Below are 56,276 nucleotides of genomic sequence, written 5' to 3' on the forward strand. Positions count from 1 at the left end.
GAAAGATCTGATGGCCATCACGTTCCCCGAACTTGACGATCTTGTCTTCGATCGACGGGCAATAGCGCGGTCCAACTCCTTCGATCTGACCGGAATACATCGCCGAGCGCTTCAGATTGTCGGCAATGATCTTGTGCGTCGCCGGCGTCGTGCGGGTGACACCACATTCGATCTGTGGATTCACGATGGAATCCGTCATGAAGGAAAAAGGCGTCGGATCTTCATCCGCACCCTGGCGGCCGACCGAATCCCAATCGATCGTCGTGCCATCCAGGCGTGCCGGTGTGCCGGTCTTCAGACGACCAAGCGCCAAGCCATGACGCAGCAAAGTGCCGGATAGCCCGATCGACGGTTCTTCTCCGACCCTGCCAGCTGGAATTTTCTTGTCACCGATATGGATCAAGCCGCGAAGAAAAGTCCCCGTCGTCAGCACCACGGCGCCGCAGGGGATCACTCTGCCATCCTTCAAGGTGACTGCGGAAACTCGCCCATGCTCGATGGCGAGATCGAATGCATCACCTTCGATGATATCGAGATTCTCGATCGCGGCGATCTCCGCCTGCATAGCCAGGCGATAGAGCTTACGATCAGCTTGCGTTCGCGGACCGCGGACGGCTGGCCCCTTCTTCCGGTTCAGCATGCGAAACTGAATGCCGGCCGCGTCAGCCACTCGCCCCATCAGGCCATCAAGCGCGTCGATCTCGCGGACCAGATGACCTTTTCCAAGGCCGCCGATCGCCGGGTTGCACGACATCACACCTATTGTACTAGGCTTGTGGGTGATGAGCGCCGTGCGCGCGCCCAAACGCGCAGCAGCAGCGGCAGCTTCGCTGCCCGCATGGCCGCCGCCCACGACGATCACATCATATGTTCTGTCGAGCATTATCAAAGTCCTCGTAATGCCGCTTGTTTGGCACAGCGATTTCAGGAGTCAAGAAGGTTTCACGTGAAACGTTATCTCTGGTGTGCCGATCGCGCTGTTTCACGTGAATCATTTGCCGATACAGAATTCCGAGAAGATGACATCCAGCAAATCCTCAACATCCACGCGGCCCGTAATCCGACCGAGACTATTTGCGCTCCGTCGAAGATATTCCGCCCGTATATCAAGGCCGGCCGAAATGGAGGCGACCGCTGCCGTCAGCGCCTCTAAGCTATCCGAAAGAAGCGTACGATGACGCGTTCTGCTCGGCAAAGCCAGAGAGAGGGAACTGGAGCGGCCTCGCAGATCCTCCAGCAGCAATGCATGCAACTCGGCAAGACCAGCTCCCGTGGCGGACGAGATGCGCAGTTCATAGTCGCCGTCAGCTTCATCGGGATAAATGTCGGATTTGGTACCGATCCTGACGACTCTGCCGGTAAATCCCGGAAACTCCAGTTGAGCCCGTTCACCGATCTCCGCCAGCGAAAGGACAATATCGGCATCAGCGGCCGTCCTCAGCGCACGCCGAATGCCCTCACGCTCCACGACTTCGTCCGTATCGCGCAGACCCGCAGTATCGTAGAGCTTAACGGCGTAGCCATCGATATTGAGATCGACATGCAGAACGTCACGGGTCGTCCCGGCAATTTCGGTAACGATCGCCACCTCGCGGCGCGCCAGCACATTCATCAGGCTCGACTTGCCGGCATTCGGCGCACCGGCAATCACCACCTTCAATCCGTCCCGAATGATCTCGCCGAAATCCGCTCCCGCAAGATGATCCGCCAGTTCCAAGCGGAGCTTGGCCATGTCGCTCCAGACCAGATCCGAAACCGAGCCCGGCACATCTTCTTCGTCGGCAAAATCCAGTTCCGCCTCGATCAACGCGCGGGCGCGCGTCAGGCGATCCGCCCATCCGTCATAGAGCTGCGACAGACCACCGGCCGCATGTTCCATCGCCAGGCGCCGCTGCATCTCCGTCTCAGCGCTGATGAGATCTGCTAGACCCTCGACCTCGACAAGATCCATCTTGCCGTTTTCCAGCGCCCGGCGAGAGAATTCACCATGTTCCGCAAGGCGGCATTGATCGAACGTCGCAAGCTCAGCCAGCAGCGCGGCAACGACAGCTTTACCGCCGTGAACATGAATTTCCGCACAATCCTCGCCCGTAAACGAGTTGGGTCCGGGAAAAATGAACACCAAACCGCGATCAAGAACAAGACCGTTACGAGTCCGAATCGTTTTCAAAACAGCCTGTCGCGCGGCCGGCAACAGTCCGGCAAGCGATTCTGCGACTTCCAGAGCCTTTGCGCCACTCATGCGGATCACGGCGACGCCGGAGGGAAGGCCACCGCTGGAGAGTGCGTAGATCGTGTCGCTGGTCACTTGCATGGATTTGGTCCGCATCCGAATCGATTCCGAGTGGAGGCTCATTATCCTTCTCTGGGGTACGGCCTCAAAAGAAATCGGGCCGCCCAAGGCGACCCGATGATACACATTGTGGGCGCCACCATAATGGCGCCGCCGATGAATCCGGCTAATGATTATGTGTTCATCGACTCGAAGAAATCCGGATTGTTCTTCGTCTGCTTCAGCTTGTCGATCAGGAACTCGATCGCATCGGTGGTACCCATCGGGGCCAGAATACGGCGGAGGACAAAGATCTTCTGGAGATCCTGGCGCGGAACCAGCAGGTCTTCCTTGCGCGTACCGGACTTGAGGATATCCATGGCCGGGAAGATGCGCTTGTCGGCGACCTTGCGGTCAAGAACGATTTCCGAGTTACCGGTGCCCTTGAATTCTTCGAAGATGACTTCGTCCATGCGGCTGCCGGTATCGATCAGCGCGGTCGCGATGATGGTCAGCGAGCCGCCTTCTTCGATATTACGCGCGGCACCGAAGAAGCGCTTCGGGCGCTGCAGTGCGTTGGCGTCGACACCGCCCGTCAGGACCTTGCCGGAAGAGGGAACGACCGTGTTGTAGGCGCGGCCGAGGCGGGTGATGGAATCGAGCAGGATGACGACGTCGCGGCCGTGCTCGACAAGCCGCTTGGCCTTCTCGATCACCATTTCGGCGACCTGGACGTGACGGACGGCCGGCTCATCGAAGGTCGACGAAATCACTTCGCCGCGCACGGAGCGCTGCATGTCGGTGACTTCTTCCGGACGTTCGTCGATCAAAAGGACGATCAGGTAGCAATCCGGGTGATTGGCGGTGATCGAATGGGCGATGTTCTGCAACAGAACAGTCTTACCGGTCCGCGGCGGAGCGACGATCAGGCCGCGCTGGCCCTTGCCGAGCGGCGCCACGAGATCGATGACGCGCGGCGAAAGATCCTTCGTTGTGGGAACGTCGAGTTCCATACGGAAACGATCGTTCGGATAGAGCGGCGTCAGATTGTCGAAGTGGACCTTGTGACGGATCTTTTCCGGATCGTCGAAATTGATCGTGTTGACCTTCAGCAAAGCGAAATAGCGCTCGCCTTCCTTCGGACCACGGATCGGCCCCTCGACCGTATCGCCCGTCTTCAGCGAGAAGCGGCGGATCTGGGAAGGGGAGATGTAGATGTCGTCCGGGCCGGGAAGATAGTTGGCATTCGCGGAGCGAAGGAAACCGAAGCCGTCCTGCAGAACCTCGACGACGCCCTCGCCGATGATTTCCACGTCCTGGCTTGCGAGCACCTTCAGGATCGCAAACATCAGTTCCTGTTTGCGCATCGTGCTGGCGTTTTCGACCTCGAGCGACTCGGCAAAGGCCAGGAGATCGGTCGGGGATTTGTTTTTCAGTTCTTGAAGCTTCATTTCAGCCATGAAGGGAATTACTCGTTTTTTTATGAGGGGAAAGGCAATGTTGTTCGAATTCAGAACCGCGATAGGGGCGTTCGCGGGAGACAGAATGGATACATGCCACGAAGAAGAGATGGCGGGAAAATAGCGATTCAGTCTATGGCCCGCAAGGGGGGCAGGCAAAATGAAGGAAATTTAACTCCGCCGCTAAAAAAGACCCATCTCACGCAAAGGGTTTCACGACGACAAGTATGACGATCAGGATCATCAACAGCGCCGGCGCCTCGTTCATGAGACGCCAATAACGCGCCGAATGCTTGTTCTCATCGCGAGCAAAGGCGCGCGCCGCGCTGCTGAAGTGACCATGAACAGCTGATAGCACGACAACCAGCCCTATCTTCGCATGTAGCCAGCCGCCCTGGAAATCATAAACCGACCAGGCAAGATAGAGCCCGAAAATCCAGGTCAAAATCATCGCCGGCGTTATGATGTAGCGCAACAGGCGCTGTTCCATCACCTTGAACGTCTCGGATTGCTGCGAGCCAGGTTCGGCATCGGTATGATAGACGAAAAGCCGCGGCAGGTAGAACATGCCGGCCATCCATGAGATCACCGCGATAATGTGAAGGGCCTTGATCCAGAGATAGAGATCGGCCGGATGCCAGGCGAAGAGCCCGATCGCCAGGGCTGCGAAGATCAGGATCATGAAATAGGCACGTCGCCCGGCTCTCCGGCCCGGAGCTTTGTCTGTCTGCTTCTCCGTCGTCATCAGCCTCTCCATCCCCGCACGCGCTCGACGAGTGCGGCGACATTGGCCGGGTCCGCCTGCGGCGTTATCCCGTGCCCGAGATTGAAAATCAGCGGACCGTTCCCGAGATGCTGCAGGATATCATCGATCCCTTCCTCCAAAGCCCTGCCGCCGGCAACGACGCGCATCGGATCGAGATTGCCCTGCACTGGGCCCTCCTGCTGCAGCTCTCGGGCGAAAGCCAGAGGCACCGACCAGTCCAGACCGATCGCATCCGCACCGGTCTTCTGCCGGTAGGTCTTCAATTGATAGCCCGCACCCTTGGCGAATGCGATGATCCGCGCCTGCGGCCGGCGTGCCTTGACCGACGCGATCATCCTTGCGACCGGCCTGACGGCGAAGGCCTCGAATTCCTTCTCGCCGAGTACACCAGCCCACGAATCGAAAATCTGCACGGCATCGGCACCAGCATCGATCTGCGCCACGAGATAGTCGGCGGATATGTCGGCGAGCAGCGTCAGAAGATGTTCGAACGCCTTCGGGTGACGGTAGGCGAACAATCGGGCGGGGGCCTGATCCGGCGTGCCGTGACCGGCGATCATATAGGTCGCAACGGTCCAAGGCGCGCCACAGAAGCCGAGAAGCGTCGTTTCGGGGGGGAGATCCCGCCGCAACCGCCGCACCGTCTCCATGACCGGCGCAAGATGGGCAATCACGCCTTCCGGCTTCAAAGCCAGGATGCCTGCCTCGTCGATCGGATCCATCTCGGGGCCATGTCCCTCGGTAAAGCGGACATTGCGCTTCAATGCGTCAGGAATGACAAGGATGTCGGAAAACAGGATGGCGGCGTCGAAACCGTAGCGGCGTATTGGCTGCAGCGTCACTTCCACAGCATAATCGGGCGTATAACAGAGATCGAGAAAGCTTCCGGCCTTGGCGCGCGTCTCGCGATATTCTGGCAGATAACGACCGGCCTGTCGCATCAGCCATAGAGGGGGAGGGCTCACCGTTTCTCCACCCAGCACCCTTATAATCTTCCGACGTTCACCGGTCAAAGACATCATCCCATATAAAATCAAATATATATCTTAAGGTTTCTATTTCTTAGAGTCGGTGACTATCAAGGATTAAAGTTCATTCATCGCCTATCCAATTTGTCGCGCCTCGCCAGCAACTTTTCAGGAATTTACACGAGGCTATGGGGATATGTGGAAAGCAAAGAAGATCTTCTAATCTTTTGAGTAGGTTGCCGCGAATTCCACTCTCAAGCCTTCTGGGGATAAGTTGGGGAGAGGCGCGGAACTTCCCACCTTGTCCACATTGCCCACAAGCAACGCGGAAGCGACCGGACGAAAAACCCAAATGTGGAAAACTCGGCAGTTTTCCCCTTGCCCAGGACAGGCCGCTTCTCGTACCTCTTTTTTTCCCGGGATATTAACAGGCGATGGAAAGTAGCGTGGAAAACCGAACAAGCTTCTTTCATCTTCACCTGATTTCTGACTCAACGGGAGAGACTCTCATCTCGGCCGGTCGGGCCGCATCGGTTCAATTCCATGCCACGCAGCCGATCGAGCACGTCTATCCGCTGATTCGGAATCGCAAGCAGCTTCTGCCTGTACTCGAAGCAATCGATCACAGTCCCGGCATTGTCCTCTATACGATCGTCGATCGCGAGCTTGCCGACTTCATCGACGAGCGTTGCCGGGAGATGGGCGTGCCCTGCGTCAATGTTCTCGAGCCGGTCATGAATGTCTTTCAGACCTATCTCGGCACGGCATCGCGTCGCCGGGTCGGGGCGCAGCATGTGATGAATGCCGACTACTTCGCGCGCATCGAAGCGCTGAACTTCACCATGGATCATGACGACGGGCAGATGCCCGATGATTATGACGATGCCGACGTCGTCATTATTGGCATCAGCCGCACCTCGAAGACGCCGACCAGCATCTATCTGGCAAACCGCGGTATCAAGACCGCCAATATTCCGATCGTGGCGGGCATGCCTTTGCCGGAAAGCCTGGCCAGGGCGACGAAGCCGCTGATCGTAGGCCTGGTGGCAACAACGGATCGGATTTCGCAGGTGCGCGAAAACCGCATTCTCGGCACGACGCCCGGCTTCGATCGTGGCGATTACACGGATCGCGCCGCCATCTCCGAAGAGCTGAAATATGCCCGCTCGCTCTGCGCGCGGCACAATTGGCCGATCATCGACGTCACGCGTCGGTCGATCGAAGAGACTGCGGCCGCCATTGTTGCCCTGCGCCCCAAGCTGCGCTAAGCGCTGCACATCGCTATTTCAAAGGCAGCCGCCATGACTGTGCCCCTTATCCTTGCATCGTCCAGCCCGTTCCGGCGGATGTTGATGGAAAATGCCGGATTGCATTTTCAAGCCATCGCCGCCGATATCGACGAGCGCGCAATCGAAGCGCCGTTGGAACGCGATGGCGCCGGTCCGGATGCCGTGGTCCTGGTGCTGGCCAAGGCGAAGGCGAAAGAGGTGAGCGATCGCTTTCCCGGTTCGTTCGTCATCGGCTCGGATCAGACCATGTCGCTCGGCAGCCGGGTCTTTCACAAGCCGAAGACCATCGCGGATGCCGAAGAGCATCTGCGGGTCTTGTCGGGCCAGACACACCGGCTCAACAGCGCCATCGCTCTGGCGCGCAACGGCGATGTCATTTGGGAACATGTGTCACACGCCAACTTGACGATGCGTGAGCTATCGGCCGATTTCATCCATCGGCATCTCACCCGTGTCGGCGAGAAGGCGTTATCGAGCGTCGGTGCCTATCAGCTCGAGGGGGAGGGTATCCAACTCTTCTCCAAGATCGACGGCGACTATTTTACCATAGTGGGATTGCCGATGCTGCCGCTCCTCCGGCAGCTGCGTGAATTGGGAGCGATCGATGGATGATTCACGTGAAACACAATCTCCGAAAGCCTTCGTCACGGGCTATCCGGTCAAGCATTCCCGCTCGCCGCTGATCCACGGCTATTGGCTGCGCCAGCTCGGCCTTGCCGGCAGCTACCGTGCGCATGAAGTCTCCGCGGAAGACTTTCCGGCGTTCATCGTTTCGCTCAAGGAGCGCTCCGGCGGTTTTGTCGGCGGCAACGTGACGATCCCGCACAAGGAGGCGGCTTTCAAATTGGCGGACCGGCCGGACGAATTGTCTGAGGAGCTTGGCGCTTCCAATACGCTATGGCTTGAGGAGGGGCTGCTTCACGCGACCAACACCGATGGTCGCGGCTTCACGGCAAATCTCGATGAACGCCATCCGGGCTGGGATCGCAGCGAGCGCGCCGTGATCCTCGGAGCGGGCGGTGCCAGCCGCGCCGTCATACAGGCAGTGCGCGATCGCGGCTTCACGGAGATCCACGTCGTCAACCGCACCGTCGAGCGGGCACAGGAATTGGCGGATCGCTTCGGCGATCGGGTTCACGCGCATCCCATCGCCGCACTTCGCGAAGTCATGCAGAACACAGGCCTGTTCATCAACACCACGTCGCTCGGCATGGATGGCGAGGCTGCCCCGCGGATCGATTTCTCGCCCCTTGCGGAAGGGGCTGTCGTGACGGACATTGTCTATGTGCCGCTGAAGACGCCGCTTCTGGCGCAGGCGGAGGAGCAGGGCTTTGCCATTGTCGACGGTCTTGGCATGCTGTTGCATCAGGCGGCGCCGGGCTTTGAAAAATGGTTCGGAAAACGCCCGGTGGTCGATGAGGCTCTGAGGGCCTTGATCATCGCCGACATGGACAGGCACACATGATCAGAATCGGCCTCACGGGATCGATCGGGATGGGAAAGTCGACCTCGGCGAAACTGTTCGCCGAAGCCGGTATTCCGGTGAACGACTCCGATGCCGTGGTGCATGATCTCTACAGCAACGAGGCGGTTCCATTGGTCGAGGCTGCTTTCCCCGGTTCGACCAGGGACGGGATGGTCGATCGGCAGGAGCTTGGCCGCCAGCTTTCGGGTGATCCCTCCGGTTTCAAGCGACTGGAGGCCATCGTCCATCCGCTGGTGCGCGAGCGCGAGCGCCTGTTCCTCAAGCGCCAACGGCAAGCCGGCGTCGATATGGTGGTGCTCGATATCCCGCTGCTGTTCGAAACCGGGGCGGACAAAAGGGTGGATAAGATCGTCGTCGTCAGCTGCGATCCACAGATTCAAAGGCAAAGGGTGCTTGCCCGGCCGGGCATGACAGAGGAAAAATTCGATATGATTCTCTCCCGCCAGACGCCGGACGCGGAAAAGCGGGCGCGCGCCGATTATGTCATCGATACCGGCCGGAGCATCGATGCGGCGCGCGAACAGGTAAAAGAGATCATAGCGGACCTGCGGCAAAAGCCGCCGACTGATGAATCAAAAGGCGGAGAGCCCTGATATGCGCGAGATCATTTTCGATACCGAAACCACCGGGCTCGACAACAGGGCGGACCGTATCATCGAAATCGGCGGCATCGAACTCATCAACCATTTCCCCACCGGTAACACGCTGCACCTCTTCATCAATCCAGGCGATCGCAAGGTTCATCCGGACGCACTCGCCGTGCATGGCATCACCGACGAGTCCCTGAAGGACAAGCCGCCCTTCGCCGATGTCGCCGATCAGATCCTCGAATTCTTCGCCGGCGCCAAATGGATCGCACACAACGCCACCTTCGACATGGGCTTCGTCAATGCCGAATTCGCCCGGCTCGGCCGGCCGCCGATCCTGCCTGATATGGTGGTCGACACCCTGGCCATGGCGCGCCGCAAGCATCCCATGGGGCCGAATTCGCTGGATGCGCTCTGCCGGCGCTACGGCATCGACAACTCCCATCGCACTCAACACGGAGCTCTCCTCGACTCCGAGCTGCTTGCCGAAGTCTATATCGAGATGATCGGTGGCCGGCAGACCGCTCTCGGCCTCGGCAGCAGCAACGGTTCATCGGCGCGCTCCCGTCAGAATGACGAGGGGGAGGAGATTGTTGTCGATGTCTTCGTGCGGCCCGAACCTTTGCCGGGCAGGGTGAGCGAAGAAGAACTGTCCGCCCATGCGGCGCTGATTGCCAAGCTCGGCGCGAAGGGGATCTGGTCCAAATATCGCGCTTCCGAATAGAAGCGCATTTCGAGGCACCAAAAGAAAATGCCCGGACATTGATCCGGGCATTTTCTTTTCTATCGATGATAGGCGGGTGAAGGCTTAGTTGGGAACGGCCGAAACCTGGGCGCGGGCCTGCTCTTCGGCCATGCGCTGCGTGAACATCTGCGCGAAATCGATCGGGTCGATCATCAGCGGCGGGAAGCCGCCGTTGCGGGTGATATCGGCGATGATCTGACGCGCGAAGGGGAACAGCAGGCGCGGGCACTCGATGAAGAGCAGCGGCAGCATGTGTTCCTGCGGGAAGCCGGTGACGCGGAAGACGCCGCCATAGACCAGCTCGGTATGGAAGAGAACGCGCTCGCCATCCTTGGCTTCGGCATTCAGCGTCAATACGACGTCGAAATCCGAATCAGACAGCGGATTGGCGTTGACGTTGACATTGATATTGATGTCGGGAGCATTTTCCCGGGCCTGAAGCGAGCGCGGAGCACCCGGATTTTCGAAGGAAAGATCCTTGGTGTACTGAGCAAGGATGCTAAGGCTCGGGCTGGCTGCGCCGTTGCCGCTGGTCTCGTTGGCCATGGGGGTGTCCTCTCACGTCAATAGGTGTCGCCATCTAGCATTTCGAATTGGGGCTTACAACCCTTATGCCCCGGCGCTTTTTGGACCGCTGTTCTAGTCCTCGAGCCGCTTCTGATCGGACCAGGGCGAGTTGCGCTTAGGCTCGCGATGGAAATCGGTTTCGTCGAGATCGACGACCGTTCCGGGTTTGCTTGGCTGAGCCTGCGGACCGGCGCCCGGCCCTTGACCGCGACGAAAGGCGCGGGAATTGCCGACGACGACGATACGGTTGCGCAGGATCCTCCAGGCGAGATCGCGCACGGCCGGAATGAAAAGCAGCAGGCCGATGATATCGGAGATGAAGCCCGGCAGCATCAGGAAGAAGGCCGCGATAACGATCATGGCGCCATGCACCATCTCGCGGCCGGGATCGCCGCCATTGCGGCTCTCGGTCGAGATGCGCTGGAGAATGCCGATCCCCTGAATTCTCAAGAGCGCCGCACCGAGCAGGGCGCTGAGGATCACCAGCCCCAGCGTCGCCCAGACGCCAACCATCTTTCCGACGACGATGAAGCCGGCGATTTCCGCGAGCGGCATCAGAAAAACGAAGATAGGTAGAAGCGATAGGCGCATGTTATCCTGGTCCTGAACGCGGGTTTCTCGGCATAAGCGTTAGTTGAACGCGCATAATAAAGAAACTGGTCCGCTATTTGAATGATAGATGGATGCAGACTATATGGGGATTGAAACTTTAATTTTAACGGTGGTTCCGATACGAGATGGGTGCAAACGACTTTGTGACGATCTTTTTCCTGGTGGCAGCGGTGCTGATCTTCTTTCAGTTGCGCAGTGTCCTTGGCCGCCGCACGGGGAATGAGAAGCCGCCGCGCGATCTCTATGGTTCCGCCGATCCGGTGAATGGCCCGACGCCGCCGGATGCCGGCAAGGTGGTGACCTTGCCGCGTCGCGACACGGCGGAAGAGGAAGATCGCTTCGCCGCCGTCGACGCCTTCACCCCGGCCGGCACGCCGCTCAATGATTCTCTGCGCGAAGTGAGCAAGACCGATCCCGCCTTCAATCCGAAGGAATTCGTCAATGGCGCCCGCATGGCCTATGAGATGATCGTCATGGCTTTTGCCGATGGCGATCGCAAGGCCCTGAAGGGGTTGCTTTCGCGCGAGGTCTATGACGGCTTCGACGCAGCAATCGCCGATCGCGAGGCCAAGGGTGAAAAGGTCAAATCGACCTTCGTCGGCATCGATAAGGCCGATATTCTCAGCGCCGAGATCAAGGGAACCGAAGCCTTGGTCACCATGCGCATCGTCAGCCAGATGATTTCGGCGACCTACGACAAGGCCGGCACGCTGATCGACGGCGACGCCGAGGCCGTGGCCGAGGTCAGCGACCTCTGGACTTTCGCCCGCGACACCCGTTCCCGCGATCCGAACTGGAAACTTGTGGCGACCGAATCTGAACAATGACGAGCCCATTGCAGGATTTCAGACTGGAACCGGCAACCTTCGCCGATCTGAAGGGCTGGAAGGACGACGATCCTTCCAGCCTTTTTCGCGCCATGAAGGACTGTCGAACCCATATCCGCGGCGTAAAGCCCTACCGCACCGGCGCTGCCGGGCTGACCGCCGATGAACTTCTGGTTCTGCTCGATGCCGCCGAAGATTGGGAACCACGCGATGCGGCCGAGGCACGTGCCTTCTTCGAAGAGCATTGCCGGCCCTTTTTCATTCGCCGTGGCGATGGCGCCAAAGGGTTCGTAACCGCATTCTTTGAGCCGGAGATCGAGGTTTCGGCCACGCCGGACGAGACCTATCGCTATCCCTTCTACCGGCGACCGGATGATCTGATCGACCTGGACGACGGCAATCGGCCTGCGGGTCTCGACCCGTCCTATATGTTCGGACGCCTCCGCGACGGTGCGATTTCAGCCTATCCCGATCGCGGCGAGATCGATCGCGGTTATCTTGAGAGCAAGGGGCTGGAGATCGCCTGGGCGAAATCCAAGGTCGACGTCTTCTTCGTGCATGTGCAGGGGGCTGCCCGCCTGCGCTATCCGGATGGGCGCATGGGCCGCATCACCTATGCCGCCAAGGCCGGGCATCCCTTCTCGGCGGTCGGGCGCCTGCTCATCGAGCGGGGTATGCTCGACCGCGCGACGATATCCATGCAGACGATCCGCGACTGGCTTTATGCCCACCCACGGGAGGTCGACGAGGTTCTCTGGCACAATCGGTCCTATATCTTCTTCCGCGAGGCCGATGTCAGCGACCCCACGCTCGGTCCGATCGCCGCCGCCAAGGTGCCTCTGCTTGCCGGCCGTTCCCTTGCGGTGGATCGCCTGATCCATACCTTCGGCTTTCCCTTCTTCATCCGCTCGGAAAGTCTCACTCATCTTGATGCCGGCAAGCCTTTCGCGCGGCTGATGCTGGCGCTGGATACAGGCTCCGCCATCGTCGGGCCGGCGCGCGGCGATATATTTACCGGTTCGGGCTATGATGCCGGGGAGCTCGCCGGCACAGTGCGCAATGACGCCGATTTTTATATATTCATTCCAAAGGCGGCGGCGCGAAGGTTCGGCTGATGGCCTCGGAACGAAAGAACAAGGAGCATAAGCTCAGCGCGGAGGACCGCATCCTCTGGGGCAGGGTAGCCAAGAGCACCCGGCCCATGGCCGGCCGAATGGCCGATATGGAGGCTTTCGAAGCAGCGCTGGCAGCCGAAGCGGAGAGCGAGGAAAAGGCCCGCGCCGCAAAGGCGGGAACGGCTCCGGTGCCAACCGACCCGCAAAATGTGCCGACGCCCGCCAAACAGCCTTCCGGCCGCCACCACCAGCTCGAACGTCCGGTCAAGCGCAAGATCGCCAAGGGGCGGCTGGCGCTGGAGGCCCGGATCGATCTTCACGGCCTCATCCAGAGCGAGGCGCATGGCATGCTTCTGGATTTCCTCCTGCGCGCTCATGGCCGCGGGCTTCGCCATGTGCTTGTCATAACAGGCAAGGGCAGCTCCATGGGCAGCGAAGGGGCGCTCAAGCGCGCGGTACCGCTCTGGTTTTCCAAGCCGGAATTCCGATTTCTGATCTCCTCCTACGAGACGGCGGCGCAACATCATGGTGGCGACGGCGCGCTCTATATCCGCCTGTCGCGCCTGAAGGGGGACAAGCCTTGACCCCCTTCGGCGAAGCGGTGAGAAAGCTCAGGCTGCGCAAGGGCGTCTCGCAAAAGGAAATGGCGGCCGCGCTGAATGTGACGCCGGCTTATTTATCCGCCTTAGAACACGGAAAACGCGGGACACCGACCTTTGATCTGCTGCAGCGCATCGCCGGATATTTCAACATCATCTGGGACGAAGCCGAGGAATTGTTCCTATTGGCGCGCTTTTCCGACCCCCGCGTTGTCGTCGACACGTCGGGGCTTGCACCTGAATATACGGCCTTCGTCAACCACTTGGCCGGCAAGATTCGCAATCTTGACGCAGCAACGATACAAGAGCTATCTCGAGTTCTCGAAAATGGCGGCAAATCAGGCTGAAAAGCGCCTCAATCCCCTGTTTTATACCTGATTTAGGGGCCTTCCGTTTGGAAGTTCGGGGTGAAACATCCTATATTCAGGGAAAGAAAAACCGCTGATTCGTCAGTGATCGGCGAGATTCTCTAAACACTGGAAAGACTTCAATAAAATGACCGATATATCCGTAACCGAAAACGGCGGTAACGCCGAGTATGGCGCAGACAGCATCAAGGTTCTGAAGGGCCTTGATGCCGTGCGCAAGCGACCCGGGATGTATATCGGTGACACGGATGACGGTTCGGGCCTGCATCACATGGTCTACGAAGTCGTCGACAACGCCATCGACGAGGCGTTGGGTGGCTATGCCGACATCGTCACGGTCACCCTCAATCCCGATGGTTCGGTGACGGTAACCGATAACGGCCGCGGCATCCCGACGGATATCCATACCGGCGAAGGCGTATCGGCCGCCGAAGTCATCATGACCCAGCTTCATGCCGGCGGTAAGTTCGACCAGAATTCCTACAAGGTCTCCGGCGGCTTGCACGGCGTCGGCGTTTCCGTCGTCAACGCACTGTCCGTCTGGTTGAAGCTGAAGATCCGCCGCCAGGGCAAGATCAACGAAATGAGCTTCACCCACGGCGTGGCCGATGCGCCGCTCAAGGAAACCGGCGATGCCGGCAATGAGACCGGCACCGAAGTCAGCTTCATGCCGAGCTCTGACACCTTCACCATGACGGAATTCGATTACGGCACGCTGGAGCATCGCCTGCGCGAGCTTGCTTTCCTGAATTCCGGCGTGCGCATCCTTTTGACCGACAAGCGTCATTCCGACATCAGGCAGGAAGAGATGCTCTATGACGGCGGCTTGGAAGCCTTCGTCGCCTATCTCGACCGCGCCAAGAAGCCGCTGGTCCAAAAGCCGGTGTCGATCCGCAGCGAGAAGGACGGCATCACTGTCGAAGTCGCCATGTGGTGGAACGACAGCTACCATGAAAACGTGCTCTGCTTCACCAACAACATCCCGCAGCGCGATGGCGGCACGCATATGGCCGGCTTCCGCGCCGCGCTGACGCGCCAGATCACCTCCTACGGCGAGTCATCCGGCATCACCAAGAAGGAAAAGGTGACGCTGACGGGTGACGATTGCCGCGAAGGCCTGACGGCTGTGCTGTCGGTGAAGGTTCCCGATCCGAAATTCTCCTCGCAGACCAAGGACAAGCTGGTTTCCTCGGAAGTCCGCCCGGTGGTCGAAAGCCTCGTCAATGAAGCGCTCGGCACCTGGCTCGAAGAGCATCCGTCCGACGCGAAGGTACTGGTCGGCAAGGTTGTCGAAGCCGCTGCCGCCCGCGAGGCCGCCCGCAAGGCGCGCGAGCTGACCCGGCGCAAGGGCGCTCTCGATATTGCCTCGCTGCCCGGCAAGCTCGCCGACTGCTCGGAACGCGATCCCGCCAAGTCCGAAGTCTTCCTCGTCGAGGGCGATTCGGCAGGCGGTTCAGCCAAGCAAGGCCGTTCGCGCGAAAATCAGGCGATCCTGCCGCTGCGTGGCAAGATTCTCAACGTCGAGCGCGCCCGCTTCGACAAGATGCTCTCGAGCCAGGAAATCGGCACGCTGATCACCGCACTCGGTACCGGCATCGGCAAGGACGAATTCAACGCCGACAAGCTGCGCTATCACAAGATCATCATCATGACGGATGCCGACGTCGACGGCGCCCATATCCGTACCCTGCTGTTGACTTTCTTCTTCCGGCAGATGCCCGATCTCATCGAACGCGGCCATCTCTATATTGCCCAGCCGCCGCTCTATAAGGTGACGCGCGGCAAATCGGTGCAGTATCTGAAGGATGAGAAGGCGTTGGAAGAATATCTGATCGCGCAGGGTCTTGACGATGCGAGCCTCAGGCTTGGCAATGGCGAGGTGCGCGCAGGACAGGATCTGCGCGAGGTTATCTTCGATGCGCTGCGCCTGCGCACGCTGCTCGACAATCTGCATTCGCGCTATAACCGCGATGTCGTCGAACAGGCGGCGATTGCCGGCGCGCTCAATGCCGAACTGGTCAGCGATCGGGCGCGGGCCGCGGTGCTCGTTGATGACGTCGCCAAGCGGCTCGATATCATCGCCGAGGAAACCGAACGCGGCTGGACCGGCCTCGTGACAGATGAGGGCGGTTTACGCTTCGAGCGCATGGTGCGCGGCGTCAAGGAAGTCGTGCTTCTCGACATGGCGCTGATCGGTTCGCAGGATGCACGCCTCATCGACCAGCTCGGCGTCCGGCTCAAGGAAACCTACATCGTGCCGCCGAAGCTCGTGCGCCGCGATGGCGAAACCGAGATTTCCGGCCCGCGCAAACTGTTGGAAACGATCTTCACCGCCGGCCGCAAGGGTCTTACCATGCAGCGCTATAAGGGCCTTGGCGAAATGAATGCCGAGCAGCTCTGGGAAACGACACTGGATCCGAATGCGCGCTCGTTGTTGCAGGTCAGGGTCGCGGACGCGAACGATGCCGACGGCTTGTTTGCCCGGCTTATGGGCGATGAGGTCGAGCCCCGGCGCGAGTTCATTCAGGAAAATGCGCTAAGCGTCGCCAATCTCGACATCTGATCTCTGTCAGAAGAAACAAAAAGGCCCGCCAGAACATCTGGCGGGCCTTTTCCATTGATATCAATTACTTGGCGATAAACGTGCCATTGAAGGCAACCTCGGAAAGCGCATTGCGATGGTTCGGCACTTCGCGCTCCCTCAGCTTTTCCGGCAGCTGGTTTTTGTCGCCGATCTTGCCGATCGCGACAGCGGTCTCGACGCGGAACCCTTCAGGAATACCGAGAACCTCGTAGGACTTCTCGACATGGAAGCCGCCCATGCCGTGGGCTGCATAGCCGGCTAGATGTGCCTGCATCGCCAGAAAGCCCCAGGCAGTGCCGGCATCGAAGGAGTGGCTGTAGCTGGGCTTCTGCTCGGCGGAACCGAGTTCGCCGCTATGGGTGCGCGAGATGACGAAGAGCAGCGCCGCAGCGGACTTCGCCCAGCCCTGGTTGAATTCGATCAGAAGATCGAGGAACTTGTCCCAGTTCTCCGAACCGCGCAGGGCATAGACGAAGCGCCAGGGCTGCAGGTTCGACGCGGATGGCGCCCAATGGGCAGCCTCCAGAATGGTCAGCAGATCCTTTTCCGGCATGGTCTCGTTGGAATAGGCGCGCGGCGACCAGCGATCGAGGAAGATCTTATCGATCGGATACTGCGATTCGCGATTGTTGCTTGATGTCATTGGGGCTTCTTTCCATCAGTGGGAACCAGTTGCAGGTCCTTTTGCAGGGATTTCGTGGTTGGCCATCAACATATGAGGCGTGTCTATACTCGGCTCTCGTCGGCAGTCCAGATCACATCAAGCTCTTCGCGAAATGCAAAACGCTTGAGGTGATCGGCAACAACTGCCTGCATGCGTTCGAGATCCTCGGGCTTTTCGACACTCAGCGTCATGATCAGGTTGGTGGGATTGGCCGCCAGCCCAAGAGAGGCTTCGGCGCTGAAAGGCACCTTCCCGGCCGTTTCATTGAATTCCACCGCAAATCGGTGGCTCCAGTGCTTGCAGAGCTGCTGCAGATAGCGACTGGCATGCTCTGTTTTCACTGACGAGACGGATGCGGGCATGGGATGCTCCAGTAAACTTGAACAGAAGACACGTGTTTCCATACATAGATCCTTCCGCATTCGCCAGGTAGACAGACTGTTTCAAGTTTGCGTTATTTCGGCGAAATCCTGTTTCGCTATGCTGTCGCGGAAGAGAACACTCGCGACTGGAGACGCAACCTTGCTGGTGAACGGGAAATGGACTGAGGATTGGCAGCCGGTCCAGGCCAAGGATGAAAAGGGCGGCTTCGTCCGCCAGACCTCGAGTTTCCGCAGCTGGATAACACCCGACGGCCGACCGGGACCGACGGGAGAGCGCGGATTCAAGGCGGAGGCCGGCCGTTACCATCTTTATGTCGCGTTGATTTGCCCCTGGGCGTCGCGCACCCTGATCGGCCGCAAGCTGAAGGGTCTTGAGGATGTCATTTCCGTCTCGGTGGTCGAACCGGCGCTGACCAAGCAGGGCTGGCGTTTCGGAGATTATCCCGGCGCGACAGACGACCCTGTCAACGGCGCCACCCATATGCATGAGATCTACACCAAGGCCGATCCGCTCTTCACGGGCCGCGCCACCGTGCCGGTGCTTTGGGACAAGCGGACCGGCACGATCGTCAATAACGAATCATCAGATATCCTGCGTATGCTGAATGACGGTTTCGGCGATCTCGCCCAGAACGGCATCGATCTTTATCCGGCCGGCAAGCGCGAGGATATAGACCGCTTCAACGCGCGGATCTATCCGGCCCTCAATAACGGCGTCTATCGCGCCGGCTTCGCGACGACGCAGGTTGCCTATGAGGAAGCCTTCCATGGCGTGTTCGAATGTCTCGATCAGGTTGAGGCCGAGCTGGAGGGCAGGGACTACCTCTTTACCGACCATCCGACCGAAAGCGATATCAGGCTGTTCGTCACCCTCGTCCGTTTCGATGTCGCCTATCACGGCCTCTTCAAGTGCAACCTCCGCAGGCTGTCGGATTATGCCAATCTCCGGTCCTTCTGCCGCCGCATGTTCGACTGGCCTGGGATCGCCGAGACGGTCAGCTTCGATCACATCAAGCGCGGCTACTATTCGGTGACGGCGCTCAATCCGAGCGGTATCGTGCCGCTCGGCCCTGCACTCGAAGAGCTGTTCTGATACTCGACCGCCCCCAAAAACCCGTCTAAGGTCCGCTCGTTTTGATGGAATTGGGAGGACCGTTATGAATGGGGAGGAGTTTCGGCGCTGGTCGGAAAAGGCGGCGAATTGGGGTGCGGATTATCGCGCATCGCTCCGGGACCGGCCCGTGCGGGCGCAGACGGCTCCCGGCGAAATATCCGCGCATATTGCCGATTCCCCACCGGAATCCGGCGAAGCGATGGAGGATATTTTCAAGGATTTCGAGGATATCCTCGTTCCCGGCATGACGCATTGGCAGCATCCGCGCTTCTTCGCCTATTTCCCCGCCAATGCCGCCCCGGTCTCGGTGATCGCCGAATATCTGGTCAGCGCCATCGCTGCCCAATGCATGCTTTGGCAGACCTCGCCTTCCGCCACCGAGTTGGAGACCAAGGTGGTCGACTGGCTGCGTCAAGCCCTCGGCCTGCCTGACAGTTTCACCGGCGTCATCCAGGATTCGGCCTCAACCGCAACTCTTGCCGCCGTTCTGGTCATGCGCGAGCGGGCGCTGGACTGGCATGGCAACAGCCACGGACTTGCTGCAAACAAGGCGGTGCGGATCTATTCGACCGATCAGGTCCATACGTCAATCGACCGCGCCATCTGGATTTCCGGCGTCGGCGCGGAGAACCTGGTGCGCATCCCCTCCACCGGTCCGAACAAGGCCATGGATCCTCAGGCGCTTGCCGCGGCGATAGAGCAAGACCGCGCCGCCGGCTTGCTGCCGGCCGGTGTTATCGCCTGCGTTGGTGGCACCAGCGTCGGCGCCTGCGATGACATCGCTGCTGTCGTCGATGTGGCGCATGCCCACGGACTTTACGTGCATGTCGATGCCGCCTGGGCGGGCTCCGCCATGATCTGCCCGGAATTCCGTGAGCTGTGGCAAGGCGTCGAGCGGGCCGATTCCATCGTCTTCAATCCGCATAAATGGCTTGGCGCGCAATTCGATTGCTCCGTCCAGTTCGTTCGCGAACCGGAAACGCTGGTGCGGACGCTGGCGATCCAGCCCGAATATCTGCGTACCCATGGCCATGACGGCATCATCAACTATTCGGAATGGTCGGTGCCGCTTGGCCGGCGCTTCCGCGCGTTGAAGCTCTGGTTCCTGCTGCGCTATCACGGCCTGGAAGGGCTGCGGGGGATGATCCGCAATCACGTCGCATGGTCGCAGAATCTGGCTAAGCGCCTGGCGGCCGAACCCGATTTTGAGATTGTCACCCAGCCGTTTCTGTCGTTGTTTTCGTTCGATCACAAGGCGCCGACGGGCGCCGATCAGGAAAGCCATACGCAGCGCCTGATTGCCGCGATCAACAATGACGGCCGCATCTATCTGACGCAGACCCGCGTTGCCGGCCGCCTGGTCATTCGCTTTCAGGCCGGACAGTTCGAAGCGACAGCGGAAGATATCGATACGGCTTTTGCTGTCATCGTCGAAATCGCCAGAGCATTGCCCCCGGTCTAGAAAAACTGTTGTTCCCACGCGGAACGCGGGAGCATGCTATGCTCTGAAATCGATTGATGACACTGGTAAATAATTCGTTCATATATGGTGTCACCAATCTTGGCTTTGAAAGCAATCTCGTCTTTGAAAAATGCAGGGAAGGAAAATCCATGAAATTGTTGCGTGTAGGGCAAGCCGGAAAGGAAAAGCCGGCACTTCTAGATAGCGACGGCAAGATCCGCGATCTCTCCGCGCATGTCGCCGATATTGGTGGAGAGGCCATTTCGCCGGCTGGTCTCGCAAAGATCGCCGCTCTCGATCCGAAGAGCCTGCCGGAACTGGCGGAAGGCCGCATCGGCGCCTGTGTCGCCGGCACCGGCAAATTCATCTGCATCGGTCTGAACTTTTCCGACCATGCCGCGGAAACCGGTGCCACCGTGCCGCCGGAGCCGATCATCTTCATGAAGGCAAGCTCGGCCATCGTCGGCCCGAATGACAACGTGCTGATCCCGCGCGGCTCGGAAAAGACCGATTGGGAAGTCGAGCTCGGCGTCGTCATCGGCAAAAAGGCGAAATATGTCAGCGAAGCCGATGCTCTCGATTATGTCGCCGGCTATTGCGTTTCGCACGATGTTTCCGAGCGCGCTTTCCAGACGGAACGTTCGGGACAATGGACCAAGGGCAAGTCCTGCGACACCTTCGGTCCGATCGGCCCGTGGCTGGTTACGAAGGACGAGGTTGCCGATCCGCAGAACCTCGGGATGTGGCTGAAGGTCAACGGGAAGACGATGCAGAACGGCTCGACCAAGACCATGGTCTATGGTGTTGCCTACCTCGTATCCTATCTCAGCCAGTTCATGTCGCTGCATCCGGGTGACGTCATCTCCACCGGCACGCCTCCCGGCGTCGGCATGGGCATGAAGCCACCGCAATATCTGAAGCCGGGCGATGTCGTCGAACTCGGCATGGAAGGCCTCGGCACGCAGCGCCAGACCTTCCTCGCAGACGCATGAGGCCTTGAGGCTCAGGAACTTTAATCTTTTGAGATCATTGTTGATGCCGGAGAAGCGATTCTCCGGCGTTTTTATAGGTAAAACTCTCTGCAGTTATGTTGCCCCCCAGCAAAAACTGCTAGACTGGTTAGTAAGAGCTTAAAGGATGGAGATTGCGCCTGAGGAGCCGCAATCATCCTGCTGCGCAGCGCAACCGGAGGAGCGCCGCAATGAAAGCAGCGACATATGAGGCGCATGAGCTTTTGAAAATCCATGTGATTTGCAAGTTCGCGCGCCGGCATCTCGAAAGGTGACGCCCCCAAATGTTTTATCAGTTTTACGAACTCAATCATGCCGCCCTCGCACCCTTCCGCGCCGCTGCCGACATGATGCGCCTGGCCTCTGCCAATCCCCTTAATCCGCTGTCGCATACCATGCTTGGCCGCACGTTGACGGCAAGCCTCGAAGTCTTCGAGCGCACGACCAGGCGCTATGGCAAGCCGGAATTCGGGCTTCATGAGACGGCGATCGACGGCAAGCCGGTTTCGGTGCACGAAAAGATCGCCTGGAAGAAGCCGTTCTGCAATCTCATCCATTTCGAGCGCAGCCTGCCCGCCGGTCACGGCATCGATCCGCGCATCCTGATCGTCGCGCCGATCTCGGGCCACTATGCGACACTGCTGCGCGGGACCGTGGAAGCCCTTCTGCCGGGCGCCGATATCTACATCACCGACTGGATCGATGCCCGCATGGTGCCCATGACCGAAGGCACCTTCGATCTGGAGGATTATATCGATTACGTCATCGAGATGCTGCACCATCTCGGGCCGGACACGCATGTCGTTGCCGTCTGTCAGCCGTCCGTGCCGGTTCTCGCGGCCGTTGCGGTGATGGAGGCGGCCGGCGATCCTCTGGTGCCGGCGTCGATGACGCTGATGGGCGGCCCGATCGATACGCGCATCAATCCGACGGCGGTCAACCAGCTGGCCAAGGACAGGCCGCTCGAATGGTTTGCCGACAATGTCATCATGAATGTCCCCTGGCCGCAGCCGGGCTTCATGCGGCCCGTCTATCCCGGCTTCCTGCAGCTTTCCGGCTTCATGTCGATGAACCTCGATCGGCACATGATCGCCCACAAGGACTTCTTCGTGCATCTCGTCAAGAACGACGGCGAGCCGGCGGAGAAGCACCGCGATTTCTATGATGAATACCTGGCTGTCATGGATCTGACCGCGGAATTCTATCTTCAGACCGTGGACCAGGTGTTCATCAAGCATGCGCTGCCCAAGGGCGAACTCATGCATCGCGGCCGGCCAGTCGATCCTTCGGTGATCCGGAATGTCGCGCTGCTGACCGTCGAGGGCGAGAATGACGATATCTCCGGCGTCGGCCAGACGATGGCGGCGCAGACTATCTGCACCGGCATCCCCGATCATATGCGCATGCATTATCTGCAGCCGGACGTCGGCCATTACGGTGTCTTCAACGGCTCGCGCTTCCGCCGCGAGATTGCGCCGCGCATTTTAGCCTTTGCCCGCGAGCATGCCCGCACCGGCCGGCCGGTCGTCAAGCGGGTGATCAAGGGCGGGAAATCCGCCTGAGGAGCATAATCCAAAAAAGGCGCAGTGATTTTTGGATGAAGATCATGCAAAATCAAATAGTCAGAGCGTGATGACGTCCGAAAAGAACGTCATAACGCTCTGGCAGCGCAAATTATTAGCTTTTGTTGAATTATCCGCGCGGATTCAAGGGCTTGTCCGATTCCGCCTGAATATGCCATTGAAGGCTCACGAAGAGGTTACCATCTCGATTCCAGCGGTTTCGAAGATGATCGGGCCGTTTACCGCGCCGCGCGTCCTTGGAACGCGCTGAGATGCAGTAGAGCTTTAAAAAATGCGCAGAAGCCTTTCCGTCGATCGGTGTTGGTCGAGGGGCGATGCGCCGTGCGAGGATACCTCACGATGAACCAATCTGCATTGCTACGCCCGGATTGGACTCCGGCTACTATTGCCCTGATGGTGCTTGGCTTCGTGGTCTTTTGGCCACTGGGCTTTGCCATGCTCGCCTATATTCTCTTCGGGGAACGTTTGCGGGATTTCAAAAGGGATGTGAATGAAAGGGCCGACGGCATGTTTGCCGGCTGCGGCCGCCATCGCGGCCGTCACCGTCATTCCTTCTCCACCGGCAACGTCGCGTTCGACGACTGGCGCAAGGCGGAACTTGAGCGCCTCGAGCAGGAGCGCCGCAAGCTGGACGAGATGCGCGCCGAATTCGACAGCTACGTCCGCGAGCTGCGCCGCGCCAAGGATCAGGACGAGTTCGACCGCTTCATGCGCGAGCGCAACAGCGTCAAGCGCAATGACAACAATGGCGGTCCGGCGACCGAATTCCAGACGCCGTGACCGAGGCCCTGTAACGCAATCGAAACCGGCATCCGGCGATGCCGGTTTTTCTTTGCCAGATATCAGCCCGAATCGTATAAAACTGCCTTCCATGTTTCCGCTTCTATCCAGATCCCGCAGAGCGTCTGCCGAACCACCCGCGCCGGAAACGCGCACCCTGAACGTCGCCGGCCGTCTGATGCCGCTGACGATACGCCAGCATGAGCGGGCGACGCGCATCACGCTTCGGATCGAGCCAGGCGGACGCTCGCTGAAGATGACCATTCCGCGCGGTCTTGCGGCACGCGAGGTCAATGCCTTCCTCGACCGGCATCAGGGCTGGCTTTTGACAAAGCTCGCCAAATTCACGACGGACAGCAGCCTGCGCAGCGGCAGCGAAATCCTTCTGCGCGGCGTGCGTCACCGGATCGAGCACACAGGTACCCTGCGCGGTCTCACCGAAGCCATCATCGTGGACGGCCAGCCGGTGCTGCGTGTCAGCGGTCTGCCGGAACATGCCGGCCGCCGCATCGCGACTTTCCTGAAGAAGGAGGCACGCGCCGATCTCGAAAAGCTCGTGGCGGTGCACGCCGGAACGATCCGCGCGCCTGTCTCCTCCATCACCATGAAGGACACCCGCAGCCGTTGGGGCTCTTGCTCTTCCCAGGGAAACCTCAGCTTCTCCTGGCGCATCGTCATGGCGCCGCCGCTGGTCATCGACTATCTCGCCGCCCATGAGGTCGCGCACTTAAGAGAAATGAACCACGGCCCGCGCTTCTGGGCGCTCTGCCGCAAGCTCTGCCCCGATATGGACGAAGCCAAGGCCTGGCTGAAGCGCCATGGCAGCCAGCTGCACGCGATCGATTTTGATTGAGCAAGCCGTTATCGGCTAAAGGCTTCTGGCCCCTTTCGCGTGATGTGGCTCATTCGGGTGCAGCGATGCGAATCGGCCGTGTGCCGATCGGAGCGCCGGTTGCACGGTCGATCATGACGGGATCGATCTCCGTCCCGGTCTCGGCGTCGAAGAACCGGGTTACACCGTCTGCATTGCGGTGCTTTCGCCCCCACGCGCCGATCGCAAACAGGACAGGCAGGAAGTCCTGGCCCGCTGCAGTCAATATGTACTCATCCCGCGGCGGCCGCTCCGAATAGCGGTGCTTCTCAATCAGCCCGTCCTCCGTGAGCGCTGCAAGCCGACGGGTCAGGATCGTCGGGGCGATGCTGAGGCTCTTGCGGAATTCATCGAATCGGGTGAGCCCGGCATGGGCGTCCCTTAGGATCAGCATGCTCCATGCGTCCCCCACCAGCGCGAGGCTGCGGGCAATCAGGCATGATTGGTCTGAAAGATTCTGCATGTTAGTATCTTTTTGATAGTGACTTAGTTTCGAAATGATAGTAACCTAGTTTTCATCGATGTTCCATGATAAAAATGAAAGCTGAGACAGATGAGCGGTAAAGAACGCGGCGTCGCCCTGGTCACAGGCGCTTCCTCCGGCATTGGGCTGGCAACCGCACGAGCTCTGCGGCGCAATGGTTACCAGGTGTTCGGAACCAGCCGCAAGCCGATGGCCGACACCTCCGATGGCGTGACGATGCTGGTTTGCGACGTCACCGACGATCGTTCGGTACAGAGTGTGGTCGAAGATGTTGTGATCCGTGCAGGACGGATCGATCTTCTCGTCAACAATGCCGGGATCGGGTTGCTCGGAGGTGCCGAGGAGTCTTCTGCCGTACAGGCAAAGGCTCTGTTCGATGTGAATGTCTTCGGCGTCGTGCGTCTGACGAATGCGGTGCTGCCCATTATGAGACGCCAGCGAAAGGGCAGGATCATCAACATGAGCTCCATCCTTGGTCTCATACCCGCCCCCTTCAACGCCCTCTATGCATCGACCAAGCATGCGATCGAGGGCTATTCGGAATCGCTCGACCACGAGGTGCGAACGCAAGGCATTCGCGTCGTGCTGGTCGAGCCTGGCGTCACCCGCACGTCTTTCGAGGAAAATCTCACGCGTGCTGATCAGCCGCTTCCCATCTACGACACCATTCGCACCGATGCGGAAAAGCTGATGCGGGAGATCGTCGAGACGGGAGATGCACCGGAGATCGTCGCCGACATGCTCGTTAAGGCGGCCAATGCGGCATCACCGAAGAGACGTTACACCGCAGGAAAGATGGCAGGCCAGGTCCGGCTCATACGCCGCTTCCTGCCCGAGTCATTCGTCGACAAAAATCTTCGGAAGTTCAACAGGCTTCCGGCCTGAGCCGCTAGCGCCGCAACCTTAGGAAAAGAAAGTCAGTATCATGAAGGCATTCCTGATCGATCGCTATGCGAAAGGTGCTGCTCTGCGCTTGGGCGAAGTCCCCGAGCCGGAGTTGCGGGAAGACGAAGTTTTGGTCCGGATCCATGCTGCCAGCGTAAACCCGGTGGATGCCAAGATCAGGGACGGCGAGTTCAAACTTGTGCTGCCATACCGCCTGCCGCTGATCCTGGGCAATGACGCGGCAGGCGTCGTGGTTCGGGTCGGATCTAAAGTCCGGAAATTCAAAACCGGCGACGAAGTCTATGGGCGCCCGGCCAAGGACCGCATCGGCACATTCGCGGAGTTCATTGCGATCAACGAGGCCGACGTTGCGATGACGCCGAAGAACCTGACAATGGAAGAGGCGGCATCGGTGCCGCTCGTCGCCCTGACCGCCTGGCAGGCGCTTGTCGACCGGGCAAACCTGAAGAAGGGGCAGAAGATTCTGATCCATGCCGGCTCGGGCGGTGTCGGGGCGATTGCCATCCAGCTTGCCAAACATATCGGTGCGACCGTGGCGACGACGACAAGCACAGCCAATGTCGATCTGGTCAGAAGTCTCGGAGCGGATGTCGTCGTCGACTACAAGAAGGACGATTTCGAAAACGTCCTGCAGGGGTATGATGTCCTGCTGAACAGCCTTGGCAAGGATACGCTGGAAAAATCACTCCGCGTTCTGAAGCCGGGTGGGAAGCTGATCTCGATCTCCGGTCCGCCAGATCCGGAGTTTGCCAGGGAAAGCGGTTCCGGCTGGCTGCTTCGGCAAGCCATGCGCCTGCTGAGCTTTAGCATCCGCAGAAAATCCAAACGCCATCGCGTCAGCTATTCGTTCCTCTTCATGAAGCCGAGCGGCGGGCAGCTCGAGCAGATCGCCTCATTGATCGAGGCAGGAGCCATACGACCTGTCGTCGATCGGGTCTTTCCGTTCGAAAAGACCAACGAGGCGCTGGCCTACGTCGAGACAGGCCGTGCTCGGGGCAAGGTCGTCATCGCGGTGCGGTGAGGACTTTTGCCTCATGAAGGCCATTGTATAGGTTTCAGGCCAAAGAGCACTGTTGCCCGCCGTCGCCTTCGGCAGCGCAAAATTCCCCCGCCTGTCGCCTTTAGGCTCGACTCTTTTGAAATTTCGTGTCACTCCGCTGCCATGAACCCCGATGTCAAAATTTGCGGTCTGAAGACGCCGGAAGCGGTGGATCGTGCGCTTGCGCGCGGCGCCACCCATATCGGCTTCATCTTCTTCGAGAAGAGCCCACGCTATATCGAGCCCGATCTGGCCGGCCGGCTGGCCGAGCGCGCTCGCGGCAAGGCAAAGATTGTTGCCGTCACGGTCAATCCCACCAATGACGATCTCGATGAGATCATGTCGCTGGTGCAGCCGGATATATTGCAGCTCCATGGCAATGAAAGCCCGGAGCGTGTCTTGACGATCAAAGCGGTCTATAATGTCTCGGTCATGAAGGCCATGTCGGTGCGTGACGCCGACGATCTGAAGCGGGTCGAATCCTATATCGGCATTGCCGACCGCTTCCTGTTCGATGCCAAGCCGCCTGTCGGCTCGGAGCTGCCGGGTGGAAACGGCGTGTCCTTCGATTGGGGCCTGATGAGCTGGCTCGACGATCGGGTCGACTACATGCTGTCCGGCGGCGTCAACAAGGATAATGTCGCGCTCGCGCTGGCATCCACCAAGGCCACGGGCATCGATCTTTCCTCCGCCGTCGAAAGCGCGCCGGGTGTGAAGGATCTGGGTAAGATCGACCAGTTTTTCGACGCATTTGCAGAAGCATGTCTGCCGGAACCGGCAGCAGGGAGTAGAGAGTGAACCAGACGCCAAAACTGAATTCCTTCCGCGCCGGCCCCGATGAGGACGGTCGTTTCGGCATTTATGGCGGCCGTTTCGTTGCCGAAACGTTGATGCCGCTGATCCTGGATTTGCAGGAGGAATGGAACAAGGCGAAGAACGATCCGGCCTTCCAGGCGGAATTGAAATCTCTCGGCACGCATTATATCGGCCGCCCGAGCCCGCTTTACTTTGCCGAGCGCCTGACGGCCGAACTTGGCGGCGCGAAGATCTATTTCAAGCGCGAAGAGCTGAACCACACCGGGTCCCATAAGATCAACAACTGCATCGGCCAGATCCTGCTGGCCAAGCGCATGGGCAAGACCCGCATCATCGCCGAAACCGGCGCCGGCCAGCATGGCGTCGCTTCCGCGACCGTTGCCGCCCGTTTTGGCCTGCCCTGCGTCGTCTACATGGGCGCGACAGATGTCGAGCGCCAGGCGCCGAACGTCTTCCGCATGAAGCTGCTGGGTGCCGAGGTCATTCCGGTGACGGCCGGCAGCGGCACGCTGAAGGATGCCATGAACGAAGCCCTTCGCGATTGGGTCACCAATGTCGACGACACCTATTACCTGATCGGAACGGCCGCCGGCCCGCATCCCTATCCGGAAATGGTTCGGGATTTCCAGGCTGTGATCGGCACGGAAGCCAAGCAGCAGATGCTGGAGGCCGAAGGCCGCCTGCCGGATCTCGTTATCGCGGCCGTCGGCGGCGGTTCGAATGCGATCGGCATCTTCCATCCCTTCCTCGATGATGAAGGCGTCAAGATCGTCGGCGTCGAAGCCGGCGGCAAGGGCCTTGAGGGCGACGAGCATTGCGCCTCGATCACCGCGGGCTCGCCCGGCGTGCTACACGGCAACCGCACCTATCTGCTGCAGGACGATGACGGCCAGATCAAAGAGGGACATTCGATTTCGGCCGGCCTCGACTATCCCGGCATCGGCCCGGAACATTCCTGGCTGAACGATATCGGTCGCGCCGAATATGTGCCGATCATGGACCATGAGGCGCTGGAAGCCTTTCAGACGCTGACGCGCCTCGAAGGCATCATTCCGGCACTGGAGCCGAGCCACGCCCTCGCCGAAGTCATCAAGCGCGCCCCGAAGATGGGCAAGGACGAGATCATCCTGATGAACCTCTCCGGTCGCGGCGACAAGGACATCTTCACCGTCGCCAAGATTCTGGGAATGTGAGTTAGACGCCATGACCGCACGTATGGACAAACGCTTCGCCGCTCTGAAGGCTGAAGGCCGCCCGGCACTCGTCACCTATTTCATGGGTGGCGATCCCGATTACGACACCTCGCTCGGCATCATGAAGGCGCTGCCAGAAGCCGGTGCCGACGTCATCGAGCTCGGCATGCCCTTTTCCGATCCCATGGCCGACGGCCCGGCGATCCAGCTTGCCGGCCAGCGCGCCTTGAGGGCCGGCCAGACGCTGAAGAAGACGCTGCAGCTCGCCGCCGATTTCCGTAAGACGGATGCCGATACGCCGATCGTGATGATGGGCTATTACAATCCGATCTATATTTACGGCGTCGAAAAGTTCCTCGATGACGCCCTTGTCGCCGGCGTCGATGGCCTGATCGTCGTCGACCTGCCGCCGGAAATGGACGACGAACTCTGCATTCCCGCCATCAGGAAGGGCATCAACTTCATCCGCCTGGCGACGCCGACCACCGATGACAAGCGCCTGCCGACCGTTTTGAAGAACACGTCCGGTTTCGTCTATTATGTCTCGATGAACGGCATCACCGGTTCGGCTCTGCCGGATCCGTCGCTGGTGTCGGGCGCAGTTGAGCGTATCAAACAGCACACCGACCTGCCGATCTGCGTTGGCTTCGGCGTCAAAACGGCAGAGCATGCCAAGGTAATCGGCGGCTCCGCAGACGGCGTGGTCGTCGGCACCGCCATCGTCAACCAGATCGCCACCAGCCTCACCAAGGATGGCAAGGCCAGCGCCGACACCATCCAGGCCGTCGCGACGCTTGTCCGGGGCCTGTCGACGGGAACCCGCTCGGCACGCCTTGTTGCCGCCGAATAGTTTCCCCATATAGGCCTGTCTTCAAATCGTTGCGAATTGAAGACATGGCCTATGGGCATTAAGTGACGACTACGATATCGATTGATATGGTCGATTAGGAGTTTCGAATTGAACTGGATCACGAATTACGTTCGCCCGCGGATCAACTCCATGCTGGGCCGTCGCGAAATTTCGGAGAATCTCTGGATCAAGTGCCCGGAGACCGGCGAAATGGTCTTCCACAAGGATCTTGAGGACAACAAGTGGGTCATCCCCGCTTCCGGCTTCCATATGAAGATGCCGGCCAAGGCGCGCCTTGCCGATCTCTTCGACAATGGCGAGTATGAAGCCCTGCCGCAGCCGAAGGTCGCGCAGGACCCGCTGAAGTTCCGCGATTCGAAGAAATATACCGACCGCCTGAAGGACAGCCGCATCAAGACCGAGCAGGAAGACACGATCCTTGCCGGCGTCGGCAAGGTTCGCGGCGTCAAGCTCGTTGCCGTCGTGCATGAGTTCAATTTCATGGGCGGTTCGCTCGGCATCGCTGCCGGCGAGGCCATCGTCAAGGCATTCGAGCGGGCGATTTCAGAGAAATGCCCGCTGGTCATGTTCCCGGCTTCGGGTGGCGCGCGCATGCAGGAAGGCATCCTGTCGCTGATGCAGCTGCCGCGCACCACGGTTGCCGTCGACATGCTGAAGGAAGCCGGCCAGCCCTATATCGTCGTTCTGACCAATCCGACGACCGGCGGCGTCACCGCCTCCTACGCCATGCTGGGCGACATTCATCTGGCCGAGCCGGGCGCGGAAATCTGCTTTGCCGGCAAGCGCGTCATCGAGCAGACGATCCGCGAAAAGCTGCCGGAAGGCTTCCAGACCTCGGAATACCTGCTGGAACACGGCATGGTGGACATGGTCATCAAGCGTCACGACATTCCGGATACCCTGGCCACGCTCCTGAAGATCCTGACCAAGGCGCCGGCAAACGACGTGTCCGCCAAGAGCAAGAATGGTGCTGCGCTGGCGATAGCGGCGAGCGCCTGATATCATCGATGGCGGAGGTGCGGGATGACGGCTATGGATCAATCCGCAATGAGCGAGGCAGCACGGGAGATTGACAAGCTGATGGGGCTGCACCCCAAGGGCTTCGATCTCTCCCTGGAGAGAATAACCCGGCTGCTCGATATCCTCGGTAACCCTCATAGGAAATTGCCGCCGGTGATCCATGTCGCCGGCACCAACGGCAAGGGATCGGTGACGGCCTTCTGCCGCGCGCTGCTCGAAGCCGGCGGTTACAGCGTCCACGTTCACACCTCGCCGCATCTCGTCAATTGGCACGAGCGCTACCGCATGGGCGTCAAGAGTGGCCGCGGCAAGCTTGTCGACGACGCCGTGTTCGCTGATGTGCTGCGGCGCATCGCCGACGCCAATGGCGGCCAGAAAATCACGGTCTTCGAGATCCTGACGGCAGCGACCTTCATCCTCTTTGCCGAGCATCCGGCCGATGCCGCCGTCATCGAAGTCGGCCTCGGCGGCCGTTTTGATGCCACCAACGTCATTTCCGATCCGGCCGTGTCGGTCATCATGCCGATTTCGCTCGATCATCAGCCCTATCTCGGCGATCGCGTCGAGCTGATTGCGGCCGAGAAGGCTGGCATCATGAAATCAGGCCATCCGGTCGTCATCGGCCATCAGGAATATGATGCGGCGCTCGACGTGCTGATATCGACGGCCGAGCGGCTGCGTTGTCCGACGGCCGTTTTCGGCCAGGATTTTTCCGCCCACGAAGAATATGGCAAGCTGGTCTACCAGGACGAGTTCGGCCTCGCCGATCTGCCGCTGCCGCGCCTGCCGGGCCGCCATCAATATGCCAATGCCGCCGCCGCCATCCGCGCCGTCAAGGCCGCCGGTTTCGTCGTTACCGAAGCGATGATGGAAAAGGCGATGACCTCGGTCGAATGGCCGGGCCGCCTGCAGCGGTTGACGGAAGGCAATCTGATGTCGCATGCGCCCGAAGGCGCGGAGATCTGGGTTGATGGTGGCCATAATCCCGGCGCCGGCGAAGTCATCGCCGAAGCCATGGCCAATTTCGAGGAGCGCCAGCCGCGGCCTCTGTTCCTGATTATCGGCATGATCAACACCAAGGATCCGGTCGGTTATTTCAAGGCCTTCGCCGGTCTTGCGGAAAAGGTCTATTGCGTGCCGATCCGCGCCAGCGACGCGATGATCGATCCGGTCATTCTGGCGAACGCGGCCTATGATGCCGGCCTGGTGGCGGAACCGATGTCTGATGTCGGCGAGGCGCTGGATGCGATCAAGGCCTTCGTCGTGCCGAATTCACCCGCTCCGCGCATTTTGATCGGTGGATCCCTCTATCTGGTCGGCGACGTTCTTGCCGATAACGGCACGCCGCCCCGATAAATTGGATCAGGATCAATAAAAAAGCCCGGTCGAGCCGGGCTTTTTTATTCTATTCAGTCGATACCTATCAGGATGCGCTGGAAATCCAGCTCTGCAGGGCGGTCTTCGGAGCGGCGCCGACCTTGATGTCAGCCACTTCGCCGCCCTTGAACATGGCAAGCGTCGGGATCGAGCGAACGCCGAACTGGGCGGCCAGTTCCGGATTTTCGTCGATATTGAGCTTGGCGACCTTGACCTTGCCTTCAAACTGTACGGCGAGCTCTTCCAAAGCCGGAGCGATCATCTTGCACGGACCGCACCATTCGGCCCAGAAATCAACGACGACAGGCTCTGCGGACTGCAGGACTTCAGCAGTGAAGTTGGAAGTATCGACTTTAACGGTAGCCATAGGCTGCTCCTTTACCAGGATTTGCGGTTGCTATGTATGTGAGGGGGCGGCGCCTGAATTTCAATGTCCGATATTTCACTTTGTCTGGAGCTCCGCAAGCGCCAATGCAAGGGCGTCGTCGGACAGCGTATAGATCGAAGCGTTTTCGGTATAGACCAGCAGGCAATCGATGCGTTTTCCCGGATAGAGCGGCGAAAGGATGGAGCGGTAGATAGCAAGCTGCGCTTTGTGCGCGAAGGGAATGTCCCGCTCACTGCCCGGGGGCACGCGATTCGTCTTGTAGTCCAGGATGACGATGCGGTCGTCGAGTACCGCCAGACGGTCGATGCGGCCCGAGACGGCGTAGGACTGGCTGCCGAGCGTCAACGTGCCCATGATCGAGACTTCGGCCTGGGCATGCGCGCTGAAGGTGCCTTGCAGGTCCGGGTGCGAGAGTAGCGCCATGACGGAGCCGATCAATGCTTCCCGCTCGGCCTGGGGCCAGAAGCGCGCGGCGCGTTCGGCGTAGCGCCGCGCCGCGTCGGCGCGATCCTCCGGCGCGATATCAGGCAGTGTCTGCAGCATGCGGTGGATGAAGCGGCCCTTCTGCAGAGCGTGGTCGGACTTCGCTTTCTCGCCGAAAAGCGCCGAAGTGACGAGCAGATTGTCGGCCTCATCGTCGATGACGGTGCCGACCCCAGAGGGGCTGAGCGGCCGGGGAAGGTTCCTCTGCGGCGGCAGTGGTCGGCTGAGTCCCGCAGGCAAGCCCGCGCGCTCCATCAGTTTCTCCGGCTCCGGCATGATTTCGAAATCGAGCTTCACTTGCGCAATTCGCCAGCTCAAGCCCTGCCAGTCACCATCAGCGCCGGAGAAAGTCCTCAACGTACAATGCTGCTCGTCCTGGCGCAGCGCCGCCGAAATCATCGCGTGCCATGTATCGCTGTTTTCGCGGATGCCGCGGTAGCCGCAGATGATCAGCCGGTCGGCAGCGCGCGTCATGCCGACATAGAGCAGGCGACGATATTCTTCCTCGGTCAGCGACTGCAGCCGCGCCGTATCGGCCTGCGTCAGCGAATTGGCAAGCGCGGAGACCGGCACCCAGACCGGCAGCGGGATCTGGTCCTTGCCGGTTTCGATCAGCCGCATCTTCGGCAGATGCGTATGGGTAAAGGCCTTGCCGCCGCCGTCGACGAGGAAGACGATCGGCGCTTCCAGCCCCTTCGAGGCATGCACCGTCATGATCCGCACTTCGTTGCGGCCCTTGTCCTGCTCGCGCTTGACGGTTGGTGCTTCCAGTTCCAGCGTCGAGATGAAAGATTGCAGGCCGGGCAGGCCGCCCGTCTCGTGATCCAGCGCGAAGGTCAGGAATTCGTCGAGGATGTCGCTGACCTCGGTGCCGAGCCGCGCCAGAAACTGCCGCCGGCCGCCGAAGCTGCCGAGCACGCGAGCATAGAAGTCATGCACCGCCAGGCTTTTTGACAAAGCAAGGAAGGTCTTTAGCTGTTCGACGGCCCGGCTAAAGCGGTCATGGCCGTCTTCGGCGAACCGTTGCAGATGGCTCCAGACGCTCTCGTGGTCATCACGATAGGCCGCGACCGCGAAGACATCCTCTTCGCTGAGGTCGAACAACGGGCTTTTCAGCAGGGCGCAAAGCGAAAGATCGTCTTCCGGCAACAGCAGGAAGCGGCCGAGCGCCAGGAGATCCTGAATGGCGATATGGCTGGTCAACACCAGCCGGTCGGCACCGGCGACGGGAATGTTGCCGCGCCGTTTCAGGGCGCGGGTCAGCGCGTTGACAAAGCTGTCGCGCTTGCGCACCAGCACGAGAATGTCGCCGGCTTCGATGAAGCGGGCCTTGCCTTTCTCGATGATCGTTTCTCGCCCGATGAGGTTGCCGATCGTCTGCGCCATCCGCCGCGCCAGGATGGCGGGCGGTGCGCTTTCCGGCGTCGAATCGAAAGGTGCCGTCCAGTCCTCCTCCTTGGCAGCCGGTTCCGGCGCGATCATCTCCCAGAGATCGACGGCGCCGGGATGGCCGATGCGGCTGGAGCGGTGCACCACCGGCTCGTTGACGGCGCTGAGCCCCCTAGCGTTCTCCGGACTGGTGAAGATATGGTCGACGGCGCCGAGCACATCGGCCGTCGAACGGAAGGACAGCGGCAGCCGAATCGACGAGAACCGCAGGCCGCTGGCATCGACCCGTCGGCGGGTGCGATCGCTTTCCTCGGAAAAGCGCTCCGGCCGCGCGCCCTGGAACGAATAGATCGATTGCTTCTCGTCGCCGACGGCAAAGATCGTCCGCAGCGTCGGCCGCGCGCTTTCGCCGGCGAAGAAATCCTCCGCCAGCGACTGGATGACGCTCCACTGGATCGGGCTGGTATCCTGTGCCTCATCGACAAGGATGTGGTCGATACCCTTATCCAGCTTATAGTGAATCCATGGCCCGACGCCCTTCTTGTTGAGAAGGTCCGCCGTGCGGGTGATGAGATCCTCGAAATCCAGCTGGCTGCGCCGCTTCTTCAGCTCCTCATAGTCTCGGTTCAGCCGGTCGGCGAGGATAAGGGCAGCGCGGGTCGCCCGGTACATCCGCATCAGTTTCAGCCGGTCGCGGCAGGCAACGACATGAGCGCGTGCCGCCGCCACTGCATCGGAAAGTGCCGGAGCGTCCGCCAGCATCGCCTTCACAAAAAACTGGCTGTCCGATTTCGGTTCGCCTTTCGCGGTCAGCATGACCTTTTCGAGTATCTCGGCGCGGGCGATAGCATCCGCCTCGCGTTTGGCGAGGCGCAGCGCATAAGCGATCTCCTGTGCTTTTGCACCGCCCTTCTGATCGGCGAGCGTGAGATAGAGTTCCAGCGTCGCACCGGAGAGGCCGGGAAGCGGCCAGTACTGTTCCGCAATGCCGGCTTCCGTGTCGTCGGCGGAAAGTCCGAGCCGCGCCAGCAGCGTCGCTTCAAGGCCGCCCTGTCGCTCCGCCGCTTCGGTAAAGCGGCGGATGGCGTTGCGTTTGGCGACGATATCGCCGAGCAGCGTTTCCAGGCCCGATTCATCGCCGAGATCGAGCACGTAGGCAAAGGCTTGTGCCAGCTCGGCATCGCCGTGCGGCGTCGCGGAGGCCAGCAGCGCGCGGCGCGCATCCTCGAGTAGGGTCGCCGCCGCACGGTCGTCGAGAACGGAGAAATGCCCGGCGACATTCGCCTCGAGCGGGAATTGATGCAGCAAGGCCTCGCAAAAGGCATGGATCGTCTGGATCTTCAACCCGCCCGGCGTCTCCAGCGCCTTGGCAAAGAGCCGACGCGCCTCGGCAAGCTTGAAGATATCCGGTTCCGCGCCTTCGATATCGGCGATGCGCGTTTTCAACTCCTCGTCTGGCATCGTCGCCCAAGTTGCCAGCCGGTCGAAGACGCGGTTCGACATTTCGGAAGCGGCGGCCTTGGTATAGGTGAGGCAGAGGATGGCCGAGGGCCGGGCGCCTGATAGCAGCAGGCGGATGACGCGCTGGGTGAGCACATGCGTCTTGCCCGAGCCGGCATTGGCCGAAACCCAGGCCGAGCGTTCGGGGTCCGAGGCGATGGATTGCTGGATCGTCGTCCAGCTGATCCAGACGCCGGGGTCGTCGCTGTCGGGCAGGCCGGCTGGTTCGCTGGCGGAAAGCTCACTCATCGCCGCCGCCTTCCTGTTCGCTTTCCGCCGTCGACCATTCCGAAACGCGGGCGAGGTGATCGTAATCGCCGCCATATTCGAACTGCTGGGCGGGGATCAGCCGCGAGGAAAAGCCCTTCTCGCCGGATTGCAGCAGCGAAACGAATTTGACGAACTGGTCCATCGCGTCCTGCGCCAGGTCCATAGCCGACTTTGTTTCCGTCTTGCCGCCGCGGCTGGAATGTTCGTTGTTGACCTGATCGACCCTGAAACGATCGCCCGGCCGCAGCCGCACGTAAAGCAGGTTTTCGGGAACCATCGCGCCGATATTGCGGAAGGCACCCTGTCTGAGCGCATAGGCTTCCAGCGCCAGCTGCGGGTCGAGCAGCGCGCGGGCCTGCGGCGGCGAGGGATTGTAGCCCGTCTTGTAGTCGATGATATCGGCCGCCTTGTCGCTCTTGATGTCGATGCGGTCGGCGACGCCAGTCAGCCTGACGCCGATGGGCTCGATCTCGACACCGGCCGGCACTTCCGTCGCCGTCTTGCGAACCTCCGGCCGTCGTTCCGCTTCCCAGGAGAGAAAGGCGCGAGCCACTTCGCGAAAGCGCGGCCGCCAGACGCTGTCGATATGGTCAGGCAGCCGCTGTGCATCGAACAGCTCAGCGATGATGCGATCCATAGCCAGCGTCGCATCCGGTGTGCCGGCAATGTGGCCTTCACGAACGAAGCGGTCGATGATCTTGTGATAGAGCGTGCCGCGCTCGGCCGGGCCGGGATCGCGATTGAACGGATCGACCGGATCGAGCCGCAGCACGCGCCGCGCATAGATGGCATAAGGGTCGCGACGCAGGCGGCCCACCTCGCTGAAGGAATAGCTTTTCGGCTGCAGTTCAGCGGGCGGCTTCGGCGCCGGCCGCGATGCCGGGGCCTGATTGTCGCCTTCGTCGATCAGGCCTGCCCAATGGCGGTATTGATCGCCGCGTGCCTTCAATGTGCTTTCAAGGTCTTCGCCGCCGAGCGCGATCAGCCGCTGCAGCCACCGGGAGGCGACCGTCGGCGTCGAACCCTGGCGCAGCGCGCGCGAATAGATGAGGTCACGGGTGCCGTTTGCCATTTCGAAATCGTGGGCAAGCTGGCCGATGCGCCGTTCCGGCGGCTCAAGGCCGATCTCCGTCTTCATCGTGCGTGAGATGAAGGGATTGTTCGCCGTCTGTCCGGGCCATGAGCCTTCATTCAAGCCGCCGAGGATCAGTGTGTCGACGCTCTGCAGGCGCGCTTCAAGCGTGCCGAAGATGAAAAGGCGCGGGTGGCTGAGAGCCCGCGGCTTCACCGCCTGTCCCACGCAGAGGGCCGTCATGATGTCGATCCATTGCGGCCCGTCCGCCTCGAGCTGGCCTTCGGTATCGATGACTTCCTTCAGCAGGCTGGCGAGCGTATCTCCGGCTTCCCCGGACCAAAGCGCCGCCAGATCACCGCGCTCGTCGGTCGCGACGGCTTCGAGCGTCCGGCCGGTGCGCTCGGCCCATTCCGAAAGGGTAGGTAAGCCGTCGGCCGTCTGCAAGGAGAGTGCCGTCACAAGCGGCTCACATGCCCTAGTGACCCTACTCGCCAGCTCGCGTGCATGCTCCACCGATTCGGGGGGGAGCGATTTGCGCCATTGGGGCGCGTGGCGGTCGTTCGCCTGTTCGGCGAGCCTGATATCGAGCAGCGCTTCCAGCGTGCCGATATCGACATGGGTGACTCCGCCCCTGAGCGCCAGGATTTCCAGCGCGTCGACGCCGAGGCGGTGCGTCTGCGGCGGCAAGCCGAAGCGGGCGAGGGGATGCTTGAGCAGCGAGACGATGGAGACGGGATCGCCAGGGCGGAGCGTCGCTTCGAGCAGCAATTGCAGCAGCGTGCCTTGCGGCATGGCCGAAAGCGGCGTGCCAGCCGAATCGTCGGCGGTGATGCCGAAGCGAGATAGCTCTGCGGTCACGCGCCTTGCGAGGTTGCGATCGGGCGTGATCAAGGCGGCCTGGCTTTCGCCGCCATTGCGTCCCGGCTTCTCCAGCGCCAGTCGCAATGCGATTGCGATTGCCGTCGCTTCCTCGCGCTCGTTTGCCGCCTCGATCAGGGCGACATCGGCGAACGCGCCGGCTATGGCATCAGGAGCAAGCGTCTTGTGCCAGCTTCCCCAGCCGCTCGTCGCCTCAGCCGGCGCCAAAGCGCGCGACAGGATCTGCGCCCGCATCTGCATGCTCTCCGCCGCCTCGGCAACGGTTTCGACATCGTGACGGGTGGCATGCAAGCGCTTCAGCAGCAATGAAAGGCCGTATTGCGGATGGCTGCGCGTGGTCGGATCGGGCCTTTCGCCGGCGACTGTTTCCGGCGCGACGAGCTGCCAGTGCTCTTCCGGCATCGAAAGATCGAGTCCGGGCAGGACGATCACCCCCTGCGGCAACGAGGCGACGGCCGCGATCAGCTCCGCAGTTGCCGGCACCGAGCCGGTCGAACCCGCGACGATCACCGGTCCCGGATGCTGCGTCGCGGCAATCCGCTGTGCTTCGGCGCGAAGGATGGCATTGCGATTGCGGGCGGCGGAGGACTTGCCGAGCTCTTCGAGGCGCGCCGGCCAGAAGGCGCTGGCGATCCGCAGAAATTCGGCCGTCAGCTGCCACCAGAGCGCATGCTCTTCGGCGTTGAGACTGGCAAGCTCGCTCCAGTCCCGATCCTCGGTCTCAAGCGAATCGATAAGCTCGGCGAGATTGCGCGCCAGCCATATGGCATCGGCCGGGCTTGCGGGGGCGACGAGCGGTGAATCGGAATGGATGTCGCGCACGATCTGCGGCAGCTTGTTGCGCCAGGCAAGGATCAGCCGCGCCAGCTCCAGAAGCCGCGCCGTATTGGCAAGCGGCTGCGCCAGATCGGCCGTATCAGGCAGGGTTTCCTCGAAATAGCCGCTGTCGTCATCGGTTTCGCCGAGCGGGCGAATGATCGGCAGGATGGCGGAACGGCCGCCGAGCAGATCGACGAATTCCGAGCGCAGGACACGCGCCGCGCGCCGTGTCGGCAGGAAGATGCTGACCTTGGCGAGCGACAGCGGATCGTTCGGATCATGGCGGAAATGCTCGGTCAGCCGGCCGTCGCAGAGAGCAGCCGCAAGGGTCTTCAGGAAGGGCAGGCCTGTCGGGATCGTCAGGATGCGTTGCCGGTGGCCGCCTGCCATGGGCCTCACGCAAACGCCCGGAAAGTCCGGATCGTTTCCTCCGCCTCGCCGACTGCCTCGGGTGTCCCCACAGTCAGCCAGTGACCGTCGAGCATCGTGCCGTAGAGCCGGCCGCGGGCAATGGCCTTGTCGAAGTATATATTGATGTTGAAGGCGTCAGCCGGTGCGTCGTCGAGGAGCGACGGATCCATCGCGATGGCGCCTGCATAGACGACGCCGTCATGCGGCGCGTCTCGATAGCGCTGGAGCCGGCCGTCTTCTGTCATGCTGAAATCGTTCTTGCCGTTATGGCCCGTCGTTTTTTCCAGCTCGACGCAGAGCATGGCCATGTCCATGTGGGAGGCGTCGTAGAATCCGGCTAAACGCTCAAGGTTCGTCGGTTCGCCTGGCCGTTCGCCGATCCAGAACAGATCGGCATTCATCACGAAAACCGGGTCGCGGCTCAGCAGCTTGAAGCCTTTGACCAGGCCGCCGCCGTTGTTCATCAGCGCGTCCCGCTCGTCTGAGATCAGGATCTCGAGCCCGCGATAGCTACGCAGATGCGCTTCCATCTGGTCGGCATGGTGATGCACATTGACGACTGCACGCTCGACGCCGGCTTCGGCCAATGCGTCCAGTGCGTAATCGATCATCGGCTTGCCGCCGATCTTCACCAGCGGCTTCGGGATGGTGTCGGTGATCGGCCGCATGCGGGTTCCGAGCCCCGCGGCCAATACCATGGCTTGCTTGATGGTCATCTCGTCTCGAACTCGTGATTCGGTCGCTTGCTTTCCTTTAGCACAAGGCCGGAAAGCCGTCGCCGGGTCTTCGGTCGCTATGCCCCGCCGATACCGGCTTTCTCGCACCATTCGCGCAAGGGAGCCAGCGCCTCATGCTCGAAGGCGATGGCGAGATAGGCGAGGGTGCGCGGCATGTGCTTGAGGTAGCCGGGTTTGCCGTCACGCTGCAGCAGCCGCACCCAGAGGCCGGCGAGCTTGCAGTTGCGCTGCGCCGACATGATGGCCCAGCTTTTCAGGAACTTGGCCTCGTCGAAGCCGCCCTCGGCATGCCGAAGTGCGAGGTAGTCCGATATCAGCTGATCGTGGAGATCGCGCTCGATCGTCACGCGCGCATCCTGCACGAGCGAGGCGAGATCATAGGACGTAGGCCCGATCATCGCGTCCTGGAAATCAATGAGACCGATGCGCTGAATGCCCTTTTCCGCCGCCCGCCAGATGATGTTGGGCGAATGCATGTCGCGCAGCAGCAGGTTTTTTTCCGCGTCATCAAGCTGGTCGATGAGCTGATCCCAGATCGCCAGATAATCGGCGCGTTCGGCGTCGCTGGCCGGGGTGCCGCGTTTCCAGGGCAGATGCCAGTCGAGAAGCAGCCGCGCTTCCATCTTCATGGCGGTCCGGTCGAAATCCGGAATGTGATGGGTATGATCCGGCGTCACCGGAATATCGTGGGGAATGGTAAGGCTGTGCAGATGTGCGAGGCACGCGACGCTGGCGCGATAGCGCTCGGCGATGGGCCTGCCATGCTCGTCGAGCACGCCGTCGGTGCCGAGATCCTCGATCAGCAGGATGCCTTGCTCGTAGTCGACGGAGAAGATATCGGGTGTGGCAAAGCCGTTCTCGCGGAGAATGTCGGCGAGAGCCACGAAGGGGTAGGCATTTTCGGCGAGATGCGCGACCTTCGGATAGGGCTTGCCATCGAGCACCGGCGGTCCCTCCGGTAGTGGCGGCCAATCCATCAGGATCACACGGCTGCCCTCGCCACGCGGATAGATGGACTCATAGGCCCGCAGCGAGGCGTCCCCGGTCAGGAAGCGGCGCCGGGCGCCTGCATAGCCACTAGCATCGAGAAAGGCGCGTATCGCCAGCACGCGCCGGATGCGCGCCATTTGCCTGGCCGGCGCCATGATCGTCGCCCGCCGTCCTTCACCCTCATGTTCCAGTTTGATTACGATGCGCTCTTTCGGCAGCTCGCTTTCCGCCATTTCAGGCCATTCGACGAGGCAGATGCCAGTCTGCAGCGCTTCGTCGAAGCCGAGTTCCATCAATTCGCTGGGATCGCCAAGGCGATAAAGGTCAAAATGGGAGACGGGGATGCGCAGCTCATAGGACTGCACGAGCGTAAAGGTCGGGCTTGGTACGTCGAGTTCCGCGTCATCGGCCATGGCACGCAGCAGCGCGCGTGCGAGCGATGATTTGCCTGCGCCGAGGTCGCCGGAAAGCGCCACGCAGTCGCCTGCCTTCAACGCCAGCGCCAGATCCTCCCCAAGCTGGGCGGTGGCCGTATCATCTGCAAGGAAGAGGGAGATGCTGGTGTCGGTTGCTGTCATTCTGCTGCGACGGAGTGGGGCAGTCCGGCGGACGGAATACGGCAGGTCACCTTCGTTCCCTTGCCTGGCTCGCTTTCGATCGAGACCTGGCCGTCATGCAGGCTGACAAAGCTTTCCACGATGGAAAGGCCAAGGCCCGCGCCGCTGCGCTTGCCGCCCTTGCCGTTGGAAGCGAAGCGGTTGAAGACCGTGTGGATCAGATCTTCCGATATGCCGGGGCCGTTGTCCGCGACCGAGAAGACGAAATCCGTGCCTTCGCGTCCGCAGGTCAGCGCGATAGTCGATCCCTCGGGCGCGAAATTGGCGGCATTGGTCAGAAGCTTGAGCAAAATCTGCTTCAGCCGCTGCTGGTCGGCGACAATGGAGCCGAGATGGGCGGGTACGGTGATTTCCAGCGTCACGCCGCTTTCCTGCAGCCGGTCGGCGATCTGCATCGATACTTCGTCTAGGAGATCGCTGAGCACGATCTCGGAATAGTTCAGCCGCATGATGCCGGCATCGACCGTCGCCAGGTCGAGAATATCGTTGACCAGCGTCAGCAGCACCGACGACGAGGTGGAGATATGGTCGATATATTCGGCCTGCCGATCGTTCAGCGAGCCGATGCCGGGCGTCTTCAGGAGATCGGTGAAGCCGATGATGTTGGTCAGCGGCGAACGCAGTTCGTAGGAGACATGCTGGACGAAGTCGTTCTTCAGTTCGTCCGCCTTCAGCAGCGCCTCGTTCTTCTCGGTCAGTGCCCGTTCGGCGCGCACGCTGTCCGTCTTGTTGACGAAGGTCAGCATGGTCTGCGCATTCGGCAGCGGAATGACGGCGTAATCGAGCACCAGATTTGAATAGAGCTCCAGCGTGCCCTGCGACGACGGCCGCTCGTCATCGAAGCTGGTGATCTGCTCGGCAAAGCGCTTCCAGCCGTCCGGTCGGTCGTAGGATGGCGTGCAGGCCTCGGCCAGCGCCTGGATATGCGTGCCGGGCTTGGCCTGCGCCTCCGTGATGTTCCACAGAATGCGGAAGGCCGGGTTTGAAAGGCGGATACGGCCATCAGGCCCGAAGACGGCAACGCCTTCGGATAGGTGGTCGATGGTCTCGCCCTGCACCTTGACCAACGTATTGTAGCGCGTCTCAAGGTCGACCTGCTCGGTCAGGTTCTCGAACACCCAGGTGGCGCCGCCCTGGGGATGCGCCGTGGCGAAAACCCTCAAAATCTGGCCATTGGGCAGGTGCCAGAGGTCGCTCTGCGTATCGAGCGCGCGATAGACCGAAAGGACGCCGTCCTTCCATGTCTTCCAGTTCAGCTGCTCGGGCAGCTTCTTGGCGCCGCGCAGCCGGTCCAGGATCTCGCTATTGTCGGGGCGCTTCTCGAGGAAGGCGATGTCGAGCTCCCAGAGCTGGACGAAAGCCTGATTGTAGAACTGCAGCCGTCTGTCGCCGTCGAAGATCGCAACCGGCGTCGCCAGATGATCGAGCGTCTCGGCATGACTCTTCAGCGTACGCGCCAGCTCGGCCCGGACCGCTTCCGCCTCGGAAACGTCGATGGCGATGCCGGCGGAGCCGCTCGGAGACTTTACGTCGATGACGTCGAAGAACGTGCGGTTGCCGTGCACGACCGTCGAAATCTTTTCGTGAAAGGGCGATTCCGGGGTCGCCGAAGCGCGAATGCGCTCGCGGGCCACGGTCGTCAGGAATTCGCGCCCCTCGCGGATGGCTTCCTCCGTCGAGACGGCTTCAACAGCTTCGCCATAGGCCTGGTTGATCCAGGTCAGCTTGCCTTCTGCATCGCGCTGCCAGACCGGCAGGTCGATGGCGTCGAGCAGATTCTGGAAGGCGGAGATCGACGTCATCAGCCGGTCGCGCTCGATCTTCAGCTCGGCCAGTTCGGCGCGCAGATTGTTGAGCGCGATGAAGCGAACGAAGGCGCGGCCGCCGGAAATGCGGCCCTGCGCTTCTAGGATCTCGTCGCGGTTGGTCTCGACCACCATGTCGAAGCTCTGGCCGTTGCCGCGCAGCTTGTCGATCGCCTTGTCCAGCTCGCCGGCCGACCACGACTTCAGCCAGCGGCCGAAAGCAAGGAATTCGTTGTCCTGGGGCGCGCCGGTCTCGACCGGGAGCTGGCCGAGCAGCTCCGGGCGCGCATTCTGGCCATCCCAGATGACGATACGGCGGTTCTTGTCGGCGATCAGCGCCTGATACTGGGAAATGCGTTGATTGGCATCGGACAGCGCCGTGCGGATCTCGCGGCTTTCGTTTTCCAAATTGCCACGCTGCCGGACCATCCACACGGTCGACAGCAGAGCGGCGGAAATGACGCCGATGATGATGGAAAAAACAGCCATTTCGGAAGAGGTGAAGAGGCGCACGGTCGCCTGCGACGCGATGTTGCTCTGCGCGAGAACAGGACCCGCCAGGCCGGTAACGAGGCCACCGAACACGCTGAGCCGCAACAGACGGGTCAGCGAGGCCAGCCGACCCTTGTCATTCCCTCGCTTCGTCCGCGGTAAAAACATATATGCGCCGCCCTGCCGCAACCACGCTGCCGCTCCGCGTAGCACTGGCTGATGCAAGTTGTCTTCCCCTTCAGACATAAGAGGTCTGTCTCCGTCCTTCAGAGCATGATGCCGAAAAGTGTAAGCGGTTTTCGGATGACATCATGCTCTACTTATTTGATTGGAGAGCGGATTCAGATGTTAGGTCGAGCCGACCTAACATCATCCGGCTCTACTGTGCCGCATCCTGACAAGACATCCCATTTTCATGGCTCCGGGCGCGCCGGTTCGTCACGAATCAAGTTCAAAAACAATACTGCCTAAGGGAATCTGCGGGAAGGGAGCTGGCCAAAAAATAAGCCCCGGCATTTGTCAATGCCGGGGCCACAAGATGTTGTGGATATTGATCTTAAAATCAGTATCTGTAGTGGTCAGACTTGAAAGGACCTTGGGTCGTGACGCCGATATACGCGGCCTGCTCGTCCGAAAGCTCGGTCAATTTTACGCCGAGCTTGGCGAGATGCAGGCGGGCGACCTTTTCGTCGAGGTGCTTCGGCAGCACGTAGACCTGATTCTGATACTGACCGGGCTTGGTGAAGAGCTCGATCTGCGCCAGTGTCTGGTTGGTGAAGGAAGCGGACATGACGAAGGATGGATGGCCGGTGGCGTTGCCGAGGTTCAGCAGGCGGCCTTCCGACAAGAGGATGATGCGGTTGCCCTTGGCGAACTCGATCAGGTCGACCTGCGGCTTGACGTTCGTCCACTTCAGGTTACGCAGAGCGGCAACCTGGATTTCGTTGTCGAAGTGGCCGATGTTGCCGACGATCGCCATGTCCTTCATCGCGCGCATATGGTCGATGCGGATGACGTCCTTGTTGCCGGTCGTGGAGATGAAGATGTCGGCGCTGGAGACGACGTCTTCGAGCTGAACGACTTCGTAACCGTCCATCGCAGCCTGGAGCGCGCAGATCGGATCGACTTCCGTAACCTTGACGCGGGCGCCGGCGCCGGAAAGCGACGCGGCAGAGCCCTTGCCGACGTCGCCATAGCCGCAGACGACAGCGACCTTGCCGGCCATCATGACGTCGGTTGCGCGGCGGATGCCGTCAACCAGCGATTCCTTGCAGCCGTACTTGTTGTCGAACTTCGACTTAGTGACCGAGTCGTTGACGTTGATCGCCGGGAAGGGCAGCAGGCCCTTCTGGCTAAGCTGATAGAGGCGGTTGACGCCCGTGGTGGTTTCTTCGGTCACGCCCTTGATGGCGTCGCGCTGCTTGGTGAACCAGCCCGGCGAAGCCTGAAGGCGCTTCTTGATCTGCGCGAAGAGGATTTCCTCTTCTTCGGAATGGGGGTTGGAGAGCACGTCCTCGCCGGCTTCGGCGCGGGCGCCGAGCAGGATGTACATGGTGGCATCGCCGCCGTCGTCGAGGATCATGTTGGACAGGCCGCCATCGGTCCACTGGAAGATCTTATCGGTGTAGATCCAGTAGTCCTCGAGGCTTTCGCCCTTGATGGCGAAGACCGGCACGCCGGAAGCAGCAATCGCCGCAGCGGCATGGTCCTGGGTCGAAAAGATGTTGCAGGATGCCCAGCGAACCTCGGCGCCGAGCGCCACCAGCGTCTCGATGAGAACGGCTGTTTGAATCGTCATGTGCAGCGAGCCGGTGATGCGCGCGCCCTTCAGCGGCTTCGTTTCGCCGAACTCGGCGCGGCAGGCCATCAGGCCCGGCATTTCGGTTTCGGCGATCGTGATTTCCTTGCGACCGAAGTCGGCAAGGCCGATATCCGCGACGACGTAGTCTTTTTCAGTGCTCATGAAGATCTCCAGCCTGAACGATGCAACCGCGCCGTGGGCAAAACGCCTCGGCCGAATGCAACAAGAATTGCACGCTGACAGCGTGTGGGATGATGCCGTGTAGCAGGCTTCAGGCTGGAAATCAATAATGATATAAAGAAGTCTTTATGTCTTTATATCCTGGCGGCAGCCAAGAGGAAAACTTAGATTTCCTCGCCGAACTTGTTGGCCACAAGCAGGTCCAGCGCCTCGAGCGCTTCGGCGGCCTGATTGCCGCTCGCCGTCACCAGCACGCTGCAGCCGGGGCTGGCCGCCAGCATCATCAGGCCCATGATCGAATTGCCGCCGACCGTCGTCCCGTCCTTGGAAACGGTGATGGCGGCGTCGTAGGCTTCGACGGTCTGGACGAATTTGGCGGAGGCGCGGGCGTGGAGGCCTCGCTTATTGATGATCAGGAGTTCCCTGGAAAGCTCGGTCATAGAGGCGGTGCTGTCCGTCATTTGCCGCTGAGCACACGGCTGGCTACGTTGATGTATTTGCGTCCGGCCTCCGAAGCTTCAACCAGAGCCTTCTCCATGTTGTTGTCGCCGCGCACGCCTGCAAGCTTGATGAGCATCGGCAGATTGACGCCGGCGATGACCTCGGTATGGCCGCTATTCATGACGGAAATTGCAAGATTGGAGGGCGTGCCGCCGAACATGTCGGTCAAGATGATGACGCCGTGGCCATCATCCGCGCCGGCGACGGCTTGCAGGATATCCTGTCGCCGCTTGTCCATGTCGTCTTCGGGACCAATGGATACCGTTTCTATGAACTTCTGCGGACCAACGACATGCTCGACCGCATGCCGAAACTCTTCAGCTAGCTTGCCATGAGTGACAAGCACAAGTCCGATCATGATATTACTGCTCCCATCGCATTACGCAAACAGGTGGCCAATATCGCAATGCAGCAATGTCGTCCACCAGTTGGGGGGACATCTTGGCGATGAAAAGACGAAGTGCAAGCTTAAAATACAGGATTTGAACGCCTGTGAAGGCTTAAAAGGCCGATTAATCCAAACTGGAAGCGATTTTCGCCATAATTGTTGCGAGCGGATTCAGCGAGTTGGCAGACAGGCGGACCAGCGGCAGCCGGATGGAGCCGGTCACGTTTATCTGCTCGTCCTCGGGAGGCAGCCTTTCCGCCGTCGCTGGATCGACCGGACGGATAGCGAAGTGCATTTCGGCCTTCTGAACGTAAGGCAGGCGAACAATGCCGGTGTAGCGGATTTCCATCAGGCCGGCGATCGAAGGCGGGCATTCGGCGAGAATGGAACCATCGTGCTCTGCGATCAATACCCGGTCGTCGGCGACCAGCGCTGCGGCGAGCCCGAGCGGCTTGGCGGCTGTCAGACATGAAAAGGCGAGCGAGGATTTGCCGCTGCCCGAAGGCCCCAGGAACAATAGGCCGGTCTTGCCGATGACGATCGCTGTCGCGTGAATATTGGCTGCTTCGACGGTCAAGCGGCCGCTCATGCTGGTGTCTCGGCGGGCAGAGACAGGATGAAGCGGGCGCCCAGCAGCGTTGTGCCGTCAGTGTCGATAATGTTCTCCGCGCGGAGCGATCCGCCATGCGCCTCGGCAATCTGTCGGCTGATCGACAGGCCGAGACCCGAATTCTGCCCGAACTCCTCCGAATCCGGCCGGTCGGTATAGAAACGTTCGAAGATGCGGTCGATGTCCTCGGCCTGGATGCCGGGGCCATTGTCCTCGATGTAGATGACGCAGCGCGTCCTCGTGCGCGTCAGCCTCACCGTGATCTTCCCGGTGCCGTTCGGGACGAAGGATCGAGCGTTTTCGATGAGATTGGTGACGATCTGGCCGATACGCAAGTCGTGACCGACGACGGTGAACTTCGCCTTGTTGGCCGGCTTGCGGTCGACCAAATACTCAATCTCGACTGCCCTCTTGCTGTGTCCGACCTGGCGGGAAATATCGATCATGTCGCGCAGCAGCACTTCCAGATCGAGCGATTTTTCATCCGAGCGGGCGAGTTCAGCGTCGAGACGCGAGGCGTCGGAGATATCGCTGATCAGCCTGTCGAGGCGGCGCACATCATGCTGGATCACATCCATCAGCCGCTTCTTGGAATCGTCGCTCTTGGCCAGCGGCAGCGTCTCGACGGCGCTGCGCAGGGATGTCAGCGGGTTCTTCAGCTCGTGGCTGACATCGGCGGCAAAACTTTCGATCGCATCGATGCGGTCGTAGAGCGCCGACGTCATGTCGCGCAGCGCGATCGATAGGTTGCCGATCTCGTCCTGGCGGGCGGAGAAATCGGGAATTTCCTCGCGCTCCTTCGCCCCGCCGCGGCGCACGCGAATGGCGGCGGCCGAGAGCCGGCGCAGCGGATTGGCGATGGTTGACGACAGAAGCAGCGACAGGACGACGTTGACCAGCGTCGCAACGCCGAAGACGCGCATGATCGCCAGGCGCTCGGCATGGACGATCTTGTCGATGTCGCCGGCTTGGGTCGAGAGCAAAAGCACGCCGAGCACAGCCCGGAAACGCTGGATGGGCACTGCGACCGAGACGATCAGTTCGCCCTTTTCCGTGGTGCGGACGACGGCACCGCGCACGCCGGTCAGTGCGTTCATGACTTCCGGATAGATCGAACCGTCGCCTCCGGGCGCTTCCTTGTAAACAGGCAGGTTGCCTGGCTGCAGCATCTTGTTCAATAACCCGCTGAACCAGTCCGACCAGCTCTGCTTCTCGTCGTCAACAGGCGGCAGGTCATAGCGCAGCACCTGGCCGCGGGAATAGAGGTGGCGGCTGTCGAGCAGCAGATTGGCATCGGCGTCGAAGATGCGGGCGCGGGTGCGTGTCGGCGAGATCAACCGGGTCAGCACCGGCGCCACCTTTTCCGGATCGATCGGGAATTCCAGGTCCTCGTCGTTCGGAACAGGCGTAATGCTCTGGCCGGCCTGCAGCTCGAGCAGCTTCTGCGGATCGATGGTGATGGAATTGGTGTCGACCGATGCCGAGGCGGAAACGGCACCGGCGATGATTTCGCCCTGGGTCAGCAGGCTCTCGACGCGCGCGTCGATCAGGCCTTCCCGGAACTGGTTGAGATAGAGAATGCCGCCGACAAGAACGACAAGGGCGGCAAGATTGAAGAACAGGATGCGCCGCGTCAGGCTCGAAAAGACGGCATTGCCGAAGATTCGGCGGATCAGCGTGAACGGATGAGTCCATCGGCGGCGCGCAGGTCGAGCGCCGCTCGGGCTTTCCGCGTCATCTATATCTCTGTCCTGCACCAGCTGTGCCAATCCAATGGCCCTTTCGAAGAACGGGATCGCGGTCCCGTCCGCATGCTCTTATTCCATTGCCCGCTGTATGGTCCAGTTAACTATTCGGGCATGATGCCGAAAGGTGTGAGGGGATTTCGGACGACGTCATGCCCTATTGCTGGTTCCGGAGCGGATTCAGATTTTAGGTCGATCCGACCTAAAATCATCCGGCTCAGGCAGCTTCGCGGAAGCGGTAGCCGACGCCATACAGCGTCTCGATCATATCAAAATCGAGATCGACCATCTTGAATTTCTTGCGGAGCCGCTTGATGTGGCTGTCGATCGTGCGGTCGTCGACATAGACCTGCTCGTCGTAGGCGGCGTCCATCAGAGCGTCGCGGCTCTTCACGACGCCGGGGCGCTGCGCCAGGGAATGCAGGATCAGGAATTCCGTGACGGTCAGCGTCACCGGCTCGCCCTTCCAGGTGCAGGTATGCCGCTCCTGGTCCATGACGAGCTGGCCGCGCTCCAGCGAGCGGGCCTGCTGCGTGGCACCCGGCTTGGCAGCTGCGCTGCCGCCGGCTGCGTTCGCGGCCTCGCGGGCGGAAGCGCGGCGGAGCACCGCCTTGACGCGCTCGACCAGCAGGCGCTGCGAGAAAGGCTTGGTGATGAAGTCGTCGGCGCCCATCTTCAGGCCGAAGAGTTCGTCGATCTCCTCATCCTTCGAGGTGAGGAAGATCACCGGTATATCGGACTTCTGCCGCAGGCGGCGCAGAAGTTCCATGCCATCCATGCGCGGCATCTTGATATCGAAGATCGCCAGCTGCGGCGGCCGGGCGAGCAGACCATCGAGCGCGGACGCGCCGTCCGTATAGGTCTCTACCTTATATCCCTCTGCTTCCAAGGCAATCGACACGGAAGTCAGGATATTGCGGTCGTCGTCAACGAGCGCGATTGTCAACATGGTATTCGTCTCCGTCATCAGTGCGCGTCTCCCGGATTTGGAATCCAGCCCAGGCGGTTTGCCAGCTCGGTCGGCGGTAACCTGGCGCGCTTATGGGGATAAAGGTGGAACAAATTGTGGCAAAGATAAAGGGGTGGATTGTCGAACCGCGACGCGCTTGCTCAAAGGTTGTGCGACGAAACGTCCCGGTGTTGTCAATTCAAACGATTTAAAATTATCGAAGTTTATTTAAATCGATTAAATAACTGATATCATTAAATATTTTTTGTTTTTCGCTCTTGTGCTTTTAAAAAGACGTCTCTACGCTTTAGAAAGTTCTAACGGCCAAGGCCTTGTTGAGGAAAAAAGTGATGGAGCAATTCGGCGTCCGTAATCCCGCAACCGAACTGGGAACGATCGGCCTGGGAGCCGCCGCCAGCGTGCGCTATAACCTCATGGAGGCCCACCTCTATGAAGAGGCGATTCGCCGCCGCGAAGCTGATCTCACCGCCGATGGTGTGCTGAGGGCGCTGACCGGGCAGCACACCGGCCGTTCCCCGAAGGACAAGTTCGTCGTGCGCGACGCCACCACCGAAGATCAGATCTGGTGGGACAACAACAAGCCGATGTCGCCGGAGCACTTCGCGCTGTTGCAGGAAGATATGCTGGCGCATGCGCATGGCAAGGACCTGTTCGTCCAGGATCTCATCGGCGGTGCCGATCGCGACTACGCCCTGCCGACGCGTGTCATCACGGAATTCGCCTGGCATTCGCTGTTCATCCGCAACCTGTTGATCCGTCCCGAACGTTCGGCGCTCGAAAGCTTCGTGCCCAGGCTGACGATCATCGACCTGCCGAGCTTCCGCGCCGATCCGGAGCGTTACGGCTGCCGCACGGAAACGGTGATTGCCTGTGATCTGGTCAACGGCATCGTTCTGATCGGCGGCACGTCCTATGCCGGCGAAATGAAGAAATCGGTCTTCACCGCGCTGAACTATCTGCTGCCGGAACGCGGCGTCATGCCGATGCACTGCTCGGCCAATGTCGGCCCTGATGGCGACGCCGCGATCTTCTTTGGTCTGTCGGGCACCGGCAAGACGACGCTCTCAGCCGATCCGACGCGCACGCTCATCGGCGACGACGAGCATGGTTGGGGCGAAAACGGCATCTTCAACTTCGAAGGCGGCTGCTACGCCAAGACCATTCGCCTGTCGGCCGAGGCCGAGCCGGAAATCTACGCCACGACCCGCCGCTTCGGCACGGTGCTGGAAAATGTCGTGTTGGACGAGCATGGCCGCCCGGATCTCGACGATGGTTCGCTGACGGAGAATACCCGCAGCGCCTATCCGCTGCATTTCATCCCGAACGCCTCGGAATCCGGCTTAACAGGCCATCCCGAGACGATCATCATGCTGACGGCCGATGCCTTCGGCGTCATGCCGCCGATCGCCAGGCTGACGCCGGAACAGGCGATGTACCACTTTCTCTCCGGTTACACCGCCAAGGTCGCCGGCACGGAGAAGGGCGTCGTCGAGCCGGAAGCCACGTTCTCGACCTGCTTCGGCGCTCCCTTCATGCCCCGCCATCCGGCCGAATACGGCAATCTGCTCAAGGAGCTGATCGCCCGCCACGGTGCCCGCTGCTGGCTGGTCAACACCGGCTGGACCGGCGGCGCCTACGGGACGGGACGGCGCATGCCGATCAAGGCGACGCGTGCCCTGCTGGCCGCCGCACTGAAGGGCGATCTCGACAATGTCGAATTCCGCATCGATCCGAATTTCGGCTTTGCGGTGCCGGTTGCCGTCGAGGGCGTCGACACGGCCATCCTCGACCCGCGCTCCACCTGGGCCGATGGCGAGGCCTATGACGCGCAGGCCAAGAAGCTGGTCCAGATGTTCGTGACCAACTTCGCCAAGTTCGAGGATCACGTCGACGGCAATGTCCGCGACGCGGCGCCGGGAATGCCCGTCGCAGCAGAATAAACATCCAGAACGGGAATGACTCACGTGAAACCCGGCGACCAGTTCGCCGGGTTTTCATTTTGCCCGGCAGTAGTTTTCAACCGCGCTCCGATGTGGGATAGACAGGCGCGGAGAAAACCATGGCCAGCGAAGCGCTTTACATCAACGACCGGATCACCATCGCCGGCTGGGAGCTGACGGAACAATTCGTTCTGGCGGGCGGTCCTGGCGGCCAGAACGTCAACAAGGTTGCGACGGCGGTCCAGCTTTTCTTCAGCCTCCAGAATTCGCCGTCGCTCAACGAGCGCGTCAAGGCAAATGCGGCGAGGCTTGCCGGGCGGCGCCTTTCCAAGGACGGCGTGCTGATGATCGAGTCCAGCCGTTTCCGCAGCCAGGATCGCAATCGCGAGGATGCCCGCGAACGCCTGAAGGAACTGATCCTCGAAGCCGCGGCCCCGCCGCCGCCGCCGCGCAGGAAGACCAAGCCGACGAAGGGTTCCATCGAGCGCCGGCTGAAGGAAAAATCCGGGCGCTCCGAAGTCAAGAAGATGCGCGGCAAGCCTGGCGGCGATTAAGCCGGCTTTCGGGCTGCGCTTTTGGTTGGCGGGATTAGAATGCGGATTGTCGGGCGATCTGATTTCGCGGCAGCTGCGTGCCTGCGACGACGGCACATTCACCTGGCCGGCACCATCAGGAAAACATCAATGCTGCTTCCCAACGGAATTCGCCATCTCCCCGACTATCTCGATCGCCCCAAACAGGAAGGCCTGGTCGAGGCCATCCGCGCAATCGTGGCCGAAGCGCCGCTGTTCACGCCCGCCATGCCCGGGACAGGCAAGGAAATGTCGGTGCGCATGACCAATTGCGGTGCGCTCGGCTGGGTGACGGACAAGCAGCGCGGCTATCGCTATCAGCCGACGCATCCCGTCACCGGCCGACCATGGCCGGCCATGCCGCCGCAATTGCTCGATCTCTGGAATGATATAGCTGGCTATGAAAAGCCGCCGCAGGCCTGTCTCGTCAATTTCTACGCTGACGATGCCCGCATGGGGTTGCATCAGGACCGTGACGAGCAGGATCTGGCTGCACCCGTCCTGTCGATCTCGCTAGGTAATAGCTGCCTCTTCCGGGTCGGCGGTCTCAACCGCAACGATCGCACGCTATCCTTCAAGCTTGCGAGCGGCGATATCGTCGTTCTCGGCGGGGAGGGAAGGCTATGCTTCCACGGCGTCGATCGCATCTATCCGGCAACGTCGACACTCTTGAAGAATGGCGGCCGGATAAACCTGACCTTAAGGCGTGTTCAGCCCTGAGCCTCAGAGCTTCCTCAACGCCACCTGTTCGATCAGGTGATTCTTGCCCTTCTGCAGGATGAGGTCGGCGCGTGGCCGCGTCGGCAGGATGTTCTGGCGCAGGTTCTTGAGGTTGATGTTCTTCCAGAGCCCTTCGGCGATGGCCAGGGCCTCCTCGCCGCTGATCGAGGCGTAGCGGTGGAAGAAGGAATTGGGATCGCGGAAGGCGGTTTCGCGCAGCTTCATGAAGCGGGCGACATACCAGGTATGGATAAGCTCCTCGTCGGCGTCGATATAGATCGAGAAGTCGAAGAAATCTGAAACCATCGGTACGATCTTGCCATCGGCCGGCAGATGCCGCGATTGCAGCACGTTGATGCCTTCGAAGATCAGGATATCCGGACGGTCGACCGTCTTGAATTCATTCGGCAGCACGTCATAGACGAGGTGCGAATAGCAGGGCGCCTTCACATCCGGCTGTCCTGCCTTGATCGCCGAGAGGAAGCGCAGCAGCGCTGCCGTATCGTAGCTTTCCGGAAAACCCTTGCGCTGCATCAGGTTGCGGCGCTGCAGCTCCGCATTCGGATAGAGAAAGCCGTCCGTGGTGATCAGGTCGACCTTCGGGCTCGACGGCCAGCGGCGCAACAGTTCTTTGAGGATACGGGCCGTGGTGGACTTGCCGACGGCGACGGAGCCGGCAATGCCGATGACGAACGGTGTCTTGGCGACATTCGAGAGGCTCAGGAACCGGTTGCGCTGCTCGAACAGGATCTGCGAGGATTCCACATGCGAGGACAAAAGGCGCGACAGCGACAGATAGATGCGCCGGACCTCGTTGAGATCGATCGGGTCGCCCATCGAGCGCAGCCGCGTCACTTCGTCGGCCGTCAGCGTCAGCGGTGTGTCGGCCCGGAATTTCGCCCACTCTTCCGAAGAAAAGAAATAATAGGGCGAATAGGCTTTCGCCTGAAAAATATCGAGCGTCTCGGGCGCAGTCGGGGTCTTGGTTGCTATCGTCATCGCTCTCTACCGGCGCGCCTTCTCCTGAAGGCCGGATTGTGAGGTGCGCCTTTCGAGCTCACCCATGACATTCTGCAACGGAATGCCTGCAATCTTCAATACGACCATAAGATGATAAAGCAAGTCCGCGGCCTCATAGGTGAGGTTGTCGTGATCGTTGGTGACCGCCGCCATCACGGCCTCGATCGCTTCCTCGCCCAATTTCTTCGCGGCTTTCGGCTGGCCGGCGGCGCATAGCCTGGCGGTCCAGGATTCCTCCGGCGAGGCCTTGGAACGCTCCTCGACAATTCGTTCGAGGTCGGAGAGGGTAAATCCGCTCATTGGTTCGCTGCCTCCTAATCGAGCCGCATGGGAATGCCGCGCTCCGCCATGTAGCGCTTTGCTTCGCCCACCGAATAGGTGCCGAAGTGGAAGATCGAGGCGGCGAGCACCGCCGTCGCATGGCCTTCCTTGACACCGGCGACGAGATCGTCGAGGTCGCCGACGCCGCCGGACGCGATAACAGGCACCCGCACGGCATCCGCGATCGCCCGCGTCAGCTCCAGATCGTAGCCGACCTTGGTGCCGTCGCGATCCATGGAAGTGACGAGAAGCTCGCCGGCGCCGCGCTCGACCATCCGGCGCGCGAAATCGACGGCGTCGATGCCGGTCGCGTTGCGGCCGCCATGGGTATAGATCTCCCAGGCGCTCATATTGTCGCCGCCGAGCGCCTCGGTTCGCCGCCGCTTGGCATCGATCGAGACGACGATGCACTGGTTGCCGAACTTGTCGGCCGCTTCGGCGACGAAATCCGGATTATTGACGGCTGCCGAATTGATCGACACCTTGTCGGCGCCGCAGAGCAGCAGCTTGCGGATATCGGCGATGGAACGCACGCCGCCGCCGACAGTCACCGGCATGAAGCATTGCTCGGCGGTGCGCGCCACCACATCGAAGATGGTTTCGCGATTGTCGGAAGAGGCCGTGATGTCGAGAAAGCAGAGCTCGTCGGCGCCGGCGGCATCATAGGCCTTGGCCGCCTCGACGGGATCGCCGGCATCGACGAGATTGAGGAAGTTGACACCCTTGACGACGCGGCCGTCCTTGACGTCGAGGCAGGGGATGACGCGGGCTTTCAGGGTCATTGCACTGCCTCCCTGGCCTGCTTGATCAGTGCCAGTGCTTCCTTAGGGTCGATGCGGCCATCATAGAGCGCGCGGCCGGAAATCGCACCCTCCAGTTTGCGGGCGTCAGGCTCGATCATGCGGCGGATATCGTCAAGCGAAGCCAATCCGCCGGAGGCAATGACCGGGATGGAAACAGCTTCGGCCAGTTCCAGTGTCGAAGCCCAATTGATGCCGGTGAGAATCCCGTCGCGGTCGATGTCGGTGTAGATGATGGCGGCGACGCCGGCGCCTTCGAATTGTTTCGCCAGCTCGATGACGCCGAGTTCGGAGGCTTCCGCCCAGCCCTCGACCGCCACCTTGCCGCCCTTGGCGTCGATACCGACGGCGATATGGCCCGGAAACTGCCTGCAGGCTTCGACGACAAGCGCCGGATCGCGCACGGCGACCGTGCCGAGGATGACGCGGGTCAGACCGCGCGACAGCCAGTTTTCCATATGCTCGAGGGTGCGGATGCCGCCGCCGAGCTGTACCGGGTTCTTCGTTGCCTTGAGGATGGCGTCGACGGCAGCGCCGTTGACGGTCTCGCCGGCGAAGGCGCCGTTGAGGTCGACCACATGCAGCCACTCGAAGCCCTGGTCTTCGAAGGCTTTCGCCTGAGCCGCCGGATCGGCATTGTAGACGGTCGCCTGCTCCATGTCGCCGAGCTTGAGGCGCACGCATTGGCCGTCTTTTAGGTCGATAGCGGGGAAAAGAATCATGATTTCTGTCCTTGGAGCGCGAGCCTTACGGCTTCCAGCGCAGGAAATTGGCAATCAGGGCGAGGCCGAGTTTCTGGCTCTTCTCCGGATGGAACTGCGAGCCGGCCATGTTGTCGCGTCCGACGAAGGCGGTCATTGGTCCGCCATAGTTCGTGGTGGCGATGACGTCTTCGCCATGGTCGGCGGCCAGATGATAGGAATGGACGAAATAGGCGTGCAGCCCGTCCGGCCCGGTCGGAATCCCGTCGAAGAGCGCGTGCGGATGCCGGATATCCAGCGTGTTCCAGCCGATCTGCGGGATCTTCAGGCTGGG

At 60.7% G+C, this 56,276-nt stretch carries 54 protein-coding genes (2 of these 54 only partly in view); 27 read left to right on the forward strand and 27 right to left on the reverse strand.

Going from position 1 to position 56,276, the window contains the following annotated elements:
- The 5 genes from mnmG to hemE all read right to left on the reverse strand — a co-directional run.
- Positions 1-883 carry the beginning of a tRNA uridine-5-carboxymethylaminomethyl(34) synthesis enzyme MnmG gene (gene mnmG / locus AB8B29_RS16905; RefSeq protein WP_112440786.1) on the reverse strand. Its footprint begins 998 nt before the window's first position, so the window shows 883 of its 1,881 coding nt (coding positions 1-883); the start codon lies at positions 881-883; the stop codon falls past the left edge of the window.
- Between the two features lie 108 nt (positions 884-991).
- Complete coding sequence (gene mnmE, locus AB8B29_RS16910; protein ID WP_112440830.1) at positions 992-2,314, reverse strand: tRNA uridine-5-carboxymethylaminomethyl(34) synthesis GTPase MnmE; 1,323 nt, start codon at positions 2,312-2,314, stop codon at positions 992-994.
- A gap of 152 nt (positions 2,315-2,466) precedes the next feature.
- On the reverse strand, positions 2,467-3,732 hold the full coding sequence (gene rho, locus AB8B29_RS16915; protein WP_092573064.1) for a transcription termination factor Rho: 1,266 nt from the start codon (positions 3,730-3,732) through the stop codon (positions 2,467-2,469).
- Positions 3,733-3,931: 199 nt separating this feature from the next.
- Positions 3,932-4,477 (reverse strand): protoporphyrinogen oxidase HemJ, encoded by a 546-nt coding sequence (gene hemJ / locus AB8B29_RS16920; protein ID WP_047637911.1) that lies wholly within the window; start codon positions 4,475-4,477, stop codon positions 3,932-3,934.
- Positions 4,477-5,511: a uroporphyrinogen decarboxylase gene (hemE, locus tag AB8B29_RS16925; RefSeq protein ID WP_047637910.1), complete on the reverse strand. Its 1,035-nt coding sequence runs from the start codon at positions 5,509-5,511 to the stop codon at positions 4,477-4,479. Before hemE ends, hemJ begins: the two co-directional genes overlap by 1 nt.
- 401 nt (positions 5,512-5,912) lie before the next feature.
- Between hemE and AB8B29_RS16930 the strand changes: the two genes are divergently transcribed.
- From AB8B29_RS16930 to dnaQ, 5 genes are read left to right on the forward strand one after another with little or no spacing between them, the layout of a single operon-like run.
- Positions 5,913-6,734 (forward strand): pyruvate, water dikinase regulatory protein, encoded by an 822-nt coding sequence (locus AB8B29_RS16930; protein WP_037195616.1) that lies wholly within the window; start codon positions 5,913-5,915, stop codon positions 6,732-6,734.
- Between the two features lie 33 nt (positions 6,735-6,767).
- Positions 6,768-7,367: a Maf-like protein gene (locus AB8B29_RS16935; protein WP_047637627.1), complete on the forward strand. Its 600-nt coding sequence runs from the start codon at positions 6,768-6,770 to the stop codon at positions 7,365-7,367.
- Entirely contained in the window at positions 7,360-8,220 is an 861-nt protein-coding gene (locus AB8B29_RS16940; RefSeq protein ID WP_047637625.1) for a shikimate dehydrogenase, read from the forward strand. Before AB8B29_RS16935 ends, AB8B29_RS16940 begins: the two co-directional genes overlap by 8 nt.
- The gene (coaE, locus tag AB8B29_RS16945) at positions 8,217-8,834 is read left to right on the forward strand and encodes a dephospho-CoA kinase (RefSeq protein WP_037195607.1); all 618 of its coding nucleotides are present in this window, start codon (positions 8,217-8,219) and stop codon (positions 8,832-8,834) included. The genes AB8B29_RS16940 and coaE overlap by 4 nt, the downstream gene beginning before the upstream one ends.
- 1 nt (position 8,835) lies before the next feature.
- Positions 8,836-9,552 carry a DNA polymerase III subunit epsilon gene (gene dnaQ, locus AB8B29_RS16950; RefSeq protein ID WP_112440788.1) on the forward strand — a complete coding sequence of 239 codons (717 nt, stop codon included), beginning with the start codon at positions 8,836-8,838 and terminating at the stop codon, positions 9,550-9,552.
- Between the two features lie 84 nt (positions 9,553-9,636).
- On the opposite strand, the gene secB is transcribed toward dnaQ, so the two are convergent.
- Positions 9,637-10,119 carry a protein-export chaperone SecB gene (gene secB, locus AB8B29_RS16955; RefSeq protein WP_037195603.1) on the reverse strand — a complete coding sequence of 161 codons (483 nt, stop codon included), beginning with the start codon at positions 10,117-10,119 and terminating at the stop codon, positions 9,637-9,639.
- A gap of 93 nt (positions 10,120-10,212) precedes the next feature.
- On the reverse strand, positions 10,213-10,731 hold the full coding sequence (locus AB8B29_RS16960) for an FxsA family protein (protein WP_034510816.1): 519 nt from the start codon (positions 10,729-10,731) through the stop codon (positions 10,213-10,215).
- A 146-nt stretch (positions 10,732-10,877) separates the two neighbouring features.
- Here AB8B29_RS16960 and AB8B29_RS16965 point away from each other — a divergent pair, with 146 nt between their 5' ends.
- The 5 genes from AB8B29_RS16965 to gyrB all read left to right on the forward strand — a co-directional run bounded on the left by AB8B29_RS16965 (position 10,878) and on the right by gyrB (position 16,224).
- Positions 10,878-11,579 carry a Tim44/TimA family putative adaptor protein gene (locus AB8B29_RS16965; protein ID WP_037195599.1) on the forward strand — a complete coding sequence of 234 codons (702 nt, stop codon included), beginning with the start codon at positions 10,878-10,880 and terminating at the stop codon, positions 11,577-11,579.
- Positions 11,576-12,694, forward strand: a complete 1,119-nt coding sequence (gene mltA, locus AB8B29_RS16970) for a murein transglycosylase A (RefSeq protein WP_047637620.1) — start codon at positions 11,576-11,578, stop codon at positions 12,692-12,694. Before AB8B29_RS16965 ends, mltA begins: the two co-directional genes overlap by 4 nt.
- Positions 12,694-13,278, forward strand: coding sequence for a Smr/MutS family protein (locus AB8B29_RS16975; protein ID WP_047559362.1), 585 nt, complete (start codon positions 12,694-12,696; stop codon positions 13,276-13,278). The genes mltA and AB8B29_RS16975 overlap by 1 nt, the downstream gene beginning before the upstream one ends.
- Positions 13,275-13,640 carry a helix-turn-helix domain-containing protein gene (locus AB8B29_RS16980; protein ID WP_047559359.1) on the forward strand — a complete coding sequence of 122 codons (366 nt, stop codon included), beginning with the start codon at positions 13,275-13,277 and terminating at the stop codon, positions 13,638-13,640. Before AB8B29_RS16975 ends, AB8B29_RS16980 begins: the two co-directional genes overlap by 4 nt.
- 148 nt (positions 13,641-13,788) lie before the next feature.
- Positions 13,789-16,224 carry a DNA topoisomerase (ATP-hydrolyzing) subunit B gene (gene gyrB, locus AB8B29_RS16985; protein WP_037195583.1) on the forward strand — a complete coding sequence of 812 codons (2,436 nt, stop codon included), beginning with the start codon at positions 13,789-13,791 and terminating at the stop codon, positions 16,222-16,224.
- 64 nt (positions 16,225-16,288) lie between these two features.
- On the opposite strand, the gene AB8B29_RS16990 is transcribed toward gyrB, so the two are convergent.
- Both AB8B29_RS16990 and AB8B29_RS16995 read right to left on the reverse strand, forming a co-directional pair.
- Positions 16,289-16,888, reverse strand: a complete 600-nt coding sequence (locus tag AB8B29_RS16990) for a nitroreductase family protein (RefSeq protein WP_112440790.1) — start codon at positions 16,886-16,888, stop codon at positions 16,289-16,291.
- Between the two features lie 83 nt (positions 16,889-16,971).
- The gene (locus AB8B29_RS16995; protein ID WP_112440792.1) at positions 16,972-17,271 is read right to left on the reverse strand and encodes a DUF2218 domain-containing protein; all 300 of its coding nucleotides are present in this window, start codon (positions 17,269-17,271) and stop codon (positions 16,972-16,974) included.
- 160 nt (positions 17,272-17,431) lie between these two features.
- Here AB8B29_RS16995 and AB8B29_RS17000 point away from each other — a divergent pair, with 160 nt between their 5' ends.
- The 7 genes from AB8B29_RS17000 to AB8B29_RS17030 all read left to right on the forward strand — a co-directional run bounded on the left by AB8B29_RS17000 (position 17,432) and on the right by AB8B29_RS17030 (position 24,094).
- Positions 17,432-18,385: a glutathione S-transferase family protein gene (locus tag AB8B29_RS17000; RefSeq protein ID WP_112440794.1), complete on the forward strand. Its 954-nt coding sequence runs from the start codon at positions 17,432-17,434 to the stop codon at positions 18,383-18,385.
- 64 nt (positions 18,386-18,449) lie between these two features.
- Complete coding sequence (locus AB8B29_RS17005; RefSeq protein ID WP_047559354.1) at positions 18,450-19,868, forward strand: pyridoxal phosphate-dependent decarboxylase family protein; 1,419 nt, start codon at positions 18,450-18,452, stop codon at positions 19,866-19,868.
- A 149-nt stretch (positions 19,869-20,017) separates the two neighbouring features.
- A complete protein-coding gene (locus AB8B29_RS17010) occupies positions 20,018-20,860 on the forward strand; it encodes a fumarylacetoacetate hydrolase family protein (protein WP_037196131.1) in 843 nt (280 codons plus the stop codon).
- Positions 20,861-21,162: 302 nt separating this feature from the next.
- Positions 21,163-22,440 carry a polyhydroxyalkanoate depolymerase gene (locus AB8B29_RS17015; protein WP_112440796.1) on the forward strand — a complete coding sequence of 426 codons (1,278 nt, stop codon included), beginning with the start codon at positions 21,163-21,165 and terminating at the stop codon, positions 22,438-22,440.
- A 31-nt stretch (positions 22,441-22,471) separates the two neighbouring features.
- Positions 22,472-22,711: a hypothetical protein gene (locus AB8B29_RS17020; protein ID WP_141694044.1), complete on the forward strand. Its 240-nt coding sequence runs from the start codon at positions 22,472-22,474 to the stop codon at positions 22,709-22,711.
- A gap of 89 nt (positions 22,712-22,800) precedes the next feature.
- The gene (locus AB8B29_RS17025) at positions 22,801-23,241 is read left to right on the forward strand and encodes a DUF2852 domain-containing protein (RefSeq protein ID WP_092573051.1); all 441 of its coding nucleotides are present in this window, start codon (positions 22,801-22,803) and stop codon (positions 23,239-23,241) included.
- A gap of 91 nt (positions 23,242-23,332) precedes the next feature.
- Positions 23,333-24,094: a YgjP family zinc-dependent metalloprotease gene (locus tag AB8B29_RS17030; RefSeq protein WP_112440798.1), complete on the forward strand. Its 762-nt coding sequence runs from the start codon at positions 23,333-23,335 to the stop codon at positions 24,092-24,094.
- Between the two features lie 49 nt (positions 24,095-24,143).
- On the opposite strand, the gene AB8B29_RS17035 is transcribed toward AB8B29_RS17030, so the two are convergent.
- A complete protein-coding gene (locus tag AB8B29_RS17035) occupies positions 24,144-24,575 on the reverse strand; it encodes a winged helix-turn-helix transcriptional regulator (RefSeq protein WP_112440800.1) in 432 nt (143 codons plus the stop codon).
- Between the two features lie 90 nt (positions 24,576-24,665).
- Between AB8B29_RS17035 and AB8B29_RS17040 the strand changes: the two genes are divergently transcribed.
- From AB8B29_RS17040 to AB8B29_RS17070, 7 genes are all read left to right on the forward strand, one after another.
- Entirely contained in the window at positions 24,666-25,481 is an 816-nt protein-coding gene (locus AB8B29_RS17040; RefSeq protein ID WP_112440802.1) for an oxidoreductase, read from the forward strand.
- Between the two features lie 40 nt (positions 25,482-25,521).
- On the forward strand, positions 25,522-26,523 hold the full coding sequence (locus AB8B29_RS17045; RefSeq protein ID WP_112440804.1) for an NADP-dependent oxidoreductase: 1,002 nt from the start codon (positions 25,522-25,524) through the stop codon (positions 26,521-26,523).
- Between the two features lie 141 nt (positions 26,524-26,664).
- On the forward strand, positions 26,665-27,339 hold the full coding sequence (locus AB8B29_RS17050) for a phosphoribosylanthranilate isomerase (protein ID WP_037195560.1): 675 nt from the start codon (positions 26,665-26,667) through the stop codon (positions 27,337-27,339).
- Positions 27,336-28,550 (forward strand): tryptophan synthase subunit beta, encoded by a 1,215-nt coding sequence (trpB, locus tag AB8B29_RS17055; protein ID WP_037195558.1) that lies wholly within the window; start codon positions 27,336-27,338, stop codon positions 28,548-28,550. Before AB8B29_RS17050 ends, trpB begins: the two co-directional genes overlap by 4 nt.
- Positions 28,551-28,560: 10 nt before the next feature.
- Positions 28,561-29,400 carry a tryptophan synthase subunit alpha gene (gene trpA / locus AB8B29_RS17060; protein ID WP_113118862.1) on the forward strand — a complete coding sequence of 280 codons (840 nt, stop codon included), beginning with the start codon at positions 28,561-28,563 and terminating at the stop codon, positions 29,398-29,400.
- A gap of 108 nt (positions 29,401-29,508) precedes the next feature.
- Positions 29,509-30,420 (forward strand): acetyl-CoA carboxylase, carboxyltransferase subunit beta, encoded by a 912-nt coding sequence (gene accD / locus AB8B29_RS17065; protein ID WP_037195553.1) that lies wholly within the window; start codon positions 29,509-29,511, stop codon positions 30,418-30,420.
- A 48-nt stretch (positions 30,421-30,468) separates the two neighbouring features.
- The gene (locus AB8B29_RS17070; protein ID WP_439006691.1) at positions 30,469-31,797 is read left to right on the forward strand and encodes a bifunctional folylpolyglutamate synthase/dihydrofolate synthase; all 1,329 of its coding nucleotides are present in this window, start codon (positions 30,469-30,471) and stop codon (positions 31,795-31,797) included.
- Positions 31,798-31,864: 67 nt separating this feature from the next.
- Here the strand turns inward: AB8B29_RS17070 and trxA are convergent, their stop codons facing one another.
- The 12 genes from trxA to AB8B29_RS17130 form a co-directional block, all read right to left on the reverse strand.
- Positions 31,865-32,185 (reverse strand): thioredoxin, encoded by a 321-nt coding sequence (gene trxA / locus AB8B29_RS17075; RefSeq protein WP_037195551.1) that lies wholly within the window; start codon positions 32,183-32,185, stop codon positions 31,865-31,867.
- Between the two features lie 75 nt (positions 32,186-32,260).
- On the reverse strand, positions 32,261-35,827 hold the full coding sequence (addA, locus tag AB8B29_RS17080; protein ID WP_112440808.1) for a double-strand break repair helicase AddA: 3,567 nt from the start codon (positions 35,825-35,827) through the stop codon (positions 32,261-32,263).
- The gene (addB, locus tag AB8B29_RS17085; protein ID WP_112440810.1) at positions 35,820-39,011 is read right to left on the reverse strand and encodes a double-strand break repair protein AddB; all 3,192 of its coding nucleotides are present in this window, start codon (positions 39,009-39,011) and stop codon (positions 35,820-35,822) included. The genes addA and addB overlap by 8 nt, the downstream gene beginning before the upstream one ends.
- A 5-nt stretch (positions 39,012-39,016) precedes the next feature.
- Positions 39,017-39,748: a nucleotidyltransferase family protein gene (locus tag AB8B29_RS17090; protein ID WP_037195545.1), complete on the reverse strand. Its 732-nt coding sequence runs from the start codon at positions 39,746-39,748 to the stop codon at positions 39,017-39,019.
- 77 nt (positions 39,749-39,825) lie between these two features.
- Positions 39,826-41,337, reverse strand: coding sequence for a tRNA (adenosine(37)-N6)-threonylcarbamoyltransferase complex ATPase subunit type 1 TsaE (gene tsaE, locus AB8B29_RS17095; RefSeq protein ID WP_047559332.1), 1,512 nt, complete (start codon positions 41,335-41,337; stop codon positions 39,826-39,828).
- A complete protein-coding gene (locus tag AB8B29_RS17100; RefSeq protein WP_047559329.1) occupies positions 41,334-43,919 on the reverse strand; it encodes a sensor histidine kinase in 2,586 nt (861 codons plus the stop codon). Before AB8B29_RS17100 ends, tsaE begins: the two co-directional genes overlap by 4 nt.
- Before the next feature lie 316 nt (positions 43,920-44,235).
- Entirely contained in the window at positions 44,236-45,636 is a 1,401-nt protein-coding gene (ahcY, locus tag AB8B29_RS17105) for an adenosylhomocysteinase (RefSeq protein WP_037195540.1), read from the reverse strand.
- 182 nt (positions 45,637-45,818) lie between these two features.
- The gene (locus tag AB8B29_RS17110; protein WP_037195537.1) at positions 45,819-46,094 is read right to left on the reverse strand and encodes an HPr family phosphocarrier protein; all 276 of its coding nucleotides are present in this window, start codon (positions 46,092-46,094) and stop codon (positions 45,819-45,821) included.
- 17 nt (positions 46,095-46,111) lie between these two features.
- Complete coding sequence (locus AB8B29_RS17115; RefSeq protein WP_034481375.1) at positions 46,112-46,513, reverse strand: PTS sugar transporter subunit IIA; 402 nt, start codon at positions 46,511-46,513, stop codon at positions 46,112-46,114.
- Positions 46,514-46,667: 154 nt separating this feature from the next.
- The gene (locus AB8B29_RS17120) at positions 46,668-47,132 is read right to left on the reverse strand and encodes an HPr kinase/phosphorylase (protein ID WP_439006613.1); all 465 of its coding nucleotides are present in this window, start codon (positions 47,130-47,132) and stop codon (positions 46,668-46,670) included.
- Complete coding sequence (locus AB8B29_RS17125) at positions 47,129-48,922, reverse strand: sensor histidine kinase (protein ID WP_037195535.1); 1,794 nt, start codon at positions 48,920-48,922, stop codon at positions 47,129-47,131. The genes AB8B29_RS17120 and AB8B29_RS17125 overlap by 4 nt, the downstream gene beginning before the upstream one ends.
- A gap of 193 nt (positions 48,923-49,115) precedes the next feature.
- A complete protein-coding gene (locus tag AB8B29_RS17130) occupies positions 49,116-49,847 on the reverse strand; it encodes a response regulator transcription factor (RefSeq protein WP_197072741.1) in 732 nt (243 codons plus the stop codon).
- A gap of 350 nt (positions 49,848-50,197) precedes the next feature.
- Here AB8B29_RS17130 and AB8B29_RS17135 point away from each other — a divergent pair, with 350 nt between their 5' ends.
- The 3 genes from AB8B29_RS17135 (at position 50,198) to AB8B29_RS17145 (ending at position 53,100) form a co-directional block, all read left to right on the forward strand.
- The gene (locus AB8B29_RS17135; RefSeq protein ID WP_112440812.1) at positions 50,198-51,808 is read left to right on the forward strand and encodes a phosphoenolpyruvate carboxykinase; all 1,611 of its coding nucleotides are present in this window, start codon (positions 50,198-50,200) and stop codon (positions 51,806-51,808) included.
- A gap of 119 nt (positions 51,809-51,927) precedes the next feature.
- Complete coding sequence (gene arfB / locus AB8B29_RS17140) at positions 51,928-52,362, forward strand: alternative ribosome rescue aminoacyl-tRNA hydrolase ArfB (protein ID WP_092573044.1); 435 nt, start codon at positions 51,928-51,930, stop codon at positions 52,360-52,362.
- Positions 52,363-52,491: 129 nt separating this feature from the next.
- Positions 52,492-53,100, forward strand: coding sequence for an alpha-ketoglutarate-dependent dioxygenase AlkB family protein (locus tag AB8B29_RS17145; RefSeq protein WP_037195526.1), 609 nt, complete (start codon positions 52,492-52,494; stop codon positions 53,098-53,100).
- A 3-nt stretch (positions 53,101-53,103) separates the two neighbouring features.
- On the opposite strand, the gene coaA is transcribed toward AB8B29_RS17145, so the two are convergent.
- The 5 genes in view from coaA to hisH are tightly spaced (at most 25 nt apart) and all read right to left on the reverse strand, a layout consistent with a single transcriptional unit that may run on beyond the window.
- The gene (gene coaA, locus AB8B29_RS17150; RefSeq protein WP_037195524.1) at positions 53,104-54,099 is read right to left on the reverse strand and encodes a type I pantothenate kinase; all 996 of its coding nucleotides are present in this window, start codon (positions 54,097-54,099) and stop codon (positions 53,104-53,106) included.
- A 6-nt stretch (positions 54,100-54,105) separates the two neighbouring features.
- Positions 54,106-54,420 carry a phosphoribosyl-ATP diphosphatase gene (locus AB8B29_RS17155; RefSeq protein WP_037195522.1) on the reverse strand — a complete coding sequence of 105 codons (315 nt, stop codon included), beginning with the start codon at positions 54,418-54,420 and terminating at the stop codon, positions 54,106-54,108.
- Between the two features lie 14 nt (positions 54,421-54,434).
- A complete protein-coding gene (gene hisF / locus AB8B29_RS17160; RefSeq protein ID WP_037195520.1) occupies positions 54,435-55,223 on the reverse strand; it encodes an imidazole glycerol phosphate synthase subunit HisF in 789 nt (262 codons plus the stop codon).
- Positions 55,220-55,963: a 1-(5-phosphoribosyl)-5-[(5-phosphoribosylamino)methylideneamino]imidazole-4-carboxamide isomerase gene (gene hisA / locus AB8B29_RS17165; RefSeq protein WP_112440814.1), complete on the reverse strand. Its 744-nt coding sequence runs from the start codon at positions 55,961-55,963 to the stop codon at positions 55,220-55,222. Before hisA ends, hisF begins: the two co-directional genes overlap by 4 nt.
- 25 nt (positions 55,964-55,988) lie before the next feature.
- Positions 55,989-56,276, reverse strand: partial view of an imidazole glycerol phosphate synthase subunit HisH gene (hisH, locus tag AB8B29_RS17170; protein WP_047559300.1) — the 3' end only. The gene runs 363 nt beyond the window's last position; 288 of the gene's 651 nt are visible here — the last part of the coding sequence; the start codon falls outside the window, past its right edge; its stop codon occupies positions 55,989-55,991.

The sequence above is a fragment of the Rhizobium sp. 11_C7_N12_5 genome, assembly GCF_051811145.1.
Lineage (GTDB): Bacteria > Pseudomonadota > Alphaproteobacteria > Rhizobiales > Rhizobiaceae > Rhizobium > Rhizobium lusitanum.

What these genes read in the sequence shown, in the direction of transcription:
- AB8B29_RS16995 (WP_112440792.1), bottom strand. Translation starts at nt 17,271, where the DNA reads ATGCCCGCATCCGTCTCGTCAGTGAAAACAGAGCATGCCAGTCGCTAT.
- AB8B29_RS17005 (WP_047559354.1), top strand. Translation starts at nt 18,450, where the DNA reads ATGAATGGGGAGGAGTTTCGGCGCTGGTCGGAAAAGGCGGCGAATTGG.
- mnmE (WP_112440830.1), bottom strand. Translation starts at nt 2,314, where the DNA reads ATGCAAGTGACCAGCGACACGATCTACGCACTCTCCAGCGGTGGCCTT.
- hisA (WP_112440814.1), bottom strand. Translation starts at nt 55,963, where the DNA reads ATGATTCTTTTCCCCGCTATCGACCTAAAAGACGGCCAATGCGTGCGC.
- tsaE (WP_047559332.1), bottom strand. Translation starts at nt 41,337, where the DNA reads ATGACAGCAACCGACACCAGCATCTCCCTCTTCCTTGCAGATGATACG.
- trpA (WP_113118862.1), top strand. Translation starts at nt 28,561, where the DNA reads ATGACCGCACGTATGGACAAACGCTTCGCCGCTCTGAAGGCTGAAGGC.
- AB8B29_RS17145 (WP_037195526.1), top strand. Translation starts at nt 52,492, where the DNA reads ATGCTGCTTCCCAACGGAATTCGCCATCTCCCCGACTATCTCGATCGC.
- AB8B29_RS17115 (WP_034481375.1), bottom strand. Translation starts at nt 46,513, where the DNA reads ATGATCGGACTTGTGCTTGTCACTCATGGCAAGCTAGCTGAAGAGTTT.
- AB8B29_RS16975 (WP_047559362.1), top strand. Translation starts at nt 12,694, where the DNA reads ATGGCCTCGGAACGAAAGAACAAGGAGCATAAGCTCAGCGCGGAGGAC.
- dnaQ (WP_112440788.1), top strand. Translation starts at nt 8,836, where the DNA reads ATGCGCGAGATCATTTTCGATACCGAAACCACCGGGCTCGACAACAGG.
- AB8B29_RS16935 (WP_047637627.1), top strand. Translation starts at nt 6,768, where the DNA reads ATGACTGTGCCCCTTATCCTTGCATCGTCCAGCCCGTTCCGGCGGATG.
- AB8B29_RS17025 (WP_092573051.1), top strand. Translation starts at nt 22,801, where the DNA reads ATGAACCAATCTGCATTGCTACGCCCGGATTGGACTCCGGCTACTATT.
- AB8B29_RS17135 (WP_112440812.1), top strand. Translation starts at nt 50,198, where the DNA reads ATGGAGCAATTCGGCGTCCGTAATCCCGCAACCGAACTGGGAACGATC.
- AB8B29_RS17155 (WP_037195522.1), bottom strand. Translation starts at nt 54,420, where the DNA reads ATGAGCGGATTTACCCTCTCCGACCTCGAACGAATTGTCGAGGAGCGT.
- AB8B29_RS17130 (WP_197072741.1), bottom strand. Translation starts at nt 49,847, where the DNA reads ATGTTGACAATCGCGCTCGTTGACGACGACCGCAATATCCTGACTTCC.
- mltA (WP_047637620.1), top strand. Translation starts at nt 11,576, where the DNA reads ATGACGAGCCCATTGCAGGATTTCAGACTGGAACCGGCAACCTTCGCC.
- AB8B29_RS17070 (WP_439006691.1), top strand. Translation starts at nt 30,469, where the DNA reads ATGAGCGAGGCAGCACGGGAGATTGACAAGCTGATGGGGCTGCACCCC.
- AB8B29_RS17030 (WP_112440798.1), top strand. Translation starts at nt 23,333, where the DNA reads ATGTTTCCGCTTCTATCCAGATCCCGCAGAGCGTCTGCCGAACCACCC.
- AB8B29_RS17015 (WP_112440796.1), top strand. Translation starts at nt 21,163, where the DNA reads ATGTTTTATCAGTTTTACGAACTCAATCATGCCGCCCTCGCACCCTTC.
- rho (WP_092573064.1), bottom strand. Translation starts at nt 3,732, where the DNA reads ATGGCTGAAATGAAGCTTCAAGAACTGAAAAACAAATCCCCGACCGAT.
- AB8B29_RS16990 (WP_112440790.1), bottom strand. Translation starts at nt 16,888, where the DNA reads ATGACATCAAGCAACAATCGCGAATCGCAGTATCCGATCGATAAGATC.
- hisF (WP_037195520.1), bottom strand. Translation starts at nt 55,223, where the DNA reads ATGACCCTGAAAGCCCGCGTCATCCCCTGCCTCGACGTCAAGGACGGC.
- AB8B29_RS17010 (WP_037196131.1), top strand. Translation starts at nt 20,018, where the DNA reads ATGAAATTGTTGCGTGTAGGGCAAGCCGGAAAGGAAAAGCCGGCACTT.
- AB8B29_RS17120 (WP_439006613.1), bottom strand. Translation starts at nt 47,132, where the DNA reads ATGAGCGGCCGCTTGACCGTCGAAGCAGCCAATATTCACGCGACAGCG.
- coaE (WP_037195607.1), top strand. Translation starts at nt 8,217, where the DNA reads ATGATCAGAATCGGCCTCACGGGATCGATCGGGATGGGAAAGTCGACC.
- AB8B29_RS16960 (WP_034510816.1), bottom strand. Translation starts at nt 10,731, where the DNA reads ATGCGCCTATCGCTTCTACCTATCTTCGTTTTTCTGATGCCGCTCGCG.
- AB8B29_RS17090 (WP_037195545.1), bottom strand. Translation starts at nt 39,748, where the DNA reads ATGACCATCAAGCAAGCCATGGTATTGGCCGCGGGGCTCGGAACCCGC.
- AB8B29_RS17100 (WP_047559329.1), bottom strand. Translation starts at nt 43,919, where the DNA reads ATGTCTGAAGGGGAAGACAACTTGCATCAGCCAGTGCTACGCGGAGCG.
- AB8B29_RS17110 (WP_037195537.1), bottom strand. Translation starts at nt 46,094, where the DNA reads ATGACCGAGCTTTCCAGGGAACTCCTGATCATCAATAAGCGAGGCCTC.
- addB (WP_112440810.1), bottom strand. Translation starts at nt 39,011, where the DNA reads ATGGCAGGCGGCCACCGGCAACGCATCCTGACGATCCCGACAGGCCTG.
- AB8B29_RS16965 (WP_037195599.1), top strand. Translation starts at nt 10,878, where the DNA reads ATGGGTGCAAACGACTTTGTGACGATCTTTTTCCTGGTGGCAGCGGTG.
- secB (WP_037195603.1), bottom strand. Translation starts at nt 10,119, where the DNA reads ATGGCCAACGAGACCAGCGGCAACGGCGCAGCCAGCCCGAGCCTTAGC.
- hemJ (WP_047637911.1), bottom strand. Translation starts at nt 4,477, where the DNA reads ATGACGACGGAGAAGCAGACAGACAAAGCTCCGGGCCGGAGAGCCGGG.
- AB8B29_RS17035 (WP_112440800.1), bottom strand. Translation starts at nt 24,575, where the DNA reads ATGCAGAATCTTTCAGACCAATCATGCCTGATTGCCCGCAGCCTCGCG.
- AB8B29_RS17045 (WP_112440804.1), top strand. Translation starts at nt 25,522, where the DNA reads ATGAAGGCATTCCTGATCGATCGCTATGCGAAAGGTGCTGCTCTGCGC.
- AB8B29_RS16940 (WP_047637625.1), top strand. Translation starts at nt 7,360, where the DNA reads ATGGATGATTCACGTGAAACACAATCTCCGAAAGCCTTCGTCACGGGC.
- gyrB (WP_037195583.1), top strand. Translation starts at nt 13,789, where the DNA reads ATGACCGATATATCCGTAACCGAAAACGGCGGTAACGCCGAGTATGGC.
- coaA (WP_037195524.1), bottom strand. Translation starts at nt 54,099, where the DNA reads ATGACGATAGCAACCAAGACCCCGACTGCGCCCGAGACGCTCGATATT.
- AB8B29_RS17050 (WP_037195560.1), top strand. Translation starts at nt 26,665, where the DNA reads ATGAACCCCGATGTCAAAATTTGCGGTCTGAAGACGCCGGAAGCGGTG.
- ahcY (WP_037195540.1), bottom strand. Translation starts at nt 45,636, where the DNA reads ATGAGCACTGAAAAAGACTACGTCGTCGCGGATATCGGCCTTGCCGAC.
- trxA (WP_037195551.1), bottom strand. Translation starts at nt 32,185, where the DNA reads ATGGCTACCGTTAAAGTCGATACTTCCAACTTCACTGCTGAAGTCCTG.
- arfB (WP_092573044.1), top strand. Translation starts at nt 51,928, where the DNA reads ATGGCCAGCGAAGCGCTTTACATCAACGACCGGATCACCATCGCCGGC.
- addA (WP_112440808.1), bottom strand. Translation starts at nt 35,827, where the DNA reads ATGAGTGAGCTTTCCGCCAGCGAACCAGCCGGCCTGCCCGACAGCGAC.
- AB8B29_RS17040 (WP_112440802.1), top strand. Translation starts at nt 24,666, where the DNA reads ATGAGCGGTAAAGAACGCGGCGTCGCCCTGGTCACAGGCGCTTCCTCC.